44 protein-coding genes (2 of these 44 cut by a window edge) are annotated in these 57,671 nt (G+C 53.4%); 36 read left to right on the top strand and 8 right to left on the bottom strand.

Annotated features, from left to right (window positions below; translation table 11 throughout):
• The 9 genes from ACSEXW_RS20760 to ACSEXW_RS20720 form a co-directional block, all read left to right on the top strand.
• A protein-coding gene (locus tag ACSEXW_RS20760) for a diacylglycerol kinase (protein WP_438448085.1) crosses the window boundary here: on the top strand, window positions 1-600 show its 3' portion. It extends 315 nt beyond the left edge of the window; the window shows 600 of its 915 coding nt (coding positions 316-915); the start codon falls outside the window, past its left edge; it ends in the stop codon at window positions 598-600.
• 12 nt (window positions 601-612) lie between these two features.
• Window positions 613-2,088: a 23S rRNA (uracil(1939)-C(5))-methyltransferase RlmD gene (rlmD, locus tag ACSEXW_RS20755; protein WP_438448084.1), complete on the top strand. Its 1,476-nt coding sequence runs from the start codon at window positions 613-615 to the stop codon at window positions 2,086-2,088.
• A 221-nt stretch (window positions 2,089-2,309) separates the two neighbouring features.
• Window positions 2,310-2,717 carry a HEAT repeat domain-containing protein gene (locus tag ACSEXW_RS20750; RefSeq protein ID WP_438448083.1) on the top strand — a complete coding sequence of 136 codons (408 nt, stop codon included), beginning with the start codon at window positions 2,310-2,312 and terminating at the stop codon, window positions 2,715-2,717.
• A 161-nt stretch (window positions 2,718-2,878) separates the two neighbouring features.
• The gene (locus ACSEXW_RS20745) at window positions 2,879-3,841 is read left to right on the top strand and encodes a helix-turn-helix transcriptional regulator (RefSeq protein ID WP_438448082.1); all 963 of its coding nucleotides are present in this window, start codon (window positions 2,879-2,881) and stop codon (window positions 3,839-3,841) included.
• Window positions 3,842-3,917: 76 nt separating this feature from the next.
• Window positions 3,918-4,541, top strand: coding sequence for a type 1 glutamine amidotransferase family protein (locus ACSEXW_RS20740; protein WP_438448081.1), 624 nt, complete (start codon window positions 3,918-3,920; stop codon window positions 4,539-4,541).
• A gap of 83 nt (window positions 4,542-4,624) precedes the next feature.
• Window positions 4,625-5,194, top strand: a complete 570-nt coding sequence (locus ACSEXW_RS20735) for an SF0329 family protein (RefSeq protein ID WP_438448080.1) — start codon at window positions 4,625-4,627, stop codon at window positions 5,192-5,194.
• Between the two features lie 48 nt (window positions 5,195-5,242).
• Window positions 5,243-5,941, top strand: a complete 699-nt coding sequence (locus ACSEXW_RS20730; protein WP_438448079.1) for a response regulator transcription factor — start codon at window positions 5,243-5,245, stop codon at window positions 5,939-5,941.
• Between the two features lie 37 nt (window positions 5,942-5,978).
• Entirely contained in the window at window positions 5,979-7,412 is a 1,434-nt protein-coding gene (locus tag ACSEXW_RS20725; RefSeq protein ID WP_438448078.1) for a sensor histidine kinase, read from the top strand.
• 91 nt (window positions 7,413-7,503) lie between these two features.
• Window positions 7,504-8,499, top strand: coding sequence for an alpha/beta fold hydrolase (locus ACSEXW_RS20720; RefSeq protein WP_438448077.1), 996 nt, complete (start codon window positions 7,504-7,506; stop codon window positions 8,497-8,499).
• Between the two features lie 64 nt (window positions 8,500-8,563).
• On the opposite strand, the gene ACSEXW_RS20715 is transcribed toward ACSEXW_RS20720, so the two are convergent.
• Complete coding sequence (locus tag ACSEXW_RS20715; protein WP_438448076.1) at window positions 8,564-9,829, bottom strand: FAD-dependent oxidoreductase; 1,266 nt, start codon at window positions 9,827-9,829, stop codon at window positions 8,564-8,566.
• Between the two features lie 200 nt (window positions 9,830-10,029).
• Between ACSEXW_RS20715 and ACSEXW_RS20710 the strand changes: the two genes are divergently transcribed.
• Window positions 10,030-11,064: a LacI family DNA-binding transcriptional regulator gene (locus tag ACSEXW_RS20710; RefSeq protein ID WP_438448075.1), complete on the top strand. Its 1,035-nt coding sequence runs from the start codon at window positions 10,030-10,032 to the stop codon at window positions 11,062-11,064.
• Between the two features lie 115 nt (window positions 11,065-11,179).
• Here the strand turns inward: ACSEXW_RS20710 and ACSEXW_RS20705 are convergent, their stop codons facing one another.
• Window positions 11,180-12,022: an AraC family transcriptional regulator gene (locus ACSEXW_RS20705; RefSeq protein WP_438448074.1), complete on the bottom strand. Its 843-nt coding sequence runs from the start codon at window positions 12,020-12,022 to the stop codon at window positions 11,180-11,182.
• Window positions 12,023-12,351: 329 nt separating this feature from the next.
• Between ACSEXW_RS20705 and ACSEXW_RS20700 the strand changes: the two genes are divergently transcribed.
• Window positions 12,352-16,143 carry an S-layer homology domain-containing protein gene (locus ACSEXW_RS20700; RefSeq protein WP_438448073.1) on the top strand — a complete coding sequence of 1,264 codons (3,792 nt, stop codon included), beginning with the start codon at window positions 12,352-12,354 and terminating at the stop codon, window positions 16,141-16,143.
• A 194-nt stretch (window positions 16,144-16,337) separates the two neighbouring features.
• Window positions 16,338-17,846 carry an FAD-dependent oxidoreductase gene (locus ACSEXW_RS20695; RefSeq protein WP_438448072.1) on the top strand — a complete coding sequence of 503 codons (1,509 nt, stop codon included), beginning with the start codon at window positions 16,338-16,340 and terminating at the stop codon, window positions 17,844-17,846.
• Here the strand turns inward: ACSEXW_RS20695 and ACSEXW_RS20690 are convergent.
• Entirely contained in the window at window positions 17,833-18,663 is an 831-nt protein-coding gene (locus ACSEXW_RS20690) for a helix-turn-helix domain-containing protein (RefSeq protein ID WP_438448071.1), read from the bottom strand. The two genes, ACSEXW_RS20695 and ACSEXW_RS20690, sit on opposite strands and share 14 nt — an antisense overlap.
• A 118-nt stretch (window positions 18,664-18,781) precedes the next feature.
• Here ACSEXW_RS20690 and ACSEXW_RS20685 point away from each other — a divergent pair, with 118 nt between their 5' ends.
• The 11 genes from ACSEXW_RS20685 (at window position 18,782) to ACSEXW_RS20635 (ending at window position 39,925) form a co-directional block, all read left to right on the top strand.
• The gene (locus ACSEXW_RS20685) at window positions 18,782-19,990 is read left to right on the top strand and encodes a glycoside hydrolase family 130 protein (protein WP_438448070.1); all 1,209 of its coding nucleotides are present in this window, start codon (window positions 18,782-18,784) and stop codon (window positions 19,988-19,990) included.
• A gap of 119 nt (window positions 19,991-20,109) precedes the next feature.
• The gene (locus ACSEXW_RS20680; protein ID WP_438448069.1) at window positions 20,110-25,848 is read left to right on the top strand and encodes an S-layer homology domain-containing protein; all 5,739 of its coding nucleotides are present in this window, start codon (window positions 20,110-20,112) and stop codon (window positions 25,846-25,848) included.
• A gap of 208 nt (window positions 25,849-26,056) precedes the next feature.
• Window positions 26,057-32,173 (top strand): DUF6531 domain-containing protein, encoded by a 6,117-nt coding sequence (locus tag ACSEXW_RS20675; RefSeq protein WP_438448068.1) that lies wholly within the window; start codon window positions 26,057-26,059, stop codon window positions 32,171-32,173.
• Between the two features lie 47 nt (window positions 32,174-32,220).
• Window positions 32,221-32,847 (top strand): hypothetical protein, encoded by a 627-nt coding sequence (locus ACSEXW_RS20670; protein ID WP_438448067.1) that lies wholly within the window; start codon window positions 32,221-32,223, stop codon window positions 32,845-32,847.
• A 291-nt stretch (window positions 32,848-33,138) separates the two neighbouring features.
• Window positions 33,139-33,447: a PadR family transcriptional regulator gene (locus ACSEXW_RS20665; protein WP_438448129.1), complete on the top strand. Its 309-nt coding sequence runs from the start codon at window positions 33,139-33,141 to the stop codon at window positions 33,445-33,447.
• Window positions 33,444-33,806, top strand: coding sequence for a DUF1048 domain-containing protein (locus tag ACSEXW_RS20660; protein WP_438448066.1), 363 nt, complete (start codon window positions 33,444-33,446; stop codon window positions 33,804-33,806). Before ACSEXW_RS20665 ends, ACSEXW_RS20660 begins: the two co-directional genes overlap by 4 nt.
• Entirely contained in the window at window positions 33,803-34,153 is a 351-nt protein-coding gene (locus ACSEXW_RS20655; protein WP_438448065.1) for a DUF1048 domain-containing protein, read from the top strand. The genes ACSEXW_RS20660 and ACSEXW_RS20655 overlap by 4 nt, the downstream gene beginning before the upstream one ends.
• A gap of 93 nt (window positions 34,154-34,246) precedes the next feature.
• Window positions 34,247-35,410, top strand: a complete 1,164-nt coding sequence (locus ACSEXW_RS20650) for a DUF4317 domain-containing protein (RefSeq protein ID WP_438448064.1) — start codon at window positions 34,247-34,249, stop codon at window positions 35,408-35,410.
• Window positions 35,411-35,558: 148 nt separating this feature from the next.
• On the top strand, window positions 35,559-36,500 hold the full coding sequence (locus tag ACSEXW_RS20645; RefSeq protein WP_438448063.1) for an AAA family ATPase: 942 nt from the start codon (window positions 35,559-35,561) through the stop codon (window positions 36,498-36,500).
• Between the two features lie 20 nt (window positions 36,501-36,520).
• Complete coding sequence (locus ACSEXW_RS20640) at window positions 36,521-37,756, top strand: DUF58 domain-containing protein (protein WP_438448062.1); 1,236 nt, start codon at window positions 36,521-36,523, stop codon at window positions 37,754-37,756.
• An 18-nt stretch (window positions 37,757-37,774) separates the two neighbouring features.
• Complete coding sequence (locus ACSEXW_RS20635) at window positions 37,775-39,925, top strand: transglutaminase TgpA family protein (RefSeq protein WP_438448061.1); 2,151 nt, start codon at window positions 37,775-37,777, stop codon at window positions 39,923-39,925.
• 53 nt (window positions 39,926-39,978) lie between these two features.
• On the opposite strand, the gene ACSEXW_RS20630 is transcribed toward ACSEXW_RS20635, so the two are convergent.
• Entirely contained in the window at window positions 39,979-40,554 is a 576-nt protein-coding gene (locus ACSEXW_RS20630; protein ID WP_438448060.1) for a DUF1062 domain-containing protein, read from the bottom strand.
• 406 nt (window positions 40,555-40,960) lie between these two features.
• Between ACSEXW_RS20630 and ACSEXW_RS20625 the strand changes: the two genes are divergently transcribed.
• The 6 genes from ACSEXW_RS20625 to ACSEXW_RS20600 all read left to right on the top strand — a co-directional run bounded on the left by ACSEXW_RS20625 (window position 40,961) and on the right by ACSEXW_RS20600 (window position 46,242).
• Complete coding sequence (locus ACSEXW_RS20625; RefSeq protein ID WP_438448059.1) at window positions 40,961-41,536, top strand: DUF4256 domain-containing protein; 576 nt, start codon at window positions 40,961-40,963, stop codon at window positions 41,534-41,536.
• 85 nt (window positions 41,537-41,621) lie between these two features.
• Complete coding sequence (locus tag ACSEXW_RS20620; protein ID WP_438448128.1) at window positions 41,622-42,329, top strand: DNA alkylation repair protein; 708 nt, start codon at window positions 41,622-41,624, stop codon at window positions 42,327-42,329.
• 45 nt (window positions 42,330-42,374) lie between these two features.
• Window positions 42,375-43,154: a peroxide stress protein YaaA gene (gene yaaA, locus ACSEXW_RS20615; protein WP_438448058.1), complete on the top strand. Its 780-nt coding sequence runs from the start codon at window positions 42,375-42,377 to the stop codon at window positions 43,152-43,154.
• Window positions 43,151-43,792, top strand: coding sequence for a hypothetical protein (locus tag ACSEXW_RS20610; protein ID WP_438448057.1), 642 nt, complete (start codon window positions 43,151-43,153; stop codon window positions 43,790-43,792). The genes yaaA and ACSEXW_RS20610 overlap by 4 nt, the downstream gene beginning before the upstream one ends.
• 66 nt (window positions 43,793-43,858) lie before the next feature.
• Window positions 43,859-45,058, top strand: coding sequence for a DHH family phosphoesterase (locus tag ACSEXW_RS20605; protein WP_438448056.1), 1,200 nt, complete (start codon window positions 43,859-43,861; stop codon window positions 45,056-45,058).
• A 122-nt stretch (window positions 45,059-45,180) separates the two neighbouring features.
• The gene (locus tag ACSEXW_RS20600) at window positions 45,181-46,242 is read left to right on the top strand and encodes a hypothetical protein (RefSeq protein WP_438448055.1); all 1,062 of its coding nucleotides are present in this window, start codon (window positions 45,181-45,183) and stop codon (window positions 46,240-46,242) included.
• Between the two features lie 56 nt (window positions 46,243-46,298).
• On the opposite strand, the gene ACSEXW_RS20595 is transcribed toward ACSEXW_RS20600, so the two are convergent.
• Together ACSEXW_RS20595 and ACSEXW_RS20590 are read right to left on the bottom strand one after the other, a co-directional pair.
• Window positions 46,299-48,074, bottom strand: a complete 1,776-nt coding sequence (locus tag ACSEXW_RS20595) for an ABC transporter ATP-binding protein (protein ID WP_438448054.1) — start codon at window positions 48,072-48,074, stop codon at window positions 46,299-46,301.
• Window positions 48,061-49,836, bottom strand: coding sequence for an ABC transporter ATP-binding protein (locus ACSEXW_RS20590; RefSeq protein WP_438448053.1), 1,776 nt, complete (start codon window positions 49,834-49,836; stop codon window positions 48,061-48,063). The genes ACSEXW_RS20595 and ACSEXW_RS20590 overlap by 14 nt, the downstream gene beginning before the upstream one ends.
• Window positions 49,837-50,172: 336 nt before the next feature.
• On the opposite strand from ACSEXW_RS20590, the gene ACSEXW_RS20585 reads away from it, so the two are divergent.
• Complete coding sequence (locus ACSEXW_RS20585; RefSeq protein WP_438448052.1) at window positions 50,173-50,616, top strand: cell wall hydrolase; 444 nt, start codon at window positions 50,173-50,175, stop codon at window positions 50,614-50,616.
• A gap of 118 nt (window positions 50,617-50,734) precedes the next feature.
• On the opposite strand, the gene ACSEXW_RS20580 is transcribed toward ACSEXW_RS20585, so the two are convergent.
• Window positions 50,735-51,916, bottom strand: coding sequence for a pyridoxal phosphate-dependent aminotransferase (locus tag ACSEXW_RS20580; protein WP_438448051.1), 1,182 nt, complete (start codon window positions 51,914-51,916; stop codon window positions 50,735-50,737).
• 73 nt (window positions 51,917-51,989) lie between these two features.
• Window positions 51,990-53,264 (bottom strand): GTPase HflX, encoded by a 1,275-nt coding sequence (gene hflX, locus ACSEXW_RS20575; protein ID WP_438448050.1) that lies wholly within the window; start codon window positions 53,262-53,264, stop codon window positions 51,990-51,992.
• Window positions 53,265-53,806: 542 nt separating this feature from the next.
• Here hflX and ACSEXW_RS20570 point away from each other — a divergent pair.
• The 6 genes from ACSEXW_RS20570 to nadE form a co-directional block, all read left to right on the top strand.
• Entirely contained in the window at window positions 53,807-54,679 is an 873-nt protein-coding gene (locus ACSEXW_RS20570) for a putative RNA methyltransferase (RefSeq protein WP_438448049.1), read from the top strand.
• Between the two features lie 21 nt (window positions 54,680-54,700).
• Window positions 54,701-55,144, top strand: coding sequence for a HEAT repeat domain-containing protein (locus ACSEXW_RS20565; protein WP_438448048.1), 444 nt, complete (start codon window positions 54,701-54,703; stop codon window positions 55,142-55,144).
• A gap of 46 nt (window positions 55,145-55,190) precedes the next feature.
• The gene (locus ACSEXW_RS20560; RefSeq protein WP_438448127.1) at window positions 55,191-55,481 is read left to right on the top strand and encodes a hypothetical protein; all 291 of its coding nucleotides are present in this window, start codon (window positions 55,191-55,193) and stop codon (window positions 55,479-55,481) included.
• Between the two features lie 206 nt (window positions 55,482-55,687).
• Window positions 55,688-56,461: an NUDIX domain-containing protein gene (locus ACSEXW_RS20555; protein WP_438448047.1), complete on the top strand. Its 774-nt coding sequence runs from the start codon at window positions 55,688-55,690 to the stop codon at window positions 56,459-56,461.
• A gap of 48 nt (window positions 56,462-56,509) precedes the next feature.
• Window positions 56,510-57,067 carry a cysteine hydrolase family protein gene (locus ACSEXW_RS20550; protein WP_438448046.1) on the top strand — a complete coding sequence of 186 codons (558 nt, stop codon included), beginning with the start codon at window positions 56,510-56,512 and terminating at the stop codon, window positions 57,065-57,067.
• 27 nt (window positions 57,068-57,094) lie between these two features.
• Window positions 57,095-57,671: the 5' portion of an NAD(+) synthase gene (gene nadE, locus ACSEXW_RS20545; protein ID WP_438448126.1), read on the top strand. 257 nt of this gene lie beyond the right edge of the window; only the first 577 of its 834 coding nucleotides appear in the window; the start codon lies at window positions 57,095-57,097; the stop codon falls past the right edge of the window.

Genomic DNA, 57,671 nt, shown 5'->3' with positions numbered 1-57,671 from the left:
AAGAACTGGGAGGCGGCCTGCGACATCATCACCAAAGGCTTTGAGCGGGTGATCGATCTGGGCAAGGCCAACCAGCGGTACTTCATCAATATCGCAGGAGGCGGCTCCCTGACGGAGCTGACCTACGAGGTGCCGAGCAAGCTGAAGACTATGCTGGGCCAGCTGGCCTATTATATGAAGGGGCTGGAGAAGCTGCCTAGGCTCCGGCCCATTGAGCTGTATATCAAGGCGGACGGACATGAGCTCCACGAGGAGGTCATGATCTTCCTGATCTCCAACACCAATTCGGTGGCGGGCTTCGAGAAGCTGTGTCCGGATGCCACCATCGATGACGGTCTGCTGGACGTGATCGTGGTGAAGAAGTGCAATCTGGTAGAGCTGATCCGGGTCGTGACCCTGGCGCTGCGCGGGGAGCATCTGAATGATCCGAACCTGATCTCCTTCAAGACCCAGCATATCCAGATCACGTCGCCGGATTATGTACAATTGAACCTGGACGGAGAATTCGGCGGGACGCTGCCGGGCGTGTTCTCGGTACTGCCGAACCATCTGCGCATATTCGTGGATGAATCGGGCAATTCTTCGTATAAACGAAAGTAACCGGAGGTCCCGATGAATCGGATGAAGAGGAAAAAACCGCCCGCGGCGGCGGTTCAAGCGCCGGTGGCCGTTGGCCAGCTGGTAGAGGCCGATGTGGTTGGCATCGGACATGATGGAGAAGGGGTAGGCCGGACGAGGGACGGCTATACCCTTTTTATACGTGGGGCGCTGCCCGGCGAGAAGGTGCTGGCGCGAGTGGAGCACGTGAAGAAGCAGTACGGCTATGCGGCGCTGGCGCAGGTGCAGGTGCAGGGAGCGGACCGGGTGGAGCCGCCCTGCCCCATCTACGCCGAATGCGGCGGCTGTCAGCTCCAGCACCTGAGCTACGAGGCTCAGCTCCGATGGAAGCGTCAGCTGGTGGTCGATGCGCTGGAGCGGATCGGCAAGCTGACGGTGCAGGGGAGTGGAGCTGCAGGCGCAGGTGCAGATGGCGGGAGCGAGGCACAGGCCGGCGGCGTGACGGTGCATCCCACCCTGGGCATGGCCGAGCCCTGGCGCTACCGGAACAAGGCCCAGGTGCCGATCGGCCAGGAGCAGGGCGGGCTGGTGGGCGGCTTCTACGCCCAAGGGACCCACCGGATCATCGACATGGATGATTGTCTCATCCAGCATGAGAAGAACGACGACGTGGTTCGGAAGGTAAAGCGTGTTGCTGGGGAATTGGGCATCCGCGCTTATGATGAAGGAACCGGGCGAGGTCTCCTGCGCCACGTAGTGGTGAAGGTCGGCTTCCGCACCGGCGACGTCATGATCGTCCTCGTCACCAACGGCGAGAAGATCCAGCGGGTGGACGAGCTGCTGGGCCTCCTCCGGGAGGAGATACCCGGCGTGAAGAGCATCGTCCAGAACATCAACACGGTTCAGACCAACGTCATCTTCGGGGACCGGACCGTGGTGCTGTGGGGCGAGGAATACATCCGTGACTACATCGGGGACGTCCAGTTCGCCATCTCGGCCCGGTCCTTCTATCAGGTGAATCCGGTCCAGACCGAGGTGCTGTACGGCAAGGCCCTGGACTACGCCGGCTTGACCGGCGGTGAAACCGTCATCGACGCGTACTGCGGCATCGGGACGATCTCGCTGTTCCTGGCCCGCCAGGCGGGCCATGTCTACGGCGTAGAGATCGTCCGGGACGCCATCGCCGATGCGCGGCGCAACGCCGAGCTGAACGAGCTGTCGTCGCGCGTCACGTTCGAGGCGGGCCCCGCCGAGGAAGTGATCCCGGCGTGGCGCCGGCAGGGCGTGTCGGCCGACGTCATCGTCGTCGATCCGCCGCGGAAGGGCTGCGACGCCGCGCTGCTCAGCACCATCGGAGAGATGGCGCCGCGGCGTGTGGTGTATGTGTCGTGCAACCCTGCGACACTCGCACGGGACCTTCGCGTCCTCGAGGACGCGGGCTACCGCACCGTCGAGGTGCAGCCGGTGGACATGTTCCCGCATACGGTGCATGTGGAATCGGTGGCACTGTTAGTTTGGAACGGAAAATAACGACGAGAAGTAACGATGTCATGCTCTCCTTGGTTAAGGAGGGCTTTTTCTTTTACTTAAAGATGTAGAGGGGGGGATTTCTACCTTTTCTTGGGGATATGGCTTTTATATTGGCTGTACGCATCCACAGCATAAATAAAGGAAATAATTGGTCACGGGATATTTCAGGTTTGATATAATCTGAGCATGGACACACAAGAACGTAAATCGGAGCTGATGTAGTGATTCATTCTGCCGAAGAATTTGTGCGGTTAAGACTTAGTGATAATCCAGATGAATACTTAAAAGCAGCATGGGAAGAAGCGCCGCTGACCGTTTGGATTAAAGTGATAGAACAGTATCCTGATATGAGATTTTGGGTAGCGCATAACAAAACTGTTCCTCTTGGAGTTCTTGAGATTCTTGCGGATGATCCGTGTTGGAGAGTTAGGCATATGGTTGCGTCAAAAAATAAATTGCCAGAACATATACAACTAAAACTAGCCAAAGATGGCGATTTTTCCGTTAGGCAAAGGATTGTTTACAATAAAAAAGCATCGTTATCAGTACTTCAAATATTAGCGCAGGACGTTGATGAAGAAATAAGAAAACATGCGGTGATAAGGATAGCAGCAATTGAAGGTAGGTAATTCCCGGCTGCTTTTGGTTTAAGTAAGAAAAAGCCCCATCAAGAGGCTTACCTTCACCTTCTTCTTAAGAGACTATTCCTCTGATGCGTAGTCGCGAGGAATATTTTTTCCAGTCTGTGAAATAAAAAAGTATAGTGGTAATCAAAGGTGAGGGTTATGTTATGTCTAAAAATGATCATATGCTAACCATTCTATGGATGTTGAATTCGGGAGAGAAATGGACGGCGAAGCAAATATCGGAGAAGTTAGAGATACATATAAGAACTGTTTATCGGTATATGGATGCACTATGTGCCAGTGGCGTCCCGATCATATCCGACACCGGGCACAATGGCGGGTATAGCTTGCTGCACCCTTTTATCCAATCTCCTCTGCTATTTAGTATGAATGAAAAAAAGACATTGCTTCATGCTGCCCAATTTGCAAAAGAAGCCGGTTATCCTTTGAGTGAGGCATTAGAGAAGGCAACATCCAAGTTGAAGATGTATTCGAATCAGGAGCAGGAAAGGCTGCTAAGCCATCATGTAGCCGGATTTGGTGTAATAAACCGCAGGGGTTACCCCGCTGTTCAGCCGGTATTGCAGGAATTGGAGCTCGCTGTAGCAAATGAATGGTCTGTAGAAATTTCCTATCGTAACAGACATGAAGATCAGTCCCCCATTAGGGTCATAGACCCCTATGGCGTCGTTAATTGGAACCATAAGTGGTACACCATTGCATTTTGCCACCTGCGGAATGAGATCCGCAGCTTTCGGGTGGAACGAATGTTGAGCATCACACGCACGCCATTCTCATTTAAGCGTCCCCATGAATTTTCAGCGCGTACTTTTTTTATGAAAAATCTGTTGCCGGAACGAGTAGATAAATCCGGATTCATTTCACTCATTATTGGCGGCAGGGCAGAGGCGTTGGATGATCTATGCATGCATTGGTATTTGGAGCATCATTTGCAGGAGCGGACACCCACGCAAGCCATTTTTTTACTAGAGGAAGAAGCACTGTATAAACATATTCCGTATATCATCCTTCCCTATGGGAAATCCCTTCAAGTGATAGAGCCACAGAATCTAAAGAATAAACTGGTGGCGGTTGCCTCAGAGTTAATGGAATATTACCAAGGTTAACAACTTCACTGACCGCAGTTGTCAGTGAGGTTGTTTTATTATGATGAAGAATGAACTTTATGAGGAGGGCTTAGAAATGAATAAAACCGTATATCTCTATGTGTTTGATACCATGTCCGATTGGGAAATCGGTTATTTGACCGCCGAACTGAACTCTGGAAGATACTTCAGACAGGGGCTGGCACCAGCAAAAATAGTCACCGTTGGAATAGAAAAGACTCCAGTCACTACAATGGGCGGATTGAAAATCTTGCCGGATGTTAAAGTGGATGAGTGCAGCATCAAGAGCATAGATGCATTGATTTTACCTGGTGGAAATACATGGACAGAAGCTGTTCACGTACCCATATTAAGAATGGCCGAGATGTGTTTGAAGGAAGGGATAGCCGTTGGAGCCATTTGTGGCGCTACCTTAGGACTTGCTCAAGCAGGATTGTTAGATTCACGTTGGCACACTAGCAATGATTTGGCCTACCTTAAGATGATTTGCCCTTCTTACACGGGCGAAGAATATTACAAGGTGGAATCGGCTGTCACCGATGGGAGCTTGGTCACTGCATGCGGAGTAGCTCCATTAGAATTTTCGGTTCATGTTTTAAAAATGCTGGATGTATGTACCCCCAAGACATTGGACGCTTGGTATCGTCTTAACCAAACGCATGAACCTCAATACTTCTACGAGCTAATGAGCTCCATATAATGACAAGATTTGAACGTTCAGGTTGTTATGATATACTGTGCATAGTTTGATGAGGATCGGATGAATGGATATGGGGGGATTACATGTCCTGGAGCAAGTTGAAGCAACAACTGGAGAGCTTTCTCTGTCCAGCGTTAATGGGAAGGGTGGAATACCGTGCGCCGGGCTACCGTTATTTAACGGATAAACCGGGGATTTGCTATATTTCGGTAGATAAAAAGAGCGTACTCAATATGAGTGATAAAACGAACGCCATCAAATGGTATCAAACGGAGCTGGAAATTAAGAATGACCCGGATATCCAAATTCCTATAAGCAATGACGAAATTGAAGCGATCCGAAAAGAGACCAAGGGGCAAGTACCGGAGGATCGTCTAAAAGTAATTGCCAGAAGCAGAAAAAGTACAGCACTTGCAAAGGAGCTTTTGGCAGCGCAGGCTTCATTAAGTAAATCGAACTTTATCGTTGAGGCTAATAAGTTTTTAACGACTTCGATAGAAAAAAGCATAGAGAGCAATGATATCTTAATGAATATTCTTGCTCTGTTGGATAAAAGGGTTGGGAAAAAGCGGATTGTAAGCATGTCTGAGAAAATGAGGGTAAAGCATCCGATTGTGCAGTATTTTTATGAGCTGCGGCGGAGTGGGTTATGAGTAAATTGGAGTGGGAGAGTCAGAAACAGGAAGGGAAGTATGCCAAGCATGCAGCAAGTATCTATATTAGTGGCGGAGGATGAAGAGGATATTCGGAATTTGCTTAATAAGGAGCTGTCCGAAGAGGGATACACCGTATATCCTGCAGCAGATGGGTGGGAGGCGCACAGTCTCTTTCTAAGAGAAAAAGTGGATATTGGAATTTTCGATAGTATGATGCCGAGACTGGACGGAGTCAGACTTATGCAGAAAATCCGGGAGCAAAGTGATATCCCGATTATTTTTCTAACCGCTCGAGATCTAGAGATGGATAAAGTTCTGGTGTTATCCCTCGGTGCAGATGACTATATCGTGAAGCCATTCAGTGTGGCCGAATTAAAGGCACGAATTGCGGTACAGGTCAGAAAACTTACGGCGATCCATTCGAGGCAGTTCGACACGGCTGAATTACAATGTGGCGATATACGTGTAGATCCAGATCAAGGATGTGCCTATCTCGGTACACAGGAATTGAAGCTTAGTGCGAAGGAATACCAACTGCTTCAATTCTTCCTAGAGAACCGGAATCGTCTATTGACCAAAAAGCAGTTGTACCATGCAGTATGGAAGGAGGAATATGCATACGACGATAACACGGTTATGGTCCATATCAGCAGACTTCGAAATAAGATTGAAGAGAATCCGAAAGAGCCGAAGCATCTTGTAACATTCAGAGGAATTGGGTACAAGCTGATCGATGGAAGGTAAATGAAAAAGTACTACTTTGTTCACGTGGGAGTATGGAATGAAGAACAGGAAACGGAAAAACGGGAAAACGATAACCAATAGTTTGAAGGCCCTTCAATTTAAGTTCTATGCAACGGTTTTCTTAGTAGGGACCCTCTTATTCTTAATGCTGCAGATTATCTCGGTTCTTAACAATAATACGTCGTTGACCCAACTGTATCGGGCGGATACATTAATCAACCAAGATTATCATGCCATTCATGTATCGGGAATCGAAGAGAATCATGGCAGTGCCCAGATCGTGACGAAGAGCCTGGATGTGATTACCCTTACTGGAGCGGGGGTTATCAAGGAAAACAAGCTCACTCTTTCAGAGTGGAGTAAGTACCTGTCCGAGTTTGGGAAGACCGAAGTGTCTGCGGGGACATACAATGCTACTTTTGCGTATGATGCCGCGGGCGAATATTGGCTGGTGGTTGCATTTCCTGCTTCGTTAGAAATTCAGATCTCGATGATGGCCAATCTGGAAAGCGAGGGATTTATTCGGGAGACGGCCGTTATTGCATGTATTGCAGTCCTCTATATATCCATTGTAGTCATGATCGTTACCTTTTTCTCCAAACGTTCAGCCCAACAATTCGTGATTCCCTTACAAAGTCTTAAGAAGTATACCAAGGCATTGGAAGATGGAAAATACACAACTCGTATGGAGGCACCATTGGAGGGGGAATATGGTGAACTCCAGGAGACCTTTTACCATTTGGCGGCGGAGCTTGAGAAGAAGACCAACGAGAACAAGCGGATGGAGAGTAAGAAGAACGAAATGCTGTTGGATATTTCGCATGATTTGAAAAATCCACTGTCCGCAATCCAAGGATATGCGGAAGTGCTTATTGACAGGAAGAGTATGGACCTATCCCAGCGAGATTCTTATCTCTCCGCAATTTATCAGAACAGCCATAGAGCCAACCATATCATAACCAGTCTGTTCTCCTATGCACAAATTGAAAGTAAAGATTTTGTAATTACCAGAGAACAAACGGACTTCTGTGAGTTTATCCGATTACGAATACTGGAGTTGGTTGATGATATCGAGATTGCCGGGATGACATTGGATTGTCATATACCGGAAGAAGTGTGCATGATTGATATCGATGGTGAGCTGATCGGCAGGGTCGTGTTTAACCTGATCGGGAATGCAGTGAAGTATAACATCCCCGGAACGCATATACAGGTTACTCTTGCGGGTGAAGAGGGCGAGGTGATATTAAGTATATCCGACGATGGATGCGGAATGGATACAGAACAGGCGCTATCCATTTTTGAACCGTTTGTTAGAGAAGATAAGGCTAGAAACTCCAGGACCGGGGGCAGCGGGCTTGGACTTTCGATTGCCAAGAAGATCGTGGAGGCTCATGGCGGAACAATATCCCTGTCTACAGGAGTGAACCGAGGCAGCACGTTTACAATCACACTACCCATAGGGTGTTAAGGTAATTGTAAGGTTGCTGAAAGTTGCGGTTTATTTTGATTTGATATGATTTTTCCAACAACCCGTTTGTGGTTATGGAAGGAGAAATCATATGAAAACCAGAATGAAACGAAAACTAAAAAAGGTTGTAAAGTGGATTGGAATTATGATAGGCATCCTGCTGGCTATGGTTGCTATACTTAGCATCATCCATACCGCCTGCAAGAAAAAAGAAGCTCCGTTATTAGATCATGCGTATGGGCAGATGGTTGATGTGAATGGGGAGAAGATGTGCGTAGCCATTGCAGGAAGCGGTGAGAAGGTAGTCGTTCTACTGCCTGGGTTTGGCTCGACATCTCCCGTACTTGAAATGGCCCCGTTAGCCGATCATCTGAAGAATGAATATACGGTGGTAACGGTAGAGCCATTCGGATACGGCTTAAGCGACGAGACAAAAAAGGAACGATCTATTGAAAATATAACGGAAGAACTTCATATGCTGCTCCATACTTTAGGATATACGAAATACACCATTATGGCACATTCTCTATCGGGGCTCTATTCGGTCTACTATACCAACAAGTATCCGGGAGAAGTGGAGGCATTTGTTGGAATCGACAGCTCGGTGCCCAAACAGGCGCTGTATGATGAACCAGCAAAAAGTGCAATGACAAGCTATAAAATACAACGACTTCTGTATGATGCAGGGATGATACGTTTGTTGGCAGCCTTCGACAGCGAGGGAATCGTTCCGCGTATTAAAGGGTATGAATATTCTCAGGAAGATACAAAGACGTATAAGAGATTATTCCAGAGAGGTCCGTTAAATGATACCACCTTACAGGAATTCTCCATGTCAGATGTGAATTTCGCAGTGGCAAGGGAGTTGTCTTTTCCAGAAAATGTTCCTGTATTGTACTTCCTCTCCTCTCAAAATTGCGAGGAATCAGAAAAATGGGTGGAGCTTCATAAAGAAGTGATGAAGGACAAAGAGCATAGACAAATCAAAATTCTTCAAGGGACCCATTATCTGCATTATGACTATGCTGCGGAAATGACTTCTCAATTTAAGGAATGGGCTAACGCGTTTAAAGATTCTACGAACTAACGGCTCAATTCAAGTTTATTCTAAAAAAGAACGCCAAGGAGTTGTCCTTGGCGTCTTTCGCATCTTAAGAAACGTCAGCTTCGTTCAGCCGGAATCGCACGCCCTGACGGTAAAGCTCCCCATGCAGCTCGGAAACCGGCACATCCTTCAGCGCGCAGCCCCGGTCGATCGCGATCGAGGCGGCAGCCCCGGCAGCCTGGCCAAGCGCGTAGCAGCTAGTCTGAGTGCGCATCGACGACATGGCGACGTGCGTGGCGGAAATCGCCCGGCCGGCCACCAGCACCCCCTCGAGCCCCTTCGGAACCATGCATCGGTACGGGATATCGTATCCTTCGACAGGGCGTTCGTCGCACTCCTTGGCGCCGTTCGGACTATGGATATCGATTTCGTAGTTGGTTTGCGCCACGACATCCGCGAACCTTCTGCCCGACATCAGGTCCTCTTCGTTCAGCGTGTAGAGGCCCTCGATCTGGTTCGTTTCCCTGACGCCTGTCTGGCTGCCGACATGTGACAGGATATAGTTCTCGAACCCGTTGCGCTGCAGATAATGGGCGACGGAAAATACCTGACGGAGCGCTTCCATCTCCGCGAAGTTGACCTCATCGATTTTGGAGCCGTTGGCCTTCACGCGGGTCATGTTGACGAGCAACGTGCCGTCATTCATCCGTTCCCAATACAGATGCCGGCCCTGCGGCAAATCCTCGATGTTCTCATAGTAATAACAGCCTTCCGGAAGATAGGACTCCACCTTTCGGCCCGTATTTTGCATCATGAACATCAGGGTCATCGGCTGTGTCAAACCATCGGATTCGCGCCCGGAATGATAACCGGCACCGGCGTCGATGGCCACGCGGGCATCGCCCGTGCAGTCGAGAAAGACGGAGCCTTCCACGACACGCAGGCCCTCGCGGGTATTGACGATGACCGCTTGAACCCGGCCTTGGTCCGATATGGCCGATACGAAAGAGGTATGGAAGCAGACCTTGACATTCTCCTTCTCCAGCTTCCGGTTCAAATAATAGCGGAGCCGAAAGGGGGAGTACTGGGGCGCAACATCAAAATCCGTCCCCTCCGGAAGCTGATCCCGGATAACCTCCGACACGATCTCCCGGTAGATTCCCGTTATATTCCCGACCTGCATGAAAATGCTCACGTTCCCGAGCGTCCCCATTCCGCCCAGCTGGGCAGAATGCTCCAGCAGAATCACTTTTTTACCGCAGCGGGCGCCCGTGATCGCTGCGGCAACTCCTGCGGGTCCTCCGCCTACGACGACAAGATCGGCGCGGTCGTAAACCGGGATTTCCCGTTTCAGCTCATACGTTGTGGGCATTCTTATAAACAGCTCCTTCGCTTAAACTAATATTAGGTTAACTAAGGTTAACCGTTAAATCAATGTTAACTAACAGCAATCCTCTTGTCAACGAGTTTTCCTTGCTCTTATGAAAAAGGTTTGCACTGCTTGCTCGACATTCGGTAAAATAGAGAGGTTAACTTGTAAACCTGTGTGATGACAGGTAAAAGGAAAGGGTGATGGTTCTGCCTACCATCGAAGAAATAGCCAAGCTGGCCGGTGTGTCCAAAACGACCGTATCGCTGGCGTTGTCCGATCACCCCCGGATCTCCGAGCAAACCAAACGTAAAATCCGGGAAATCGCCGAGCAAATTCATTATGTGCCGAACCGGCTCGCCTCCGGTCTCAGCAGCTCGCGCAGCAAAATGATCGCCCTTGTGTGTTACACGCAGCATCTGCAGCTTGACGGTCTGTTCGCCGAGCTGCTGACCCATATCAGCCAGGAATCCCTGAAGGCGGGCTACTCCGTTGTGTTGCTGGCGTCGACCGAAGAGCACGGGGATGAGCTCGCGGACAAATTAAGATACGCCGGCGTGGAAGGGGCGATTATTCTAAGCTGGTCCGCTAAAATTACCGGCTTGAAAAAGCTGCTGCAAGCCCGATGTCCCTTGGTTTTTTTGGGCCAGCGCAAAGTAGAGGGATTGCCTGCCTCCGAGATGAATATCGTCGCCACGGACAGCTATAACGGCTCTCGGGAAGCCGTCGAATATTTGGTCTCGCTCGGCCATCGGCAAATTGGGCTTATCGTTCCCTTCGAGTCCGAGCGCATTCCCGCAATCGAAGAGCGGATACGCGGGTATAAAAGCGTTATGGATGAACTCGGACAGCCGTACTCGGAGCAAATATTCGAGCTGCCGGTAACCTACAACCCGGAGCATCCGTGCTGGAACCAAATTCAACGCAGCCCATGTACCGCCTATTTTTCGTCTTCGATGAGAGAGGGGCGCGTACTGCTGCAGTACTTTCAACAAGCGGGTGTCTCTGTTCCCGGGGATGTATCGCTGATCGTTTTTGATGATTTCCCTACCGCAGCGCTGGAGCATCCGCCGGTGACTGTCCTGAAGCAGGACGCCCGGACACTCGGGCGGATGGCCTGCAATGTGTTGATTGATCTGCTGGAGCACCCAGACGATCAGCCGAAGCGTTTATTCGTACCGCCGGTGCTCGTGCTCAGGGAATCGGCCGCAGCTGTGAAGGAAACTCGAAATGGATAAGAGCCGCGAGAAACTCAGGTATTCACTCCTGGGATTCCGCGGCTCTTTTCTCTCATTATTTCTTCCCTATAAAAAATCGCCGCCCGTTCCCCGACAGGGAACAGGAGCGGCGACACTACAGGCTCCTAGACGATTCGTTGGTACTGTTAGGAGCAGGGACGGCCAATTCGGTCATCTTTTTGTCCAATAAGATTTTGGAGGGAGGGTATCCCTTAATTTTTTTGAATAGCTTGCTGAAGTAGTAGATATCTTCAAAGCCGCATTTGTATGCCGCATCCTTGACGGAAAACTCGCCGCTAATAAGAATATTCTCCGCATTGCTGATTTTCATTTTATTCATATAATCCTTTACGGAAGAACCCGTATACTTTTTGAATAGGGTTCCGAAATAGGCCGTTGTTACGCCGGCAATTGTGGCAAGCTCTTCTACTTCGATCGGCTTGTGGAGATTGCTCAGGATATATCGGATGGATTTCTGAATTCTGCTGTCTATGTTCCGGACGTTGATTTTATAGTAGAAGCGCTTGAAATAATGATGAAGAATCATCAAGAGCAAGGCTCGGGCTTTGATCTCAAAGCCCGGACTTTTTTTCAACCACACAAGGGTCAGTTCATTGTATAGAGATAATAATTCTTCCGAGAAGCCGATATGGGATATCAATGGAAAAGGAAGCTCCACATCATTCCCCTTGATATCATACAGCTGGAAGTTGATGGCGAAACTCTCCATGGGGTTGTTCGCATCCGTAGTTGCACTTCGCCGGCTGCCTTGCGGGATACATATGAGATCGCCCTGATTGACTTCATAATATTCGCCGTTCACCTTGTAAAGGGCTTTCCCGCTTGAAAAATAGGATAAATCAATAAAATGGGTGGTTGCATCTTCGATAATCCAGTTCGGAGTAGAGCGCCTGTTAATGTAATATTCGATTTGCGGATTGATCTCCTTGTAGTCCATAAACTCTCCGCTTTCGGTTAAAGTTGTAACCGTTTCCGAAAAAAGTACAAAGGATTTATTATCCATCCATGGAGATTATTATAGGGCTTGTATATCATATTATCAATAGTAAGTGGCAGAGAGAAGGAGATCGTCTACACCACCGGTTCGTCATTCTTACGGTAGTAGAAGGTCGAGACCTTGTGTTTGTTCACTTTCTTGAATGCGCTTACAATGCCTGCCATACAACATCTTGAGGGAGGAGTTCTTATTGACCGTAAACATCATTTTTGTCGGCAAGTTGTAAGAGGTTCCGAAAACGATGCCTTAAGAAAAGGAGCTAACCCAAGATGAACGGTGAAAAACGCTTTATCTACGTCACCCGCATCCTCATAGTCAGCATGCTGTTCTCCTTATTCACGTTTGCCCCCGTCTCGGCCGCTACGGCTGGAGGCGAAGCTTCGGAAGCCGGCAATGGAGACTTCCCGCTCCAGATGAGCCTTGCTGGAACCGGATCCAATGTGAACCAAGCGGTGTACGACGCTGTGTATGCCGACGATGATCCTTATTTCCGTCTTGATCCGGGTCCTGGTAAAGTGCCTGTACAAATTACCGCCCCCACCAATGTCTGGACCTCCAGAACCCCGCTAGACAGCCGTGTCCCTGCCGACTTTGCCGGTGGCACCTTCAAAATGATTCCGTATCCTTTTGCAGATTCCCAAGGCAAAGCGGATGTGCTCCAGATCAATTACGCCCATAACGGAAAAAGCACATTCGGCGGAATAAGCATGGAATCTCCGTTGTCCCCGGCTGTTAATGTCCCGGAAGGCTCAACGATCGAGTTCGACGTGTTCTATCCCAAGAGCGCGCAGGGCAAATACATGAGGTGGAGAATCAGAAATGCCGGCTCGAACCTCGATTCCTACCTTAGGGATTACCAGTACAACAACCTTAACCCCGACTGGGTGGGCAGCTACAACGGTGAATCCTGGTTAAAGGCTCACCACAGCATTACCGCCTCAACAGGCAGTTCCTCGAACTTCATTCTGGAGCTCCATGGCGAGAACGCTCGTTCCGCAGAAACGGGCATGCTTCTTGTCGCCAACATCAAAATAACCGCGCCCGATCCCAATGGCGTTGCGCTTCCCAACGTAGTCAACAAGGAAAACCAGAGTGACGTAGCGCCATTGAAAAGTGTTTACAATAAGGAAAATGGCCTGTTCATGGTCGGCGCGATCGGAACCGGAGCAGTAACCGGAGCCAGAGCCAATCACTATGAAATCTTCGTGGACGGCAACAATCTCAAGGCCGATGGAACGCATCCCCGTGGCCCGAGCTGGCTGAAGAGCACTACTGGCGCAGACCTGAGCGGCGCAGCCACCACCCCCGGCTTAGCGGAATATAGTTTCCCGACCAATTCTTATCAAGCGATCCGGGATTCCGGGACTCCGGGACAGTACAAGTCTCACGGCCATGTGTTGGCGTGGTACAACCAGGCCCCTGCATGGATGACACAGATTATTCCCGCGAACCTGCCCTCCGGATATAACGGCACAACCAATTTCTACGGACTTGGCAATGGCGTTACAACCACGGTTAAGGTAGACAAAGAGATGGCCAGAAGGGTGCAGTTCAACCACACCATGTATGTGATGCGGCACTTCCTGACCACAGATACGAAGTATGGTTCAAGCGTATCCCGCGGAGTCATTCCCTTCCATTCATGGGACGTACTCAACGAAGAGGTGCACGAGAGCCGTCACAGTGAACTCATCCCCAAGGATGTGAACAACTGGAGAATGAGCTTGAAACACACCAACTGGCTTGCTGCCATGTCGGATGATCAAATCGGCGGCAACATCACCGAGCATTACATTTACTTGCTCTTCAAAAACGCGCACATCGCGGCTCCTAACGCCAAGATGGCGGCAGCTTACAAAGCCAACTATGCAAAGCTTCCCGAGTACATGAAGCTCGACGGACACGACAACGCCGGCAGCATTGACGCCTATATCGTTGAGAATCCTCCGAAGCTGACCTACAACGATTACGGACTTGCGACCCGCAGCAAGGCGAGGACGGTATACAACATGGTTCTCGAGCTGAACACCGCATGGCGCTCCGATCCGCTGTATGACGGAAGACCCCTTATCGAAGACATCGGTATCCAGGGACACGATGCGGTTGGTAAGACCCTTGCCAGCGATAACCAGTATGCCATGGCTCTCTATGCCTCTCTCGTTGACCGTGGCCTTCTTTCCGGAATTTCCTACTCCGAGCTTGACCTTAAGGTGCCGACCGACGCCCCCGGCGGCGGCGCAACCGCTCCCGCCGTGCTTAATGTCAGACAGTCGGATGCCCTTGGTTATGAGTACGCGCTGATGTACAAACTGTTCACCAAGTTCGCCCCGTACATCGATCACATCATCAGCTGGGGCGTATCCGGATCAGGGTGGCAGGGAAGCTATGTGCTGTTCGACAGTCAGAGCAATGCCAATGCCGGCTACTATGGCGCCATGAATCCGGACAGATTCGTTCTTGGACATTCCTACCTGAATAGTTTCTTTGAAGGTGAGTACGAGAAGCTCCAGAGCAGCTATGGAATTGACCTTGGTGATCTGGGGACCTATACACCCCGTAATGTGAAAGCAGACCTCAGCGGCTTGACACTGAGTGTGGGCACCCTTAATCCCGTATTCGAAGCGGGGACCACTCAGTATGGAGTCACATTGAAGGATGCCAATAGCATTACGGTAACGCCGGTGGCAAAATACAGCAAGGCAACCATAAAGGTGAATGGTACGGTGGTTGCCAGCGGTACCGCTTCCGGAGCCATATCGCTTACACCTGGTACAGCAACGGATATCAAGGTGGAGGTAACCGCTGAAGACGGTACGGTAAAGACTTACACGATAAAAGTAACTAATGACAGAACGGATACTTCGTCCTCTTCCAGCACCGGAGCATCCTCTTCAGCACCGGCCGCACCTGCAGCACCAGTTGTTCAGGATCAGAAAGTAACCATGCAGACGACGGTGAAGAATGGAACCGCAGCCGTTCCGACACTGGATCTGGACAAAGCCAAGGAATACATGGCAAAGAATGTAACCCTAGACATACCTGTGGCGCAAGGGGTGAAGTCCTACTCGGTAGGCTTGCCTGCTGCGGTCCTGACAAGCGGAACCAAGGATGACAAGCTCACGCTGTCCACCGAAATGGCTAAGGTTGTCCTATCCGGTACCATGTTGACCGGTACAGCGGAGAGCAGCAGCAAGGAAGTAGCACTGGGAATTGGAAATGGCGACAAGTCCAAGCTTCCGGCGGAAGTGAAGGCGGCTCTCGGCGATAGGCCGATCATTCAGCTTACCCTTACGGTGGACGGCAAGGAAACGGCCTGGAGCAATCCCGGTGCACCGGTAACCGTATCCGTGCCTTACAAGCCGACTGCAGACGAATCGAAGAATCCCGAATGGATTGTGGTTTGGTACATGGACGGAAGCGGAAAGGTGAGTACCATACCGAGCGGACGCTATGACCCGAAGACCGGTATGGTAACCTTCACAACCACTCATTTCAGCGACTACGCCGTAGCTTACGTATCCAAGACATTCACCGATCTCGGAACGGCAGCTTGGGCCAGGAGTGCTGTCGAAGTACTTGCATCCAAGGATATTCTCAAGACGGAAGGCAATGGATTCAATCCAGAAGCCGATATTACAAGGGCGGATTTCCTGTACTCCCTTGTAAGGGCACTTGGATTGACGACAAAGACAAATGGCAATTTCAGCGATGTACAGGTGAATGCTTACTATTACAATGAAATTGCAATTGCCAAAGCACTTGGTATTACGACTGGTATAGGCAATGACAGATTCGGCGGCGATGACAAGATCACAAGGCAGGACATGATGGTGCTGACAGAAAAAGCCCTGAAGCTTGCGAAGAAGCTGAATAAGCAAGGTGCGGCTGCGGATCTGGAGCCATTCTCCGACAAGTCCGAGGTTGCTTTCTATGCGGTGAACAGCGTAGCGACCATGGTGAAGGAAGGATTGATCCTAGGCAGCGATAACAAAGTCAATCCGACTGGCAACACAACCAAAGCAGAAGCTGCGGTATTCCTTTACCGGATCTATAATAAGTAGAAAATCTCATAAGGATGACCACAAGAAGACCGGAGGCATTGCCTCCGGTTTTTTGCTATGTATCCACCCGGTAACGGCGGCTTGAAAACAGTAAGATTGATCAAGTGAAAAAGGAAGATCCATCATTCTCGGTCATTCGGCAAGCGGCTTATAATAATGCCTGTAAGCGAAATCGTGGAGGAGGAGGAGTAGAAGTGATCCGGGAGCTACCGTTGGATATGGTTATTTACGGAGGGACGGCAGCGGGCATTACGGCAGCCGTACAGGCCAAAAAGATGGGTAAAAGCGTGGTGGTGATTGAGCCGAGTCAGCGAATCGGGGGCTTGACTACCGGAGGACTGGGGGATACGGATGTAGGGATGAAGGAAGCGATCGGGGGCTTGTCCTTGGAGTTCTACCGGCGGGTTGCCCGGAAATATTCGCAGGACGGGGCCTGTTGGCTGTTCGAACCCAAAGTCGCACTCGAGGTCATGCAAGAATGGGTGGCAGAATACCATATTGAAGTCGTATATGGGGAACGGCTTGATCTGAAGGACGGGGTGACCAAACATGGATCCCAAATCATCTCGATCCGGATGGAATCCGGGAAGGTCTATAGCGGCAAGGTGTTTATTGACGCTACTTATGAAGGGGATCTGATGGCCAAAGCCGGCATCACGTATTTTGTCGGCCGGGAGTCCAATGCGCAATACGGGGAGACCCTAAACGGCATTCAGCCTGGCATTGAACAAAATGAGCTGCCTGGAGGAATCGATCCATATGTGGTGAAAGGGGTGCCGTCCAGCGGCTTGCTGCTGCGAGTCAATCCCGACCGTGGCGGCAACGTAGGCGATGGAGACAACAAGCTTCAGGCGTATAACTTCCGCATGTGCTTGACGAATAATCCCGGCAACCGCTTGGATATTGAGAAGCCAGAAGGATATAACGAAGCGGATTATGAAATCTTGTTCCGGGCCATCGAGCAAGGGCAAAGCTCCAAGTTCTTTAAGTTGAACCGGGTCACCCCGGATAAGACCGATTCCAATAACAACAGCGGCATCTCAACGGATTACAACGGAATGAACCATTGCTATCCAGAGGCGGATTATCGAACCCGGCAGCAGATATGGATTGCCCATCGCATCTACCAGCAAGGCTATGTCTGGACCATTCAGAACCATCCGCGGGTGCCCGAGGAGATCCGGGCAGTCTACAGACCGTGGGGTCTGCCGCTCGATGAATTTGTCGATAGCGGCCATTGGACACCCCAGCTGTACGTCAGAGAATCTCGCCGAATGATCGGCGATTATGTGGTGACGGAGCATGTAGTCCGGCTGGAAGATCAAGTGCCGGATTCCGTAGGTATGGGCTCCTTCGCCATGGATTCGCACCATACGCAGTACTATGTGAATGAAGACGGATATGTAAGCACGGAAGGAGGCTTTTACGTCAAGTTGAAGGCACCCTATCCGATCAGCTATCGGGCGATCGTACCGAGGAAGTCGGAATGTACCAATCTGATCGTACCGGTATGTGTTTCCGCTACCCATGCAGCCTACGGATCGATCCGCATGGAGCCCGTATTTATGATCCTGGGTCAATCGGCCGCCGCCGCTGCCGCACTGGCGCTTGATGCGGACAGCATCGTTCAACATGTCGAGTACGAGCAGCTGCAGGCCGTACTCGTTCAAGAAAATCAGGTTTTGAATGTCAATCTGCATTGAACCGGAATCCAAAATTTCGCCGATATTCTCCCGGGGGATGTCCGAACCGATCACGGAATACCCGGCAGAAATGCGGGTAGCTCGGGAAGCCCGACTTTTCGGCAACCTGCTCCAGCGCTAGATTGCTGTAGAGCACCTGCTGCTGCGCATGGTTTAGCCTAACATCAATACAATAGGCGAACAGCGATTGGCCATAAGCGGTTTTGAACAGATAGGAGCAGCGGGAGACACTTAATCCGACGGAGTCTGCTATTTGTTCCAGACGGAGGGGCTCATGGGCATGGTTATCGATGAACATCTTCATCTTGTACGCGGTTTCCGATCCCCGGGTGCGCTGCTTGATCTGGATCGCTTGCTCCAGTGTCAAACAAAACGCTCTTAGCAGATAATCCATGATCTCCTCTTGATTCTTCATCACCTTCTTCTTTTCGCGGATGATATGCTTCCACAAGGTGATGATCGTATCGTCAAAGCCGATGTTCGTCTTGGTGGGCAGGCTGTTGTTGCTCCACCATGAATCCAGCCATTCTCCGTGTGCGATCAGGAAATAATCTCCGACGGGTTGAATCGCACCTGATTCCGGTCCACTTCGGGGCTGCACGTTCAGCTCATAGGGTTGATCGGGAGGATAGATGAGAAGGTCTCCGGGGATGATGGTTTCGAGCTTCCCGTCAACCAGCGCGCGGCAGGTTCCTTCGGCCTGAAGCCGGAACAGGTAGAAGGTCAGCCCGTCCCTATATGTTACGGAGTGGGGCTTCGTGTGCGTGAAGTAATTCGCATACATGACGCAGGACTGGTGGGGAACGGACTTCGTCATCGAGGGGTTCCTCCTGGAATGGAGATGCTGCTGGAATTATATCGTGTCTTCGAAGAGGTTGACAAGGGAAATGGTAAGAGGGAAGAGGTTCGTACTTTATGATGAAACAGGAGGATCTATGAAGCCACACTTTCGATATTTGAACAAACCGGCTCTTGAACCTGTACCAGGCTGCGATTGGGCGGAAAAGATGGTCTTGAATCCGGCTATTATTCAAGATCCGGACACGAATGATATTCATATGCTTTTCCGGGCAACGGGTCCGTGGCCGCATAAAAGAAGAGAAGGATGCCATGATCCTTATCCGATCTTCCTGGGTTATGCCAAAAGCGCTGATGCGGGAGAAACATGGACCGCGGACTTTTCAAGACCTGCCCTGGCTCCTGCACTGGGGTATGAAGAGCACGAACTGTATATCACGGATATACAGGGAAATGTAGTGCGCAATTATGCTAACGGCTGTGTGGAAGACCCGCGTATCTTTTATATGGAGGGGGAGTTGTACGTAACGGTTGCTTGCCGGCCGTTTCCTCCCGGACCTTATTGGCTACCGGTCGAGACGCGTTTTGAATATGTCCCGGATTGGATATTCGAGGGGAACGATTCCGATCCGTTTATCCGAACGGCTCGTTCCAATGATACGGTCACGGTTCTCTACAAGCTCAACTTGGATGAGTTGAGGCAGGGGAATTATGAGCATGCATTTCAGTATGTGGGTCCCGTTACCGAGGGATCTGTCAGCGACAATCGCGATGTGTTTTTCTTTCCCGAGAAAATGAAGATTGCAGGTAAAATGCAGTATCTCATGCTGCATCGCCCGATGAATGTCCTTCCCTTCGATGGCGGGGAGAAGGTGGGCAAGCCCTCCATATATGTAGCGGCAGCAGAATCCATAGAGGACTTTGCTTCGCCCAAGGCGACCCATAGACTTCTGGCGTCCCCCGTCTTTGATTGGGAGGAGAATCGTGTGGGTGCGAGTTGGCCCCCGATATCCCTGGGGAACCAAGAATGGCTGATCTCTTATCACGCGAAGAAGGATGCACAGTTTGGATATACCCAATCCTTCATGATCATCAGGGAGCAGGAGGACGATTTCCCGGCGGTGATTCACCGCTGCTCCGATCGTCTGATGTACGCCGAGAGGGACTGGGAAATGCCGAAGGATTACCCCACACCTTGTCTATTCACAACCGGCGGAGTGGTCATGGGGGAAGATTTAATCATGTCGTATGGTGCGGCAGATCAAAAAATCGGGATCTCCTGGGTGAACTTCGCTGATTTATTGGCTTATATTCGGAAATTTGATGAGAAGGGCAGGATTACCTAACGTTTTAAGTCAGGACAGTAAAATAGTATCCCTGGAGAGTGGGCTTGCCCCACTCCTTTCTTTTTGGCCAAGGATTAAGATAATGGTGCAGATAACCAAAGATGAGGGGGATTGTAAATTTGCTTACAAGAAAAGGAACGACGTTATTGTTATTGATTGCCTTATTGGTTACAGGATTTATACCCCGGGCAGCCGATGCGGCCGAATACATTCAGACTTACTCTGTCTCTACCATGGGTGCCGAGGATGCAGCTTCGCTGGCACAGACAGCGGATGGAACTGCAACGGTTCAGAACTATCCTATGCCCTCCATCTATACGGCATCCAGCATATTTTCATTGAAGGTGGATAATGAAGCGGTTCCAGTTATCAAATATTTGCCTGACTATGATTATGCTCAATTTTCCTTTGCCGGGACAGTCAGCATCGAGGTTACGGCCGACCAGCCCATTACCTCATATTCGATCAGTCCAATGGCCAAAAACATCAAGGGTACGGTGGATGGAAACAAGCTGACGTTCACGCTTTCCACTTCTACTTATGTGATCGTGGATATCAATGAAGATCCGAATGAAAACCCGGATGAAAGTGACCCGTTGAAGAGGAGGAAACGGCTCGTCATCGCGGCCGATCCGTTGGAGACGGACATTCCCGCATCCTCAGGACCTGGAATCTACAATGTGACGGATGCGCCGTACAATGCGGATAGCTCAGGGGCTACCATGGCATCGGATGCGATTCAGAAGGCTATTGATGACGCCCATCAAGCCGGAGGAGGCATTGTATATATTCCCGCCGGAGTCTACACCAGCAGCAATCTGACCTTAAAAAGCAATGTGACCTTCTATCTGGCCGGTGGTGCCGTCATTGTCGGCACAGGCAGAGGGGAAGACTACCGCAATGACTTCCGGAAGGATTCGATCTCGGATGGAACGTATTTTATCCGAACGGAAATCAATTCTGAGAATATTACCGTGCGGGGACGCGGCACCATCGACGGCAAAGGGGTGGAGATGCGGAAACGTAAAATGGTAAATCCGCCTCGGACCGAAGGGGTGCCGGAGGAGCGGCAGCACAAGAACGGGGAAGGCTTCATCAATAATCTTTTGGTACCGATTGCAACCAGCCACTTTACCTTTGACGGGCTGATCTTGAGGGACGGCGGCTTCTGGGCGTTTCTGGTGGTTCGTTCGGACAACGTAAAGATAACCAATTACAAGGGCTTCCAGGACCTGCATGTCCTTGAGGATGACGCCATTGATATTAATGAGAGCCAGAATGTTCTGGTTAAACATGGCATCGCCATCTCGGACGATGATACCTTCTCCACCAAAACCTGGCCGCAAAAAGGGATGTCCAAGGATTGGCCGGGTGCAATTGAGCATTTGGAAAATGTAGTTTTTGACGACTGTCTGGCCTGGACCCGCTGCGCTGCCTTCAAGCTTGGCATGGGCATATGTACAGCCCAGATCGGCGTCACCATTCGGAATTCGTATGTGTACCAAAGCGCCAGGGCGCTGCTTGTGGATCATGCTTATTCCGAAAACCCGCTTCCAGTGGAGGGCTATGCCAAGGATGTTACCTTTGAGAACATCGATATCGAACGGGTGGGCATCAATCAATTCGGCAATTATTGGTTGAGAATATCCACCAGCACATCCGGCGATGTAAGCAATATCCTGCTCAAGAATATCAATGTCCGCGATACAGGAGGAGAATCCCCGATTCAAGGGAATCCCACCAAAGGCGGGATGGTGAACGGAGTAACGTTCACGGATGTGTATGTGAAAGGCAAGCTGGCGAAAAGCCTGACTGACCTGAAGGCAGCCGTAAAGAATGACAATGTGAGCGGCTTAGTCATTGCCAATTCTCCACCCTCAATCTTCAGTGACAATTTCGAAGATGGAGATACCGCGGGATGGACGACTGCTACAGGCAGCTGGACGGTGCCCGAGGACGGCGCGAATAAAGTTCTGTCCAGCTGGAACCAGAATAAGACATCCCTCATTACCGCCAACGCCGGTGCGTCATGGACGGATTATACCTATGAAGCCAAATTGAAGATGCCGTTCGCTAACGGAGAGGAAAATGCAGGCATTGCCTTCCGGGTGATGGATGAAACCAACTACTATATGTACCGGATCAATGCGAAGACGAAGAAGCTGGAGCTGTTCAAATCGGTTGCGGGAACAATGACTCTTGTATCCGATGTTCCTTTCACGCCTGTGAAGACGTGGTATACGGTTAAAGTGATTGTCAAAGGAAATACGGTCAAAGGTTATGTCGACGGGGAATTAAAAACAAACTGGGCGAATCCTGTAACAGAATTAACCGCAGGAGGAATCGGATTCCGTACCACCTCGGCCAAGGTTCTGTTTGACGATGCTGTCGTCACGGCAGCCAATGAATCGCCTACGGATATTACGCTGTCCCATCACAGCGTAGCGGAGAACACGACTGCGGGAGGCGTTGTCGGAACCTTCTCCACTACCGACGCCGATGCGGGAGATACATTTTCTTATGTACTGACTCCAGGAGAAGGGGATGCGGACAACGGCAGCTTCTCCATCACGCTCTTGGGAAATACCCTGATTCTCCGTAACGCACCGGATTACGAAACCAAAAACAGCTATAGTATCCGGGTAAGGAGCACGGATTCGGGCGGGCTGTATGATGAGAAGAGCTTTACGATCCAGATCACCGATCAGGATGAAACACCCGTAGATTCCAACCCGAATGCCGTCCTGTTCCGCGATGATTATGAAGATGGAAATTCGGCAGGATGGACCTCTGCCGGGGGTTCCTGGAGCGTAGCCGCTGATGACACGAAAGCCCTGGTCCAGAAGGCGAATACCACAGCCCTCATTACAGCCGGTGATTCGTGGACGGATTATGTATATGAAGCCAAAGTGAAGGTGCCGATAACCAATGCCAACGCAGGCTTGGTCTTCAGGGTGCAGGATTCAAAGAATTTTTATATGTATCGGATGAATTCATCCAATCAAAGGCTGGAGTTGTACAAATGTGTAAATGGGACCATGACCAGTGTATCCAGCACCCCTTTGAAATCGGTTGCAAAGCAATGGTATACGCTGAAAGTTATCGTGCAAGGGAATACAGTGAAAGGTTATGTGGATGGGGAACCCAAATTAGAATGGACAAATCCTGTGTCCGAATTAACAGAAGGGAAAATCGGGTTCAGGACGACATCTGTGGATGCAGCGTTCGATCAAGTAATGGTCGCGGGAATGAATAAGGCACCTACGGACATCTTGCTTGCCCCTAACACCATAGCTGAGAATAAGGCTGTAGGCAGCACGGTGGGTACATTATCCACCATCGATTCGGATGCGGGAGAGACCTTTGTTTATACGCTGGCTGGAGGAGCCGGAGATACCGGCAATGCTAGCTTCACCCTCTCCGGGAATACGCTGCAGACCGTGACTTCACTCGTCTACGACACACAAAACAGCTACAGCATTCGGGTCAGAAGCACGGACACTGGCGGACTGTATGTGGAAAAGCAATTGACGATCAACGTTACTCGTGCCGATTCCCACAAGGCCCATGCATCCAACAACACCATCACTCTCGACCGCAGCAGAATAGCGGCAGGTGATACGGTGACGATAACGGCTGCAGGTGACAGACAGTCCGCAGACGGCTCCTCTGCAGGAGATGAAAGGTTTATCCCTGTAACCTGGTCGTCAACGGAGAATGGCAGGAACGGCAGCTTTGTCTGGAATGAGACAGATGGAGCGTACACCTCAAGCTATACTGCTGGGGAAGCGGGAACATACGTCGTAACGGCAACATTCCGGAAGATGAGCTGGGATGGAGCTTCCTGGGTTAACGGCGAGGCAGACACCAAGACAGTAACCCTGCAGGTATATGCTCCAGATCATAATACTGGCAACAGCTTAAGCATTCACCCAAGCCGTGCAGTGGTGGGGCAGACCGTTACTATAACGGCGGTAGGCTTCAGGCAAGACATGGCACCGGCAATCATCGGCGACGAAAGATATTACCCGGTAGCATGGAGCTCCACTGAAGCAGGCAAATCGGGGATATTTACCGTTACGGGACAAGTGTACCAAGCCGCTTATATCCCCTCTCAAGCAGGTAGCTTCACTATAACCGCCACTTACCAAAAGCAGGTATGGAACGGAACGTCTTGGATGAACGGCGAAACGGACAGCATCTCCGCAGCCCTGAACGTAGATATGCCGCCTGCCGCCCTTGCTGATCACAACACGCTTACGCTGAATCCATCCAGCATAACCGCGGGTGGTACAGTAACCATCATCGCAGTAGGTGACAGACAGAACGAAGCTGGAACCATCTTGGGTGAGGAAAGGTACTATCCGGTTTCATGGAGCTCTACAGAGACTGGGAAATCGGGAGTATTTGCAGGGAATCAACAGCGGTATTCCTCCCCTTACACGACGACATCAGCAGGCCATTACACCGTTACGGCAACGTTCCAGAAGCAAAGCTGGAATGGGTCGGCGTGGGTCGATGGTACAACCGATACCAAAACCGCAATGTTGATCGTTCATGCTCCTTCACCGGATAACGGCAGCGAGAGCACACCTCCGACACCGGCATCGGGCAATGTAGGAATGGGTACACCAGTAAACGGAGTTGGTTCGGCCACGACGGTTCAAGAAGACGGTAAGACCGTCACGACGGTTACCATCGACTCGGGCAAATGGGAACAGAAGCTGTCGCAGGAAAAGCAAGGCGCGACGATCACCATTCCGGTACATACACCATCCGATAAGGTAATCGTTGAATGGACCGGACAGATGATTAAAGCGATGGAAGACAAGGAAATCGTGATGGAAATTAAGACGGAGAATGCAACGTATGCACTCCCCGCCGCACAGATCAATATGGACGCCGTGTCCCAGAAGATGGGGGCGGAGGAAGCGCTGCGGAATATTAAAGTGAATATTACGGTAACTGCGGCTTCGTCTCAGACGGTAAAGATGGTTCAAGACACCGCCAAGCAAAAGGGTTACCTGATGGTCGTTAATCCGGTTGAGTTCGAAATTACATGCACCAATGGCAGCAAAACGGTGATTGTCTCAGCATTTCACGATTATGTAGAAAGAACCCTGTCGATACCGGATGAAGTCGATCCGGGCAAGATTACGACAGGCATTGTACTTCATGCCGACGGGACATTCTCCCACGTGCCTACGGCCATCGCCCTCATTGACGGAAAATACGTAGCCAAAATCAACAGCTTGACCAACAGCACCTATTCGGTCATATCGAGCCCCAGGTCCTTTGCAGACGTAAATACGCATTGGGCGAAGGAAGAGATCCATGATATGGGCTCCAGACTGGTCATTGATGGCATCGGGGATGGAAGATTTGAGCCCGACAGGGACATTACACGTGCGGAATTTGTCGCAATACTCGTCAAAGGACTTGGGCTGATGCGGCAGGGGGCCGGCAAGGATGTTTTCAGTGATGTGACCAAGGACAACTGGTATTACGATGCAGCAGCCATTGCTTACGAATACGGGATTATTGACGGTTACGAAAACGGTACATTCGGGCCCGAGGATCGAATTACACGTGAGCAGGCTATGACGATGGCAGCTAGAGCGATGAAGCTCACGGGATTGAAAGTGGAGCTTAATCCGATTGAGGCGGAGAAGCTGCTTTCTGCCTATGAGGATGCCGCTTATTCTGCCGAATATTCGAAATCCAGTATTGCAACCTGCCTGAAAGCAGGAATCGTTACCGGCCGGGATGGCAATTTGGTGGCACCCAAAAACAACATTACCCGTGCGGAGGTTGCCGTAATCGTAAGGAGGCTTTTGCAAAAATCCGGGTTGATTTAGTGTGAATAGCCGCAGGAATTTCAGGTGTTCTCTGCCTGGGATCCCGCGGCTTTTTTTTGCTTTCCTACTGCAATATGGTTGGCTTGTATTACAACAGGTGCATTATGGTCGGTTGATACAGGATGTGGTAGCATTACGAAATGTGTCTTATGGATGCCACTAACCAAGTATCCAGGGAAGAATGATTATTCATAGAAGGGGTTTGTTCATGATTAGAAAAACGATTGTTAGCGGTCTGATGGGGATATCCTTACTCCTCCAAACCGCCCTGCCGGTATCATTCGCGGGCTCCAACCTCCCGCTTGCAGATGTATCGCGTGGTGATCTTACACCGCTTGCAAGTCCGATCGGTTCGAATGGGATGGGAGTGACGGCCAACGTCTATCAACCGGCGACACCCGACGTGAACACGTTGGAGTATGATCAGTGGAAGATGGGCTACACCAAATCAGCGCCACAAGCCCGCGCCTTAAGGTCCATGACTGCTGTATCCGATAATCGGATGTCCAACGAATCGATTGAGTATGCGGTAGCAAGCAACGGACGGTTCACGATGGGCACCACGGGTGGGAATCCTGCTAACCCGAATGATAATGGAATGAATATGCTTTATGGACATCCGAGTCCGAGCACTTCCTATACAACCATTCGGTTGGATGGGACGAATGTCGTTTTTAGTGGAACACCACGGTTCGATCAGAACGGAATGACCAGTACGGCCGAGCTTCAGAATGGAGATGTCAGCATCAAGCAAGTACTGAGTCTTGTCAAGAACGGGGCGACAGACCGGGAGGACACGGTTCAAATCAAGTATATCCTGACCAATAAAGGCTCGGCTTCCCACAGTGCCGGCGTAAGAGTTATGCTGGATACGATGTTGGGCGGCAATGATGCGGCTCCTTTCCGGATTCCCGGCATCGGTGCGGTGACGAATGAGCTGGAACTAACGGGAGACCATGTTCCGGAGTATTGGCAAGCGTTCGACAGCTTGACGAATCCGTCGGTTATCTCACAAGGAACGCTGACCGGATCATCGGTCAACAAGCCAGACAAGATCCAATTCACCAACTGGAGAAGGGTGTATGACACAGCCTGGGGGTACACGGTCAACCCTGGGCTGAGCAATGGCGATAGTGCCGTCAATGTCATCTGGGAACCGGAGACGCTGCAAGCCGGAGAAACACAAGAGTATGTCACCTATTATGGGCTGAGCGAATTTACGCAGGATCTCAAGCCGCCACTTGCCGTAAGCTTAACAGGTGCCAGCAGCGTTGCGACAGCCGAGAACAGCTATATGCCCAATCCGTTCACCGTTACCGCTTATATTATGAACAACGGAGCTGCCACCGCTAATCAGGTACGGGCGGGAATTATTCTGCCGGACGGACTTTCTCTGGCTCAAGGGCAGGAACAGATCGATCTGGGAAGTCTCAGTCCCTCCGGTCAAGAAAGACAAGTATCCTGGAAGGTCTACATTAACCAGCCCTCCGACCAAGAGCGAACGTTCATCTATTCGGTTGCCGTTCGTGCGGATAACGCCGATACCAAGACGGTCAGCCGAGTGCTCACCGTTCCGGCTCTTGCCGTTACCGACACGCTGAGGTATAGAGCCGGATTGGAGGATTTCAAGAACGGAACCTCTGTCGCTGTAGAAGATCCGGTCAACGCTGCAACCGGAAACTTTGTTTATGACCATGAGGACATTGCTGTACAAGGGTACCAGCCCTTGTCATTCCAAAGATTTTACAATTCGATCGACCGTTGGCAAGGAGTCTTGGGTACGAATTGGCATCATAATTACGAGATCACCTTACTGAAGGCAGCGGATAAAAAAGTAACGGTCACATTCGAGGATGGGCACGCGGAGCTGTTCACGCCACAAGCCGATGGTACCTATGCCCCGATGCCTGGAAAGTACGGGAAGCTGCAGGAGCTGCGAGAGGGCGGTTATAGGCTAACTCTTACGAACCAATCCAAATATGAATTTTCTCAAGAAGGCAAGCTGACCGCAATCGAGAACATGAAAGGTCATCGTACCGTCATTACCTATGACAGCGGAAGAATATCTCGTGTTCAGACGGATAGCGGGTTGCTTGCATTCACTTACAGCAATGGTCTTCTTAGCAGGATCACAGACGGGGCAGGTCGCTTCGTTGAATATAAGTATGCCGATGGCATGCTCATGTCCTACAGCGATGTGGAAGGCCATACGTTATCCTATGGCTACGACTCTAAATCCAGGCTCACTCATATCCTGGATCCTCTGAACGTTACGAAGATCATTAATGTCTACGACGACGAGGATCGGACCACATTCCAGACAATGGCGGACGGGACAACGAATGCCTTCTCTTATGATGATGCTCAGCTGCAATCCACTCTCACACAGCGGAATGGCATCCAGATTATCTATAAGAGAGATCAGCAATATCGGATTTATGAGCGAGTGTACGTCAACGGGACAGAGAAGCTTACTTTTAACGATCATAACCAGGTTACATCCTTTACGGACAAAAAGGGGCATACCTATCATTATGAGTATGACGGTAACGGGAATATCACGAAGGAGACCAACCCGTTAGGGGAAGTAACTCAATACCAATATGACGGCCATAATCAGGTCGTTTCCATCCAGTACCCGGATAACAGCACCTACACGTACGGATACGACGCCATGGGCAACCTGACGACGGCTATGGATGCCCTGGGTCGTCCCGTTAAGATGGAATATAACGAAAAGGGTCTTCCGGTAAAGGCCACGAACCCAGATGGATCCGCAGCAAGCATTCAGTATGACGACAAGGGGAACCTCATTGCCTCGGTGGATCCCCTGGGCAATAAGACCACATACGAATACGATTCTTTGAATCGGGTAATTGCTGTGACCAAGCCCGAGGGGAATCGTATCCGGTATGAGTACACCCCCAAAGGAAAAGTCATGAAGGTCACCAATCCGGATGGCTCCACCCGATCGGCCTTGTACGATGAGAGAGGGCTGCTGATTGAGGAGACGAATGAGAACGGAGCTGCAATCACATATAAATACAACAGCATGAACAAGCTCGTGGAGAAGCAAGATGCGCTGAATGGGTCCATCAAGTATGAGTATGACAGCATGTGGAACATCTCCAAAGTGACCCAAGCGGACGGTGGTGCGGTCCTCTACGAGTACAACGATGCGAATCAGCTTGTAAAGGTTACCGACCCTATGGGTCATGCGGTCACCTACGTCCATGATGCCAATGGGAATCTCACGAAACAGACGGATCCTTATGGAAACAGCACCGAGTACCGTTATGATGCGCTAAACCGTCTTATGCAGGCCGTGGCGGCTAATAAGGCTTCTACCACCTACGAATATCGATACGACGGAAAGATTCAAAAGGTGATGGATGCCCTTAACGGAACGACCGCATATACCTATGACAAAGCCGGACAATTGACAAGCGTTACGGATGCCGTCTATGGTACCACCTCGTACTCCTACGATCTTCGTGGGCGCGTAGCCGCGGTTACGAATGCCAAGGGTGCGGTTACCCGACTGGATTATAACGCCAACGGTAATGTAACCATGATCACCCATGCCGATGGAACGACCGAACGCTTCGCCTACGATAAGAACGGCAACATGATCCAAGCTGTGGACGGCAAAGGAAATACCACGTCCTATACGTATGACAACCGGGATCGGGTCGTAGCGGTGAAGAATGCCTTAGGTGGCGTTAAGAAAGTGGATTATACCAAGACCGGTCAAGTGGCTTCCGTCACGGACGAAAACGGCAGCAAGACGATCTACCACTACGACGTGCTGGGCAGGCTGAGCCAAGTAACGGACGCGTTAGGCGGCAAGACCACTTATGGTTATGACGCAGTAGGGAATCTGACAGAAGTGCACCGGTTCGTCGGGGTCACCCAAGAAACGATAGATGAGATGAAGCTGCCCAAGAATGCAACGGGGTATCAGAGTGGATTATCGGAGCAAGTAACCCGATACACGTATGATCGCAGAGGGTTATTAGTGGAGAAGCGGTCTCCAACCAACAAGGTGACCGTATATCGCTATGATGCTGTTGGTAATCTCCTCTCCCGGACTGATGAAGACCAGCTGACGACAGCTTATGTTTATGATCCGGTGTATAATTTGAAGAAAATCACGTATCAGGACGGCAAGCAGGTCGAATTCAGCTACAATGCCCTGAATCAAGTTATTGGCATGCAGGATTCCCTTGGTAAGACGGAGTATGAGCTGGATGCGCTAGGCCGAGTGCGTAAGGTGAAGGACTACGAGAACAAGCTCACTGCATACACCTGGGGGATAACCGGCGAGCAGCAATCGATTCAATATCCCGACGGAAGTGTGGTTACTTACGGGTATGACGCTAAGGGCCGGCTTACGAGCGTAACCGATGCACAGAAAAAGACGACGGCCTATACGTATGATGCGGTCGGAAACCTCGTTCAACAGATCATGCCGAACGGGCATAAGACCGTATACCAATATGATGCGTTGTCCCGTCTGGTTACCTTGAAGAATTCCGACCCTAAGGGGAAGACCACGGACGAATTCAAGTATACCTACGACGCAGTGGGCAATAAGACGAAGGTGGACCGTCAGGAGATGCGCGACAGCATCTTGGATTGGTTCGATGAAGATCAGGGAACGACCCAATATAAGTATGATCCGTTGAACCAATTGACCGAGATCACGAAGCCGAATAAATCGCAGGAGAAGTTTTTCTATGACACGGCGGGTAATCGGCTGAGGCAGGAAAACCGGGTGCTGGGCATGCTGATCGGTTCGCAAAATTATAGATATGACGCAGACAATCAGCTTGTAGAGCTCACGGCCAAAATCCCCGGTCTGTTCGGCAAAGAGAACACGCTGCAAACGACGCAAATGGAATATGATTCGCGCGGTAACCTGACGAAGACCAAGATGAACGGGAAAGTGGTAAGCCAATATTCCTTTGACGCGGCGAATCGACTGGTACAAGCGGATAACATGCTGGGGTTGAAGACGAACTACACGTACGACGGTGCCGGAAGACGGGTAAAAATGACGGTGGAGCTTCCCAAGCCAGGCTTCAAGCTCCCGGACACGAAAGTCAATGTCTTGACACTTGGGATCAGGGAAGACAAGGATTGCAACGAGCAAGAGGTGTTAGGCTGGTTCAACCGAGGCAAGGAGTTGAAGATCGAGTATAATTATGTGCTGGATGTAACGAAGCCGTATCAGAACGTGCTTATGGTCTATGGCAAAGGCATCGATACCCAGCGTTATACGTATGGAGTCGATGTGGTCAGTGTAGATAGCTGGCACAGTAGTACGGACAAGTGGAGACAAGCCGATATGGCCTCCATCGTAGCCAAGAAATCGGAAAAGGCGTACTATCTGCAAGACGATCTCGGCAGCCCCATTCGGCTCACAGGAGAAGACGGCTCTTCCAAAGCAACGTATCACTATGATACCTTCGGTCGGCCGATCCTGCCGAAGAGCATCATCTCGAATGTCGTCAATCCGAATAATGTCTATAGCTACACCGGGTACCAGTATGACTGGTCGACAGGCTTGCAGTATGCCCAAGCCCGATATTATCTACCGGGAGTCGGACGGTTCATTAGCAAGGATACGTATGAAGGGGAAATTACGAATCCGCAGAGCCTCAACCTTTGGACTTATGTGCATAATAATCCAATGAAGTATACGGACCCAACGGGTCATAAAGTGTGGCTTATTCATGGTACTTTTTCAAGTGGGGATACATGGACTCCTGAATTTGTTACTTATGTAGAAGATTTATTTAACGAGACGTCAGGTAAATTAAACTGGTCGGGTAAGAATAAAGATGAAGCGCGTTCGGAGGCGGCAGAAGAGGCACTAAATGAAGTTTATGAGTGGCATAAGAACAATCCTGATGACCCGATAAGAATAGTTGGCCATAGTCATGGGGGGAACGTTGCCATTCTGTTGACAAATCTATTGGCTGAGAAGGGAATGAAAGTGGATACCCTAATAACTGTCGCAACTCCTGTGAGGGAATATAAACTCGATACAGAAGTAGGGCAACATATTCAGATGTACAATAATAGAGACATTGTTCAAATGGATATGGGTGGATACGATTTTGGATGGAAGATTTTCAATGCGGGGTTCGGGTCAACAACCTCTCGAAAATTTAAGGGTGCGGACAATGTACGCGCAAAGGATAATGAGACGGGCACCAAAGTTGAAGCTCACTCAAATATGCATAGTAATGTAAACACCTGGAAGAAGTACATTGAACCTATTTTAATACTACAATCAAAATGCTACCTATCAAATTAAAAGTGAATCGATATTAACAGGTGTTTTCAGTTCAATGGGGGATGAGCATGCCACTATGGCTAAGGATTTTATTAATAATAGTTATAGTATTTAGTGTTACATCATTTGTTTGGTTTCTATTAGGTTCAACCTCATATTTTCAAAGGGGAATGGATATAATCGGAACTACACTTTTTTGGGGAGGCGGTATTCCAGTTCTTTTGATCGGATTAATATTTACTATACTACTCATAAAAGGTTGGACACCTACGACCGGAGGACAATATGTTCCAGTTATTATTGGAATATTATTATCTGTGCTACTCTCATCCGCACTGATTCAAAGTGTAAGTACTCACGGTTGGGCGCATGAAAAGGTTGAAAGTGACTCAATCAAAATTACTATAGATAATATGTTCGAATATCGTATAGATCTAATCAATTTGTTTCAAAAGAACAGTCGGGCGCGGCTTTACCTGAAGGAAATAAGTTCGGGAGAGGAGAAGCTCATTCCAGTCGGTATACAAACGAGCAAGATAGCAGTACTTGGGGTAAACAAAATTAATCATTGGGTAAAACTTGAACCCACGGACGAACCATATCGATACGTACTGTCTACGACCGATGAACTTCGCATACCTGAAGAAAAATTTGAGATAGATTTCAGGTTAGGAACTTCAAGTAGAATGAATTAATATTCAGATTATCTAAACCACAGGCGACTAACCCTCGCCTGTGGTTTTTCACATCATTTTTGATGTGCCTTCCACCAAAAAGTGAAGTGGTTACCGTTGAGACTAAATAATTCTTTATTTCTTATGCAATCACTACATGGTCAAAAAATCTGAATCATAAAATACCTGTAGATCATCGAAAATAACGGTGGAACACTTGGCTATTCTGTGTTACTATATACATGTAGTAAGTCATACTGAATACATGTCGACGAGATAGCAAGGAGAGCTTACATGGAGAACCTGACAGAAATGCTCAAAGGTGTGCTGGAGGGCTGTGTTCTTGAAATCATCAGCCACGAGGAAACCTACGGTTATGAGATCACGCGGCGGCTGAACGCACTTGGATTCTCGGATGTGGTGGAAGGGACAGTATATACCATCCTGGTGCGGCTTGAGAAAAACAAGCTGGTGGAAATTACGAAAAAGCCGTCCGATATGGGGCCGCCGCGGAAGTTTTTTGCACTTAACGATGCAGGGCGCGAGGAATTGCAGAAGTTCTGGGATAAGTGGGGGTTCGTCTCATCCAAAATCAGCGAGCTGAAGGAGAGGAAATCATGAATTTCTGGGAAAAAATCACGGGCAGTGACATGACTAAAGAAATGAAGGCTTTTGAAGCGCGAGCCAAAATGCTGCCGGCAGATTATCAAGCGGCATGGCAGCAAATCAACGCGAATCTTTGGCCGCACGCCAATTTTACCGGTCGTAATCTCATGCCTATTCTTGACGGTGTGCTTGGCCTGCTGGAAGAAACGGCGGCGGACGGCCAGAGTGTCCAAGAGGTACTGGGCGATGATATCAAGGGCTTCTGTTCAGCGCTGGCCGGCGAAGAAGGGGCCAAAACCTATCGCGACAAGTGGCGCGAGCAGCTCAATCATAATGTCGCGAAAAAATTAGGCAAATGGGATGGTAAATCATGAGCATAAAAGATATCCTCGAAGGCAAAAAACAGTGGCGGGCTCACGTGGCGCGTGTCAAAGCGCTCCCGCAGGATTATCAGATTGTATATAAAGAGATTCAGAAGTATCTCTTCAAGGTCGGCCCTGTAGAGCTAACCGAGGAGTCGGGCTTGCTCTCGGGGATCGTCGATCTGTTCGAAGAGGGGGCGGCCTCGGGAAAAGGAGTGCTTGAAGTGACGGGCCATGACGTTGCGGCTTTCTGCGACGGTCTCATCCAAGATTCCAAAACGTACGCCGATATCTATCAAGAATCGGTCAAACAAGAAGTTGACAAGGCCTTGAAAAAGGGCACGGATAAACCAAGATAAAGGGGACTATCTTTTTTTTTCCTTACCTATCATCGCTTCGATCGTTTATACTGGTAAAGCCATCAATACTGCTTAGGAGCTGTATAACGAACGATGATAAAAAAAGAAGTCGCCCATATTCGCAAGCAGTTCAAACTGGATCATGATCTGCTCAAGGTCTTCGATATTCTCAACGTGTATATTACGAAGGATAGCAATGAAATTTACCATTATGAGTGCCAGCCGTTCGCCCTGGTGGACAGAGAGAAGCAGGAGCTGTACATGGGGAACTTCAAGAAACTGCTGACCGGCGAACTGGATCAGAAGCTGTTCGAGCTGAAATTCCAAGAGCAAGCGGAGGAGCCCTCGCGGGTGCTTCTTCATCAGGGCTTGGTGACCGGCGACACGGAAGAGTGGATGAACCTGATGCTCGTGTTGGTCGAGAAGATGCTGGCCAACCAAAAGTATGAACGGGATACGGTGGTTACATTCGTACGCGGGCAGTACTTCCGGCCGACCAAGATCCGGAATGAAGAAGCCGAGGAGAGCGAGAAGGACGAGATGTTCGCGCATCCGTTCATTCTGTGCAGCGTGAATTCCACGGAACAGCAGCGGAAGTCCATCATCTTCGATTATGTCGAGAGGGAATTCAAGTACAATGTCATCGTAGATCCGATTATCAAATTGAGCATGCCGGAGCAAGGGTTCTTCTACCCAAGCGTGACGGACCACTACTCCGATGTGAACCGCATTCTGTATTGTGTGGGGAAAGCCAATGAGCCCAACCACCTCTTCATCGAGCAAGTCTTGAATGCGGAGAAGACGGTGACGGCCCAGGAAGAAAGAGTCATCTTCGAGGAGATCGTGAAGGAGGTCGTGGGGGAACAGCTCGACGCGGCAACCATCGCCCATGTCTACGAGGAAATCCACCAGGTGATCGAAACCCACGACGAGGAAGCCCCTCCGAAGCTGGATTATAAGGATGTGGCACGGCTGCTCACGACGAGCGGCGTGGAGGACGTGACGACGGAAAGGGTGGAGCGGGCGTTCCAAGCGGTTGTCGATGACAAAAACTATGAAATGAAAGCGAGCAGCGTCATTCCGAAATTCACGTCCAAATCCATCAAGATCGAAACGAAGGTTGCTACCATTTCGGTCAGCCCGCAAGACCTAAGGTATGTGAAGCAGGTGAACTATCAAGGGAAACGCTGCATCATGATCGAGGTCGATGAAGATGTGGTGATCGAAGGCTTTACGCTGAATACGGAGACACTGTAGCCAGATGGCGGTATATACACCAGCCCTTCCTTGCCTAAGGAAGGGTTTTTCGTGTTGGGTCCGCTCGAATTGTGTCACATGAAAGGAGTTTCTGTAGAGGCGTAGAATTAGTGTTAGAACGACATGGGAATGAAAGGAAAGAGCCCAAATGAACATTCACAGTGAAATCGAACGATTGATCATAAATATGGAGAAGGTCATAATCGGCAAGCGGGACATGATCAAGAGGGTGATCACCGTACTGCTCTGCAACGGGCATGTCCTGATCGAGGACGTTCCGGGGGTAGGCAAAACCCAGCTGGTAGCGGCCCTCTCCCGCTCGGTTGAAGGAAAGTTCAACCGGATCCAGATGACTCCGGATATTATGCCGTCCGACATCATCGGGTTTACAATGATTCACCCGGAAACCAAGAAATTTATATTCAAGAGAGGGGCGGCCTTCTGCAATTTCTTGTTGGCAGATGAGGTCAACCGCGCCTCTCCCAAGGCCCAATCCAGCCTGCTGGAGGTCATGGAGGAGCATCAGGTGAGCTACGACGGACAGACCTTTGCCCTTCCCCAGCCCTTTATGACCTTGGCTACTCAGAACCCGGTTGAAACCATCGGCACCCAACATTTGCCCGAGGCTCAGATGGACCGGTTCCTCATGCGTCTGTCGATGGGCTATCCCAGCAAAGAGGATGAGCTGTCCCTTCTGGACAATGTCGAAGGGGATCCTCCTCTTGCGAAGCTGGCCCCCGTTCTTCATGTCGACGATATCATTCGGCTCCAGGATGAGGTCAAGCGTCTGCCCGTACACCCGCTGGTCAAGGAATATATATGGGCTCTTGTTAATGCGACCAGAACCGATGAGAACATCAAGCTTGGCGTGAGCCCGAGAGGAAGCATCGCTTTGCAGAAAGCGGCCAAAGCGATGGCTTTTATCAACAGCCGTACCTTCGTGACGCCCGATGATGTGAAGGAAGTCGCCATCTCCGTATTGGCTCACCGGGTCATCCTGTCGGCCAAGGGCAAAAGTGTGTTCCGGACGCAGGAGGCCGTGATCCGTCATATTCTCGGAAATACGGCAGTCCCCGTACCTACCGCATGAGGGAGAAGGAACTTGGAAGAATGAGCTATGCCGTTGCCAAAAGCTTCAACCGTAAATACATAACCGGTTATCTCCTATCCTGCGCCGTATGTCTGGCGTATGCTCTGTTCTTCGAGATCCGGTTGGGTCTGACCTTCTTCATTCTAATGCTCGTCACTCCGGTCCTCTCGATCGTATGGACGTCGATTGCGCTGAAGGGGCTCCAGATCGAAGGGAGCGTCTCCGGCAAGATCTTGAGCAAGGGTGATACCTTCGCCCTGCAGCTTCATCTGAAGCAGAACGGCGTGCTTCCGCTTCCCTTGCTCCGGGTCGTATATGGCCAGAGCGAGCATGTCCAAGCGATGGGGCAGGATGATCTGATTATGGGGCTGGGGAGTGACCGTGGCATGAGGGTCACAAGGGTGTTCACCGCTAAGATCTGGGGTACCGCTCAGGTCGGGATCGAAGCCTTGGAGGCCACGGATGTGATGGGATTCATTCGTTACACCGTTCGTATGGCGAAGCAGAAGGAGCTGTTTATGGAAACCGTTGAGATTCTTGCGGACATTCCGGATATTCCGTTGAATGAGCTGCTGCAGGAATCGATGCAGGGTGCGAGCTTGGATGAAGATCAGGAGCCTCCCGAGCGGCTGCATCACTTCGCCGGCCAGCCGGGTTATGAGCATCGGGAATATGTGCCGGGAGATGACTTCAAACGGATTAACTGGAAGCTCTCGGCAAGGCATGATGCCTATATGGTCCGGCTGGATGAGCCGGTTGCGAGCCGGAGGGTGAATCTGGTCGTCGACTATATGGCCTGCGATGGTGTCCACTCCCGGGAAGCGAGGCTGCAGACCATATTGGACGAAGAGAAGATCGTCGCTTCCGTTCTTGCGATGATGAGCTTGATGATGAAGCAGGGGCTGGAAAGTACGGTGTTCTATCATATGGACGGAGGGTGGAGGACGTTTCATCTGCAGACGGAGGAGGATCTCCATACCTTCCGGTATAGGCTTACCCAATACCGCTTCCTGCGGGAGGCTCCGCAGAGGGCCGGCCGTATGCCTGACGAAGCGGTCTATGGGGGAGAGTCCATCCTCTATTTCACCAACCGGCTCGACTCCCATGTGTCCGGCCTAGCCGATAAAGCGCGGCAAGCCGGGACGCCAGTCCAGCTGGTCGTTCCCCGGCCGCAGGAGAAGGGTTACTCTGCGTCGCCTTCTCACACTTGGCTGGTCAATGAACAATTTGAATTTTCACGGATTATACCGACCTAGACGATCGGATGGTGCACGATGACGGCTAGCTTCAAGACACATCTCTTCCCGATTCTGTTCGCCAGCTCCATAGTCATGGCGACGCTAAGCATGTATACCTCCATGGCCTTCGTTGCCGCGATCGCTGCCATCCTGTTCAACGCCTGGATCTTCCGATTCTGCGACTTTGTCAGAGGCAGCGGTAAAGCCGGGTCCGCCCTGTATGGCCTGGCTCTCGTTGCGTACGCTGCCTTGTTCCTCGTCGTTACGTCCGTGGAATCCGCAACGCAGGGGAATTTTATAACGGCAATTAAATATGGGAGCCTCTCGTATTCGTATCTGTTCCTGTTGTTTGCCGGCGCCTGCTGGTTCTATTCGTCCGCGGTATTCTACTTCACGAAGGTCAGCTATCGGAATGTGGTTCTTGTGATGCTGCTGTTCATACCGTCCTTGCTGTCGGTCTCCCAGCACAAGCAGGTTCCGGCGATGGATCTCGCTCTGATGATCGCCCTCTACTTCGCCGTCGTAATCGACCATCGGAAACAGGAGTTTGCCGACCGGTCCGAAGCCGCAAGCGGGAAGGTATACCACCAGGCCGTGATCGCGATCGCGGTGATCCTGTTCGCCCTCTCTTGGGTCATGCCCAAGTCTCACACCACCCCCTATAATGTGCTGAAGACCATCTCCGATAAAGGGTCGGCGAAGCAGTTGGGTGAATTCAGCCGCCAATCCAGCGTAAAGCCGGAAGGGGCCCAATTGGAGGACAATCATCAGGTCCTGTTCGAGGTCCAAGCGGATGAGCCCCTATATGTGAAGCGCCAGGTATTCGGCCGCTATGACGGCTTGACGTGGCAGGTGCTGAAGAATGAAGAATTGGCCAACGGCAGAGCCGACTGGAGGGATACGGAGAAGAATCTCAACGGTCCCATGCTGTTCGAGCTTATTCAAGAGGCGGTACAGGCTGACAGTGCCTTTGCCCGGAAATACGGTCTTCAAGCGGATAAGCTGCCTCATGTAACGCTGGAGCCCCGGACGGCTGCCATCACGCATAAGAACTTCTCTACCGCTTATATCCCCCATCCGCTGAATACCTTCGGCATTGAAGGAATCCCCGCGTATATGAAGATTTATCAGGATCCGGAGGGGGTCCTGTTTGTTGGACATTCCGACCGCCTAAGTGCGGGTGAGAGCTACATCCTGACCTACTATAGCGGGGAAAAGCTCAGGGAATCTCCGCAATTCGCGGGTTTCTCCAACCGGTTTGACTATGCGGCCTACCGTGTGTTTCTGGAGGATCTATCCAAGGTGTTCCAGAGATCCAAGAATACCGAGGGGCTGAGTCTGGTCCTGAATTACGTGAAGGAGGCGAGGATTGCAGGGATCTACCAGTCCGACAGCGGCTATAAGCCTTCGGAACGAATTCAAGAGCTGACGGATCGCATCCTTCAAGGCAAGACCGGAGACTATGAAAAAGCGGTTGCCATAGAACGGTATTTTCACGAGAACGGGTATACGTACGATCTGTCTTACACGCCGCCGGCCGAGCATAAGGATATCGAATACTTTATTTTTACGAGCAAGCGGGGCTCTTGTTCGGATTATGCCACCGCAATGATGCTGATGGCCCGGTCCGCTCATCTGGCTGTCCGGTATGTAGAAGGCTTCCTGGTGCATGAGCGGAATGAAGAGGGGGTATACCAGGTCACGCCCGACAATTCTCATGCCTATCCGGAGGCTTATATTCCCGGTTATGGATGGATGTCATTCGAGCCGACGGTGGCTGATGATTCAGCGGGCGGCGTGGGGGTGGCGGAGAAATCCGGAATCTGGGCCATCGTCCTGGGGGTGGCCGGGCTATCCGCATTCTTAGGCTGGGGAATCCGCAGGTCGGTGATTCCGGCGATCCTGGAAGCCCGGTTTAGAAGACAGGCAAGAGATGCGTCCGGCCGGGGGACCGTGCTGATGCTCTATACCCGAACCCTGCAGATGATCGGTGCGGCAGCGGAGACGCCCGTCGATTCGTATACGCCCGGTATGCTGCGCGACGATGTGCTTCAGCACTACGAAGTGGACGTATCGAGACTGATAGCCGCCTACGAGGCAGCGGCCTTTCATGATGCGGAGCCGTCTGACGAAGAGGTCGATGCCGCATTCCGTGATTATCGGGCGTGTTATAAGGCAGTGAGATAGGAAGCGGTCATAAAAAAAGGGGGACGCGAGTCATTCGCGTCCCCTGTTCTCTGTTAATGATCTTCCGGAAGGTATACCGTTACCACCGTCCGCTCCGCGACCTTGCTGTGGAGCCCCGTTCCCGGTTCAGGAACCACGCGGCCGTCTTCGACCCACCGGGCCAGCCGGCTCCGGGACAGGCCCAGAATGTCGCAGAGCACCTTATCGAGCCTTGCGTCGATAGGGTACTTGCATGCCAACGCAAGCTTCAGCTCCCCCTGCTCGGGGAGCGTGCCGTCCAGCTCCAGCCGGTAGGGCAGGCCGGGGACGACGCCATGGCACATCCTGCGGAGAGAATCCGTCCGGAAGGCCGCCTGCCATGCGGTCTCCGGGTCGTTCGTCATCCACTTGACGTGAAGCTCCTGGTCCAACGTCCCGGTATGGACTCTGGACCGAATCGGGACGTTCCACGTGCTGTCGCAGCGCTCGCATTTATAGATCAGCCAGACGTCGATGGACTTCTGTTGGGCGTTCACCCGAAATTTGCCGCTGCTGTAGAAGGGAGTGACCGTCTTGCAGCGGTTGCAAGCCCGGAGCGCCTTGGGCGTCTCCAGGGGAATGATCGTGACGTTCAGGGTTGTAATACACATCGTGAGCGATTCCTCCGTTATAGAGGAACGCTGTCATCCGGCTATAGAGAAAGCTGATTTCTTCCGAACGAGTCCAACCGGTCTCCGGTTTGCCGACCTCGCAGGAAGGAGGTCCAGAATGTCCTGCGTTCCCCGTAATGGTCCTCATAGGCAGACTTCTCCCTTGTCGGTGTAACAAGAAAAAAGTGATGCGCAAGCTGAATCAGAACCATTACAGGTACGTTGGCATACTTCACCCGTCCTTTCGCTTTCTCCTGCTAACAGCTTACCCCCGACAGCCGGGCCTGAACAGGGAAAAAACGGTTATAACCGATGTTCAAGCGGGATTATAAGCAGGTATTTATGGTCAAACCTTAGAAGGTATAGATGTTGAAGAAGGAAGGATCCCATGAAGGAGGAAGAGGATATGACCAAGCCCAATGAGATCAGCAGAGAGCTGACTCCGGAGCAGCGTACGGAGCTGCTCGGAATCTTGAAGGTTCGTTTCGAGAAAAATAGGAACCGCCATAAGGAGCTGGAATGGACGGACATTCAAGCGAGGCTTGAAGCAAACCCCGGGAAGCTATGGTCGCTTCATGAAATGGAGAGAACGGGCGGTGAACCGGACGTTGTGGGTCAGGACCGCCAGACGGGTGAATACCTCTTCTATGATTGCTCGGCGGAGAGTCCCAAAGGGCGAAGAAGCGTCTGCTATGACCGAGAGGCGTTGGAATCGCGTAAGGAACATAAACCGGGGGATAGCGCCATGGATATGGCAGCCGCCATGGGCGTCGAGCTCCTGACGGAAGAACAATACCGGGCTTTACAGGAGCTGGGGAGCTTCGACATGAAAACATCAAGCTGGGTCCGAACGCCCGCCAAGATCCGATCCTTAGGCGGGGCGCTCTTCTGTGACCGCCGGTATGATACGGTCTTCGTCTACCACAATGGAGCGGAATCCTACTATGCTGCGAGAGGGTTTCGCGGATCGCTTCAGGTATAGAGGTTTCCGCTGCAGGAAACCGAATGGTAGTATAAGAGAGGTGAAGGCCGGATGGCCGGAGCCTGAAGGAAAGGACGTGCTGACCGTGGATCTGGAATGGGTGATGAACGAGCTGGAAGCCCTCGGCAAGGAACGGACCAAGAAGATATACCTGTCCAACGGGGCCCGCGAGCCGTTGTTCGGCGTGGCTACGGGCGAGATGAAGCCGTTGTTCCGCAAGATCAGAATCCATCAGCCCCTGGCAGAGCAGCTCTATGCCACGGGGAATTACGATGCTATGTACTTCGCCGGGATCATCGCGGATCCCAAGGGCATGTCGGCGGCCGACTATGATCGTTGGATGGATGGGGCTTATTTCTATATGCTGTCCGATTATGTGGTTGCGGTGACGCTGGCGGAGTCGGATATCGCCCAGCAGGTTGCGGACCGATGGATCGATAGCGGGGAGGAGCTCCGGATGTCCGGGGGATGGAGCTGCTACTGCTGGCTCTTGGGCAACCGGAAGGATCATGAATTTGACGAAGGCAGCATCGCCCGGATGCTCGATAGGGTGGAGCAAACGATACACGATGCACCCGAACGGGCTCAGTTTGCCATGAATCAATTTATCTACACCGTGGGCGTGTCCTATGTGCCGCTCCATAAGAAGGCGGTCGAAACCGCGAAGGGCGTAGGGCCCGTGGAGATCAAGCGGGACAAGAAACCGTCCAGCCTCCTGAACGCTTACGACCATATTCAGAAGGCCGTAGCCAAAGGTCAAATCGGGTTCAAGCGCAAGCACGTCCGGTGCTGAAGCCATAGAGAGAGGATTGCGGAGAGGGAGAGGACAGAAGGCACCATGAGAATCATCCTATCACCAGCCAAAAAGATGAAGACGGACACCGAGATCTTCGAGTGCCGCCAGCTGCCGGCTTTTATCGGGGATGCGGAGAAGCTGCTAGACTTGTTCCGGCAGCTGAGCTATGAGGAAGCGAAGGCGATCTGGAACTGCAACGACGCCATCGCCGTGTTGAATTTCGATCGGTTCCGCACGATGGACCTCTACCGGAGTTTAACCCCGGCGGTCTTCGCCTACGAGGGGATCCAGTACCAGTACATGGCCCCCGGCGTGTTCCAGACGAAGGAGCTGGAGTACCTGCAGGATCATGTGCGGATCTTATCCGGGTTCTACGGCTTGCTGCGGCCGATGGACGGCGTGGTTCCGTATCGGCTCGAGATGCAGGCCAAGTGGAGCGGACCCGGCTTCCGCTCGCTCTATGCCTATTGGGGCCGTAGACTGGCGGACCAGCTGTTTCGGGAGACCCGAGTGATCCTGAACCTGGCCTCCAAGGAATACAGCAAATGCATCTCCCCCTATGTGGAGGGGGACGTCCGGTTCGTGACCTGCGTATTCGGCCAGCTCATCGACGGGAAGGTGGTCGAGAAGAGCACCTTCGCCAAGATGGCCCGCGGGGAGATGGTGCGCTATATGGCGGAGAATGGGGTCCAATCCGTGGAGGAGGTCAAGGCCTTCAACCGGATGAACTTCGAATATGCCGAAGAGCGGTCGGACGGGAGCACCTATGTCTTCCTGCAGCGAACGCAACAACCAACCGGATTGGAGATGAATGACGAGTGAAACGAACCGATCGAGTTATGGCTATAGGCGGAACGGCAGGAGTCCTCTCAGGGCTCCTCTTCTTCGCCCAGTATCTCTTCGTACAGCCGGTTCCCCGTCCTCCGGCGGCGAATGCCGAGCTGATGGCTTGGGTGGCGGAATGGCGGTTCCCGCTTGCCATGGCCGACGAGCTGCTTTTCTTCGCTGCCTTGGCGCTGATCCCCGCTATCGCAGCCTTATACCGGGTCTTGAGAGGAGAGAGCCCCGCTCTTGCCCTGTTGGGGTGCGGTCTCTTCGCGGCCGCCATCCCCCTCTACCTGGTCCTGGTCGTCATCTTGGGCCGCCTCGTATATCCGGTGTACGATCTGGAGCTGACTCCGGAGCTCAACAAGCTGGTCATAAGCCTCTATTATGGGGGGATGCATGCGGTGGGTCTCCTGTTGGGGGGAGCCACCCTCTTGGTCAGCTTGGCCATACGGAACAGTCCGATCGGCAGGTGGACCGCCTATGTGGGCATCGCCGCGGGGGTTCTGGATTGGATTGGTGCCTATCCCTGGCTCATAAGCGGCGGGTGGGTCTTCGTCTCCCAGCTGTTCGCTTCCGCTTGGCTGATCCTGCTTGGGATTCGGCTGTTGGGGTTAAGGACGTCCCGGCTGTGAATGGAACCCTTCCCTCCCGGGTAATCCTAACCTGGTTGGAATAACCAGGTAGAGGGGCCGTATGGGATGATACAGCTATTTACGCATAATGATCTGGATGCAGTCGGGTGCGGGATTGTAGCCCGCTGCGCTTTTGGCGATAAGGTCGATATCCGGTACAACTCCGTCTCGGGGCTTGACGCGCAGCTGGCCCGGTATCTCGAGAAGGCGCGGGACCGCAGCAAAAAAGTGAGTCTGTTCATTACCGACCTGACGGTGAATGAAGCAAATGAAGTGGCGCTGCAGGAATATGCCGAGTCCGGGGGCAAGGTTCGGCTGCTCGACCACCACAAGACGGCGCTGCATCTGAACCGCCATGCCTGGGCGTCCGTCCAGGTGGAGTACGAGGATGGGCGGATGGCTTCGGCGACCTCCTTGTTCTATGACTATCTGGTCCAGCACGGACTGCTCCAAGCCCGCCGCGCCATAGCGGAATTTGTGGAGCTCGTCCGGCAGTACGACACGTGGGAGTGGGAACGGAAGGGGAATGTCCGGGCCAAACGCTTGAACGATCTGTTCTTCCTGCTCTCGTTGGATGATTTCGAAGAGCTGATGGTGGAGAGACTGGCGGGCCGGGAAGGGTTCGAGTTCAATGAGTTCGAGCAGAAGATCCTGGACCTGGAAGAGGAAAAGATCGGGCGCTACGTGCTCCGGAAGAAACGCGAGGTCATCCAGACCCAGCTGGCGGGCAAATACGTGGGCATCGTCCATGCGGAATCCTACCATTCGGAGCTGGGACATGAATTGGGCAGGGAATACCGGCATCTGGACTACATCGCCATCCTGAACGTTGGCGGCAAGAAAATAAGCCTCCGTACCGTCCACGACCATATCGACGTGTCGGAGATTGCGGCGAAGTACGGCGGCGGCGGTCATCAAAAGGCGGCGGGGTGCTCCTTAACGGAGGAGGCCTTCCGGCGGTATGTGGTGGAGGCCTTCCCCCTGGACCCGCTTCGGGCGGATGCGCATAAGAACGAATATAACATGAAGGGCTCTCCATACGGAGTTTTGTTCGCGAACCGCAACGAGGACCAGATCTTCCTCTTCACAGCGGAAGGCGAATGGAGGGTGGATCTGAATGGGGCCACCTTGGAGCAGGGGTTCGCTGTCTTCGAGGAAGCGGAGCGGTTCGTGAAGCGGAGCTACGCGGCCTGGCTGGTCCGCGATGACGCGTTTATCCAATATTTGTTGAAGCACGCGGGTGAGGGAAGGAAGGAATTCCGGTGAAGGAATTCCGGTGAGGGAATACAGCCCGCGGAGAAGCCCTTTTGTTGCCTTTCTCACACACCTGACTTCCGTAATATGGTAGAATAACGGTATCCTAGATCAAATGGACGGATACAAGAACGATGACCATGCCACTGGAGCATCCGAACGGACGGATATTGTTGGATGATGCAGCCGTATTGAGGCTGAAGCGGTATATTGAGCGTAAGCATCCCGGGTATACGTCTGCCCAGAGGGCGGCGGTCCTTGCCGATGCGGTGCACCGGATCGTGGACCGGCAGCTGCCGGACTTCGATGATCGGACGCGGGGCCGGCTGCGCCGGGAGCTGCTGCGGCGTGCGGGATTGGAGAAGCGCTTCACCCTGATGTCCGGCCAAGTGCTGGAGGCCTGCCGGGAGCTGAAGCTGGAGGAGGACGGCATCCGGAAGCTGACTGCGTGGGCGGAGCAGCACCAGCTCATGGTCCATCCGCCGGCCTTGTCCGGAGAGGAGCCGGAGGAGACTGTTCCGCAGGCGATCTTGCAGCATATGCCGGGAGAACGGCTGCCCACCGCAGGCATCCGCTCCGGCCGGGTGATGCGCATCACTGCCGCTGCCTGCACACTCCTGGTACTGGCTTCGCTAACGCTTGGGCCTCGGCCGGAGGAGGGGCCTTATGCTCCACAATCCATGGCGGCATCCGATCCGGTGTCGAAGGCCCTGGAGGGAGCCCAAGCTTCGCCCGGCATCCTGCCGGCCGAATACGCCTACCGCCGGATCGACGAGGAGAAGCTCCGGAAGTGGCTGGAATCCCGCTCGTCGCTGTTGGGGGACGAGCCCTATTTTTCCGCGATCCTCCAGGCTGCGGCAGAGCATAACATCCATCCCCTGCTGCTCTTCGCCATCACAGGCCAAGAGCAGGGCTACGTGCCTAAGGACGGCAAACGGGCGCAGAAGATCGCGAACAACCCGTTCAATGTGCATCACAGCTGGGAAACGTACAACACGGACATTGCGGATTCCGCGCGGATCGCCTCCCAGACCATTCTCACCATCAGCCGGAGCCGTCCGGACGGCGTCCATCCCATCCAATGGCTCAACACCCGCTATGCGGAGGACCCGAACTGGTGGATCGGGGTGACCTCCATTTTTGAGAAGCTGAAGCATGAGACGGAAGCTCCGGCAGAGATTACGGCTTCGAAATAGATAGACCCCTGATTCCGCTTGGGAACAGGGGTCTTTTCAGGTTGCGCGGACAAGGCTTAGGCTTCCATTCTCTGTGCCGTATAGAGCCGGTAGTAGAGGCCCCGGCGAGCCATCAGCTCGTCGTGGGAGCCATATTCGGCGATGCCCTTGTCGGACACGTACATGATGCGGTCGCAATTCTTGACGGTGGAGAGGCGGTGCGCGATGATGAACGAGGTCCGGCCCTTCAAGAGCTCGTTCAGGCCCATCTGCAGCAGGCGCTCGGTCTTGGCGTCGATGGACGAGGTGGCTTCGTCCAGGATCAGGATGCGCGGATCGGCCAGCAGGGTGCGTGCGAAGGAGATCAGCTGCCGCTGGCCCTGGGAGAGCTTGGACCCCCGCTCGTTCACCTCGGTCTGGTACCCCTCTTCGAACTCTTGGATAAAATCATGAGCCCGCACCGTCTTGGCGGCAGCGATGATCTCGGCCTCGGTGGCGTCAAGCTTGCCGTACCGGATATTGTCCAGAATGGTGCCGGAGAAGATGAAGCTGTCCTGCAGCATAATGCCCATCTGGCTGCGCAGAGAGCGTAGCGTTACCTGGGAGATGTCCTGGCCGTCGATCAGGATCCGTCCGTCCGTAACGTTGTAGAACCGGGAGATCAGGTTCACCACCGTGGTCTTGCCGGCGCCTGTCGGTCCGACCAGGGCGATGCTTTCGCCGGCCTTGACGTCGAAGCTCAGCTTCTCCAGGATGTTGTTCCCCGGATCGTAGGCGAAGGTGACGCGGTCGAAGGTGACTTGACCCCGCACAGGGGGCAGCTCCTTGGCGCCGGGCAGATCCGCCACGGTCACCGGCTCATCCAGCGTCTCGAAGATGCGCTCCAGGTAGGCGACGCCGTTGATGAAGCTGTTGTACAGGTTCGACAGGTTCAGGATCGGCTGCCAGAAGCGGGCTGCATAGCTGCCCATGGCGAGGATGACGCCGAAGGTCACATCCTTAGGATCCAGCGCCAGGAGGCCGACCATATAGATCAGTGCCGAGACGGTGGTGGCCAGATTGTCGACGGTGAACGGGATCAGCGAATTGTAGCGGAGGGCCCGCATCCACTCCTTGCGGAAGTTGGCGGACAGCCGTGTGAAGATGCTCTCGTTGCGCTGCTCCCGGGAGAAGATCTGGGTCACGCCGATGCCGCTGATGCTCTCCTGCGTGTAGGCGTTCAGGTTGGAGCTCTTGTTGGAGACGGCCTGCCAGGCCCGCCGCTGCCCGGTCTTGATCAGCAGCATGACCCCTAGGAAGACGGGCAGCCCTGCCAGAATGACGAAGGAAAGCCGTACGTCCACCGCGAACATGAAGGCGGCGATGAAGATCAGGTTCACAATCTCGAGAATGAAGTTGATGATGCCGTTGGACAGCACATCCGATACGGAGTTTACATAGTTGACGACCCGGATGAGAATCTTGCCCTGGGGACGGTCGTCGTAGTACTTGAAGGGCAGCTCCTGCAGATGCCGGAACAGATCCGACCGGATGTCAAAAATGATATCCTGCCCCACTCCCGTCATGATGCGAGAACGGATGGTCGCCAGGACTACGCTGACCACAATGGTCAAGAGCATGAGCCCCGACCATCCCCATAGGGAGGGGACGTCCTTGGCGGGAATGGTCACGTCGACCACGTGCTGCATGATGAGCGGCGCGGACAGCCCGATGGCCGCCGACAGCGCGCTGAGCACGAAGGCGGTGATCATCGGCTTCTTCTGCCGCTTGATATAGACCATGGCCCGCCGGAAGTGCTTGATGTCAAAGGGGGATTCCAGATTCTCGTCGACGTCGAATTTATTCCTGGCCATGGCTGGTCACCTGCCTTCCGATTCCCTCGTTCTGAAGCATGAATACGTCGTAATAATAGCCCCGCTTCGCCAGGAGCTCGGCGTGGGTGCCTTCCTCGATCAGCTTCCCGTTCTCCAGGATCAGGATCCGGTCGGCCTTGGCCGTGGTGGAGATGCGCTGGGCGATGATGATCTTCGTACACGGGAAGTCCAGCCGGCGCAAGCTCTCCTGAATGTGCGCCTCCGTCTCCAGGTCCACGGCGGAGGTGGTGTCGTCCAGGATCAGGATCGGCCGGCGGACTGCCATAGCCCGGGCCAGCGCGATCCGCTGCTTCTGTCCGCCGGACAGGCCGACGCCCCGCTCACCGATGATGGTATCGTAGCCTTCGGGCATCTTGGTGATGAAGTCGTGGGCGGCGGCCAGCTCGGCATAGCCCGCCGTGGCTTCCTCCGGCAGCTCCGGGTCGCCGAAGGCGATGTTCCCGTCGATGGTATCGGAGAAGAGGAGCACATCCTGGGTGGCGATGCCGATGTTCCCGCGCAGCTCATCCAGCTCCAGCTGCCGCACGTCGACGCCGTCCACCAGCACGCGGCCCGCAGAGACGTCGTAGAAGCGGGGGATCAGGTTGACGACGGTGGTCTTGCCGGAGCCCGTCGAGCCCATGATGGCCACCGTCTCCCCGGGATTCACGGTGAAGCTTACGTCCTGCAGCACCATGGTGCTGTCGTACCGGAAGCTGACGTGGTCGAATTGGATCAGGCCCTCGTAGCGGCGGTTCGTGACGGTCTTGTGCTCGTTGACGATGTTGGGCTTGGCGTAGTAGATCTCCATGATCTTGGCCATGCTGGCGAAGAAGCGCTGGAAGTCGTTGATGATGATGCCGATGTTGCGCATCGGGTTGGAGACGGCCCAGATGAGCGAGGAGAAGGCCGCATATTCGCCGAAGGTAATGCGGCCGTCCATGACGAACATGCCCCCGGCGATCATCAGAATGACGTTGAAGCCTTGCGCGAAGGTCTCGAGATACGGGAAGAAGTCCAGCCAGACCATGGCGGCCGCCTTGTTGGCCTTGGAGTAGTTGACGTTCTTCTCCATGAACTTCTCGATCTCGTATTCCTCGCGGGCGAAGGCTTTGACGACGCGGTTGCCCGCAATATTTTCCTGGGTGGTGGTGTTCAGCTGGGACAGCCGGGCCCGCAGATCGATGTACATGGGACGCACCCGCTTCGCGAACAGGTAAGCGACGACCAGGATCGGCGGCGACAGGATCAGGAGCCAGAACGTCAGTTCCACATCAATGGTGAAAAAATAGACGACCGCAGCTAGGAAGATCGTCACGGATTCGATGATCGTCTTGATGATCCACGCCATGGAGTGACGAACCATATCCAGGTCACCGGTCATCTTGGTCATCAGGTCGCCGGTCCGGTTATGGTCGTAATACTCCATATCCTGCCCTTGGATCTTGTTGTACAGATAGATGCGGATGCGGTACAGCATGTTCTGGGAGGCTTGCTCGTATTGCATCGTGGTCAGATACGCCAGCCCGGTCCGCAGCAGGGAGAAGCCGATCATGCCGAGGCACAGGGCAATCAGAAGCCCCCGCTTCTCAGTCAGGTTCTGCACCGCCAGGTCTCCGGAGATGAAGGTATCCACAATCCGCTGGCTGATGTACGGATTGACGATCGTGAGCGTAGAGCCCACCACCGAGAGACAGAGCGCCAGGACGTATCGGACCCGGCTGCCTTCGAGATTCTGCCACAGCCACTTCAGTTCAAACATGGGATCACCTGAATTCTGTGATGGTATGGTCTTGCTGACAGCATAAATAATAAAGATCTTAACAAATTAACGTGATTATACCACAGGAGAAGGACTGTAAAGTTTTGTGTTTCAAACTTTTTGTTACAGGGGATGAACTTTTTGGGCCTTGCTTGGAGAGCATCCATGACCGTCCGGAGGTCTGCTTCTGAGCGCCGTCTTGTGAAGGAGAGCATCGAACGCTTCAGGGAAACCGAGCTCGAATCCTGGCTTTTGCCGCAGCGCAAGCCCGCCCCAATGTCATATATTGGCCCCGTCTACATATGATGTGTCGATAACATCAAAAGAGGTGAGCCGATGGCAGTCGTGAAAGCCAGAAACCAGGATGTCGATATGTTGGCGAGGTTGCTGCGAGCCGAAGCGGTGGGAGAAGGGGAGTATGGCATGCTCCTGGTCGGCAATGTGGGGATGAACCGGATTCGGGCCAATTGCTCCGATTTTAAGGGACTCCGGACCATTCCACAGATGATCAACCAGCCGCATGCCTTCGAAGCGCTGCTTCACGGGATGTATTACGAACGTGCCAGAGAAAGGGAACGCCGCTTGGCCCGGCGGGTGGTGAACGGGGAGCGGAATTGGCCGGCCAAGTTCTCCCTCTGGTACTTCCGCCCGGGAACGGCGGCCAATCCGCTGCCTTGTCCCCCGACCTGGTACGATCAGCCGCACGTAGGACGGTACAAGCTTCACTGCTTCTATGAGCCGACGGCGGAGGAATGTGCAAGTGTGTATGGCCTGTACTAGCATACGGGAATGAGATGAGGCAGCCGGGTTATCCGGCTGCTTTGTTTTTGTCCACAGATGAGCGTGCAAATAAATGGGGCAGGGCACTCCAAAGGAACGAACCCTGCCCTTTATCGGTTTACCTGAACTCTTCGACCAGCTTCTCGAAGGCCGGAATGGAATTGCGGATCATCTCGAACGGCACGCAGTAGGACATCCGGAAGTAGCCCGGACAGCCGAAGCCGGAGCCCGGCACGAACAGAAGGTTGTACTTGGTGGCGATCTTGGCGAACTCCACCTCGTCGGGAATCAGGGACTTCGGGAACAGGTAGAAGGCGCCCTCCGGCTTGATGATCTCGAACCCTAACCGAGTCAGATGTCCATACAGGAAATCCCGCTTGGCCTGGTAATCCTCCACGTCGACCTTGGCGTCCAGGGAATCGGCGATGACCTTCTGGAACAGGGCGGGCGCGTTGACGAAGCCCAGCGTGCGGTTGCAGTAGGCCAGAGCCTTCATGAGCGTGGATACGTCCTCGATCCTGCTGCTGGCGGCAATATAGCCGATCCGTTCCCCGGCCAGGCCGAGAGACTTGCTGAAGGAGTTGACGATAATCGCGCTCTTGAACAGGGAGAGGACCGGCGGCACCGTCACTCCATCATAGATGACCTTGCTGTAAGGCTCATCGGACACGACATAGATGGTCGTGCCGAACTCGCGCTCCTTGGCTTCGAGGATGGCGGCCATGGCCTTCAGGCTGTCTTCGCTATAGACGACGCCGGTCGGGTTGTTCGGCGAGTTGATGATGACCGCCTTGGTCTTGGCGGTGATGCTGCGGCCAAGCTCCTCCAGATTCGGCTGGAAGGTGGCGGTATCCGCAGGCACTACCACAAGCCGCCCTCCGGTGTTGTCCACGTACGATCCGTATTCCACAAAATACGGGGCGAACGCCAGCACCTCTTCGCCTTCGTTCAGCAGAGACTTGAAGACCACGTTCAAGCCTCCCGCGGCTCCTACGGTCATGACCACATGCTCCGCAGCGAGGGGGACACCGCTCTCCTCCTCCAGGCTCCGGGCGATCCGGGCGCAGACGTCGGGGAAGCCGGCGTTGCTCATATACTTATGCAGCCCGGGCTCGCCGCTCAGCACATGCTTCTTCAAGGATTCCTGAACCTCCGCCGGCGGTTCGCCGAACGGGTTGCCCAAGCTGTAGTCATACACCTTGTCTCTGCCGTGGATCTTGGCCAGCCGGTTGCCTTCCTCGAACATGGCGCGGATCCAAGAGGATTTTTCGAGATTGCGCACGATCTTCTCTGAGAACATCTTATCGCCTCCAGGATTCTTGTACTGGTTCTATCATAGCATCCATGCGCGAGGAAGGGGAAATGAGGTTGCGCTAGTCTCGGATCACATAGGCCTGGTTCCGCTCGAAGTCGGACCGCTTGCATTCCAGCTGCAGCCGGGTGCCCTCCACTTCGTAGCTGGACGCCAGCACCTCCGCATGATCGTTGAAGTAGGTGACCAGCCGGCCTTGATCGAAGGGGATCAGCATCTCGCACCGGACATAATCCGAGAAGATGCGGGAGGAGACGGCTTGGAGCAGCTCCTCCAGTCCAAACTGAAGCTTGGCGGACAAGAGGATGGCGTTATCCCGCATCGGGGGGAGCGCCTTGCCGCTGCACAGATCACATTTGTTATACGCATAGATGACGGGGATGCCGTCCGCCCCCAGCTCCCTCAGCGTCTCTTCCGTAACGGCGGCCATCTGCTCCGCTTCCGGATGGGAGGCGTCCACCACATGGATCAGGAGATCCGCCTCGGCTACCTCCTCCAGGGTGGAGCGGAAGGCCTTCACCAAATCGTGGGGAAGCTTGCTGACGAAGCCGACCGTATCCGTAAGCAGGAAGCTCTTCCGGTCGGGAAGTTCCATGCTGCGGACGTGGGTCTGGAGCGTGGCGAACAGCATATCCTTGACGAAGACTGCCTTGCGGCTGCCGGGGGATCGGCTCCTATCCAGAAGGGCGTTCATCAGGGTGGACTTCCCCGTGTTGGTATAGCCGACGAGGCAGACCACGGGGATTTCGTTCTTCTTCCGGAGCTTCCGCTGAAGCTGGCGCTGGTAGACGAGCGTCTCCAGGTCCTTGTTCAGGGCGGTGATCTTCGCCTCGATCCTCCGCCGGTCCAGCTCCAGCTTGGTCTCGCCGGCGCCCCGGTTCTTCGTGCCTACTCCGCCTCGCTGCCGGCCGAGGGATTCGCGGAGGCCTACCAGACGGGGGAGCATGTATTGGAGCCGGGCGACCTCCACCTGGAGCTGGGCTTCCCTCGTCTGGGCCCGTTCGGCGAAGATATCCAGGATCAAGAGGGTCCGGTCGATGACCTTGCACTGCAGCGAGGCCTCCAGATTCCGTATCTGGGAGGGCGAGAGCTCGTCATTGAAGATGGCCATCTCGGCCCCGCAGGCCTTCATCATCGCGGAGAGCTCCTGCACCTTGCCGGCTCCGATGTAGTGGGAGGGGGTCGGGTGGTCCAGCCGTTGGGTCAGCTGCCCGGCGACCATCACGCCGCAGGCCAGCGACAGATTGGCCAGCTCCTCCATGGAATAGTCGAATGTTTCCTTGTTCTCATTGCGGTCGACGCCGACGATAACGGCGGCGGGTTGGGGTTCCATCATAGAATCGTCCTCCTCATAGGGGGTATCCAAATAAAAAGCACAGGCGCGCGCCTGTGCATGAGGAGATTCGGTGCTTCACAGCTGGATCAGACCGGACTCCCCGAGCAAGACGGTGCGTTCACCGTCCGGATCCGGGGATGCAAGGCCACAAGTCCGTTATGAATTCCAGGCCGCCCCGCCATCCCCAAAAAAGGGCAGACCTGTCCCGAGTCCTCTGCCGCACAGGCAGAGCCTTTGAGCGCATCATTCTCATTAGCAGCACAAGGTACGGACCCGGATAAAATGAATCACACGTAACCCTCCATTCGATCAGATAAGCAGATCGTAGCATAAGGGGAGGCAAACCGCGAGGGAGAGTATGGCCTTAGCCGATCTTTCCGGCCCAGGCGGAGCGGGATGCTGCTTGCGAATATACGATTGCCGGGACGGCGCCGACTACCGGACCGCCCGGTTGGTTACCATGGTAAGAGGATCGCCATTTGTTCCCACCCTCCGGATGCGTTACAATAAAGGCATGTATGGAATCGGAAGGGGGCATAAGCATGAACGGCAGCGGGATATGGGCGTGCCCGGTGTGCGGCGAGGCGCTGGAACTTACAGAGCGTTGCTACCGATGCCCCAACCGGCACACCTATGACCTTGCGGCGAAGGGGTATGTGAATCTCCTGCTGGCTCACCAGCGGAAGACCAAGGATCCCGGCGACAGCAAAATGATGCTCGCGGCCCGGCGCCGGATCCTCGAGGCGGGCGGCTTCCGGAAGCTGGCCGAAGGGCTCGCGGAGCGGGTGGCCGGTTATGCGGAGGCTGCGGACCGCCGGATGGCTTCGGACGCGCAAGCGCCGTTCACCGTGCTGGAAGCGGGCTGCGGCGAAGGCTATTATCTGGAGAGTGCGGCCTCGGAGATGGCGCGGCGGGAAGTGGCTGCGGCGCTCTATGGGATCGACATCTCGAAGGATGCCGTCGCGATGGCGGCCGGCGGCCGGCCCGGGCTTCACTATGCGGTGGCCAGCTCCCGCCAGCTTCCGGTGCGTTCGGGATCGGTGGACGGGATCCTGCAGATTTTTGCCCCGCACAGCGACAGCGAATTCCACCGGGTTCTGCGGGAGAGGGGCCGGCTGTGGACGGTCATCCCCGGCAAGCATCATCTGTACGGGCTGAAGGAGCTGCTGTACCCGAAGCCGTATCTGAACGATGAGCTGGAGCATCCCTATCCGTCCTTCCGGGCGGTCGAGCGGTTCCGCATCGAGGACACTCTGATCCTGACCGGGCCGGATGCGATCCGGGATCTGGTCCTGATGACGCCTTATTATTGGCGGACGGAGCCCGCCATGCTGGAGAAGCTGACGGAGCGGGGGGAGCTGGTGACTCCGCTGGATTTTGCGGTAACGGTGTATGAACGGGCGTCAACCGATTAACTCTTATAAGGATGGGATCACTTGAGCACAATCAAAGGCAAGACCGAGCTTCCCGAGGATTACGAACAATGGAAGGCCTCGGCCAACCGGGGCTCCAGCTGGAGGGAACGGCTTCGGGCCGTGGAAGAGCTGGGCAAGTGGAAGACGGAGCAGACCATCAGCGTCCTCCAGCATCGGCTGGAGCAGGACCCCGTCTATCAGGTGCAGGAGGCGGCCTACCGGAAGCTGAAAGGACTTGGGGTGGAGGCGAAGCTGCCGCCCCGCAAGAAGGGCGAGCTGATCAAGGGGGCCGGCAAGGTGATGGTCCGTGTCCGCAAGAGTCTGCCGGAGGGTCATACCTTCGAGGATTTCAAGGAGAAGCTCCGCAAGATGCGGCTCGACGTCTATGACGCTTACGAAGGGGAGAAGGGCGACGAGTTCGATGCCTGGCTCCGGACCCAATGGACGACGCCGTCCGCTAAGTAAGATACTCTGAAGAAGATGAGGTGGTACATTGAGAAAGCACAAGCCGATGTCGTTTGACGATCTATTGATGGAGTTGCAGGGCCAGAAGGCGGCCCAAGAGGACCCGAACAAGGTGTCTCTGGCCAAGCTCTTCAGCGAGGCCTTCATGAGCCGGCATTCCAGCTATGACAGCTTCGATGCGTTTCTGGAGAAGGGGAATTTTCAGGCCAAAACCCACGAGGACATCGCCAAGATCCCCGATGAGCTGTTCGACCGCCATATCGCCCGGGAGACGGATTTCCCGGACTGGAAGTCCATGCTGAATGCGGCAACGCAGGAGTACGGACGCCAGCAATAGGAAGAAACGCACCAAGGCCGCGCCCGATATGGGCCGGCCTTGTGCTGTTTGTTGGGGGCTGCGGCCTTGACCGGCAGAACACGAGGCCAGGGAGCGTTAGCTCCCGGGCTTTTTGTACTATTTTGTGGAAAAAGGGTTGACATCCCAAATTATATATGTCATATTGATAATATCAAAACGACAAATACAAAAAAGCAGGTGAGAGCATGGTCCCCCAAGAGGAAAACGAGACGAACTATTCCGCGAAGAAGTACCGCACGCCGGACGGGGCGCCCAGTGACATCGTCATCTTTACCATCACGTCCCGGGAGAGGAACACCGTGAAGAAGGCCCTGCCGGTGCGGGAGCTGCAGGTTCTCTTGATCCAACGGAAGAAGTGGCCGTACGAGGGGCAGTGGGCGCTGCCCGGCGGCTTCAGCAAGGATACGGAGAGCCAGTACGATTGTGCCAAGCGGGAGCTGGAGGAGGAGACCGGGGTAGCGGACGTACACATGGAATACTTCAACGTGTACAGCCAGCCCGGACGGGACCCGAGAGGCTGGATCATCTCCCATGCGTTCTTCGCCCTGGTCCAGGAGAAGTGGCTGGCGGACCGGCGGGCGGACGACGATGCGGCCGATGTGCGGCTGTTCCCGGTGGAGGAAGCGCTGGCCATGGACCTGGCCTTCGATCACCGGGAGGTGCTGGCGGACGCCCTGGAGAAGGTGCGGGAGCGGATGCTGACCACCACCATCGCGAAGGAATTTCTGCCGGAGGAGTTTACGATCAGCGAGCTGTACCAGGTGATTCAGACGGTGGTGCCGGATTTTGAGGAGGCGAACTTCATCCGGAAGATTACGTCCACCCAGAGCCGCAGGGGCATCATCGAGGAAGTGCGGACCCCCGCCGGTCAGCCGAAGCTGTCCAACCAATACTCCCAGCGGGCGGCGCAGCTGTACCGGTTTACGGATTACGCACCGAGGTTGTCGATTTACAGCTAGGCGCAGGGGATAATGGACATTTTTGATCCTATTAAGGAGGCGTTGGTTATGAGAGCATTGATCGTGATCGATTATACGGTGGATTTCGTCGTGGGGCGGCTTCCATGCGGGGAGCCTGCGGTCCGGATTGAGGAACGGGTGGCCCGGCTGACGGAGGAGTTCGCAGAGGCGGGGGAGGAGGTGGTCCTGGCGGTGGATGTCCACGAGGAGAACGACCCCTACCATCCGGAAACGCGGCTCTTCCCGCCCCACAATATCCGGGGAACGGACGGAAGGGACCTGTACGGCAAGCTGGGCGAGGTCTACAATGCCCTTCGGGATCGCATCCATTGGATGGATAAGACCCGGTACAGCGCCTTCTGCGGCACGGACCTGGAGCAGCGGCTGCGGGCCCGGGACATCCGGGAGATCCATCTGATCGGCGTGTGTACGGACATCTGCGTGCTCCATACGGCGGTGGACGCCTATAACAAGGGCTTCCAGCTCCGCGTGCATGCGGACGCGGTGGCCAGCTTCAATGCCGAGGGCCATCTGTGGGCCCTGGGGCATTTTCAGAACACGCTGGGGGCGACGGTCTTGCGGAACGGTCTGGAAGTTCGGGTCTAAGCTACAGAAGGAGGAGGAATTCAAATGATGAATCAACTGCAAAAGCAAATTACCGCCGCGCTGCACGTTCAGCCGGTGATCGATGGGGCGGAGGAGATCCGCAGACGGGTCGGATTCCTGAAGGAGATTCTGCGCTGGAGCGGGGCCAAGGGCTATGTGCTGGGGCTGTCGGGCGGTCAGGACTCCACACTGACGGGCAAGCTGGCCCAGATGGCCGTGGACGAGCTGAATGCGGAGCAGGGGGATGCAGCGTACACCTTCTTGGCGGTCCGGCTTCCGTATGGGGTGCAGCGGGATGAAGCGGACGCCCAGGCGGCCATCGCCTGGATCCAGCCCAGCCGGGTGGTGACGGTGCAGATCAAGCCCGCGGTGGACGCGTCGGCGGAGCAGTTCCGGCAGGCGGTGGGCGAGGAGCTCAGCGACTTTCACAAGGGGAATGTGAAGGCCCGGGAGCGGATGAAGGTCCAGTACGATCTGGCTGCGCACTACGGCCTCCTGGTGCTGGGAACGGATCATGCGGCGGAGGCGGTAACGGGCTTCTTCACGAAGCACGGGGACGGAGCCTGCGATGTGGCCCCGATCTACGGGCTGCACAAGCGGCAGG

The organism is Oryzibacillus soli (genome assembly GCF_051594765.1).
In the GTDB taxonomy this organism is placed as follows: domain Bacteria; phylum Bacillota; class Bacilli; order Paenibacillales; family NBRC-103111; genus Paenibacillus_AR.
This window is presented reverse-complemented; position numbering and strand designations above follow the sequence as displayed.

Coding starts and splice junctions, on each gene's coding strand:
- ACSEXW_RS20585 (WP_438448052.1), top strand. CDS start 50,173: ATGGCAGTCGTGAAAGCCAGAAACCAGGATGTCGATATGTTGGCGAGG.
- ACSEXW_RS20730 (WP_438448079.1), top strand. CDS start 5,243: ATGCAGCAAGTATCTATATTAGTGGCGGAGGATGAAGAGGATATTCGG.
- ACSEXW_RS20710 (WP_438448075.1), top strand. CDS start 10,030: ATGGTTCTGCCTACCATCGAAGAAATAGCCAAGCTGGCCGGTGTGTCC.
- ACSEXW_RS20720 (WP_438448077.1), top strand. CDS start 7,504: ATGAAAACCAGAATGAAACGAAAACTAAAAAAGGTTGTAAAGTGGATT.
- ACSEXW_RS20640 (WP_438448062.1), top strand. CDS start 36,521: ATGAGCTATGCCGTTGCCAAAAGCTTCAACCGTAAATACATAACCGGT.
- ACSEXW_RS20635 (WP_438448061.1), top strand. CDS start 37,775: ATGACGGCTAGCTTCAAGACACATCTCTTCCCGATTCTGTTCGCCAGC.
- ACSEXW_RS20595 (WP_438448054.1), bottom strand. CDS start 48,074: ATGGCCAGGAATAAATTCGACGTCGACGAGAATCTGGAATCCCCCTTT.
- ACSEXW_RS20675 (WP_438448068.1), top strand. CDS start 26,057: ATGATTAGAAAAACGATTGTTAGCGGTCTGATGGGGATATCCTTACTC.
- ACSEXW_RS20605 (WP_438448056.1), top strand. CDS start 43,859: ATGATACAGCTATTTACGCATAATGATCTGGATGCAGTCGGGTGCGGG.
- ACSEXW_RS20670 (WP_438448067.1), top strand. CDS start 32,221: ATGCCACTATGGCTAAGGATTTTATTAATAATAGTTATAGTATTTAGT.
- ACSEXW_RS20650 (WP_438448064.1), top strand. CDS start 34,247: ATGATAAAAAAAGAAGTCGCCCATATTCGCAAGCAGTTCAAACTGGAT.
- ACSEXW_RS20690 (WP_438448071.1), bottom strand. CDS start 18,663: ATGACGAAGTCCGTTCCCCACCAGTCCTGCGTCATGTATGCGAATTAC.
- ACSEXW_RS20645 (WP_438448063.1), top strand. CDS start 35,559: ATGAACATTCACAGTGAAATCGAACGATTGATCATAAATATGGAGAAG.
- yaaA (WP_438448058.1), top strand. CDS start 42,375: ATGAGAATCATCCTATCACCAGCCAAAAAGATGAAGACGGACACCGAG.
- ACSEXW_RS20550 (WP_438448046.1), top strand. CDS start 56,510: ATGAGAGCATTGATCGTGATCGATTATACGGTGGATTTCGTCGTGGGG.
- ACSEXW_RS20600 (WP_438448055.1), top strand. CDS start 45,181: ATGACCATGCCACTGGAGCATCCGAACGGACGGATATTGTTGGATGAT.
- ACSEXW_RS20660 (WP_438448066.1), top strand. CDS start 33,444: ATGAATTTCTGGGAAAAAATCACGGGCAGTGACATGACTAAAGAAATG.
- ACSEXW_RS20745 (WP_438448082.1), top strand. CDS start 2,879: ATGTCTAAAAATGATCATATGCTAACCATTCTATGGATGTTGAATTCG.
- ACSEXW_RS20570 (WP_438448049.1), top strand. CDS start 53,807: ATGAACGGCAGCGGGATATGGGCGTGCCCGGTGTGCGGCGAGGCGCTG.
- ACSEXW_RS20715 (WP_438448076.1), bottom strand. CDS start 9,829: ATGCCCACAACGTATGAGCTGAAACGGGAAATCCCGGTTTACGACCGC.
- ACSEXW_RS20705 (WP_438448074.1), bottom strand. CDS start 12,022: ATGGACTACAAGGAGATCAATCCGCAAATCGAATATTACATTAACAGG.
- ACSEXW_RS20740 (WP_438448081.1), top strand. CDS start 3,918: ATGAATAAAACCGTATATCTCTATGTGTTTGATACCATGTCCGATTGG.
- ACSEXW_RS20555 (WP_438448047.1), top strand. CDS start 55,688: ATGGTCCCCCAAGAGGAAAACGAGACGAACTATTCCGCGAAGAAGTAC.
- ACSEXW_RS20725 (WP_438448078.1), top strand. CDS start 5,979: ATGAAGAACAGGAAACGGAAAAACGGGAAAACGATAACCAATAGTTTG.
- ACSEXW_RS20625 (WP_438448059.1), top strand. CDS start 40,961: ATGACCAAGCCCAATGAGATCAGCAGAGAGCTGACTCCGGAGCAGCGT.
- ACSEXW_RS20665 (WP_438448129.1), top strand. CDS start 33,139: ATGCTCAAAGGTGTGCTGGAGGGCTGTGTTCTTGAAATCATCAGCCAC.
- ACSEXW_RS20590 (WP_438448053.1), bottom strand. CDS start 49,836: ATGTTTGAACTGAAGTGGCTGTGGCAGAATCTCGAAGGCAGCCGGGTC.
- ACSEXW_RS20560 (WP_438448127.1), top strand. CDS start 55,191: ATGTCGTTTGACGATCTATTGATGGAGTTGCAGGGCCAGAAGGCGGCC.
- ACSEXW_RS20735 (WP_438448080.1), top strand. CDS start 4,625: ATGTCCTGGAGCAAGTTGAAGCAACAACTGGAGAGCTTTCTCTGTCCA.
- rlmD (WP_438448084.1), top strand. CDS start 613: ATGAATCGGATGAAGAGGAAAAAACCGCCCGCGGCGGCGGTTCAAGCG.
- ACSEXW_RS20700 (WP_438448073.1), top strand. CDS start 12,352: ATGAACGGTGAAAAACGCTTTATCTACGTCACCCGCATCCTCATAGTC.
- ACSEXW_RS20630 (WP_438448060.1), bottom strand. CDS start 40,554: ATGTGTATTACAACCCTGAACGTCACGATCATTCCCCTGGAGACGCCC.
- ACSEXW_RS20580 (WP_438448051.1), bottom strand. CDS start 51,916: ATGTTCTCAGAGAAGATCGTGCGCAATCTCGAAAAATCCTCTTGGATC.
- ACSEXW_RS20685 (WP_438448070.1), top strand. CDS start 18,782: ATGAAGCCACACTTTCGATATTTGAACAAACCGGCTCTTGAACCTGTA.
- ACSEXW_RS20655 (WP_438448065.1), top strand. CDS start 33,803: ATGAGCATAAAAGATATCCTCGAAGGCAAAAAACAGTGGCGGGCTCAC.
- hflX (WP_438448050.1), bottom strand. CDS start 53,264: ATGATGGAACCCCAACCCGCCGCCGTTATCGTCGGCGTCGACCGCAAT.